The following is a 44699-nucleotide window of genomic DNA, read 5'->3' as shown; positions in this document are numbered from 1 at the left end:
TTTATATAATATACGAAGGTCAACAAAAAAAATATGAAAATATTGCTTATTATTATGAACAACTGTTAACTTTTACTAGCAAATTATCTTTTATAAATTCTCTTCAGCCTTTTATTTATATAAAGCAAAAGTGGCCAAAAGCCACCTCTGCTGTTAAGATATTGATTCAAATATTGATTGAAAAGACTCTATACTTCATTTATAAAGTATAGAAAATTACTTATTTGCTTTAGCCTCGATAAGTTTTGCAAGATCGTGGGCCATTTTATCTATTTCCTCTTGGTTTTCACCTTCTAACATAACTCTAACTAAAGGTTCTGTACCGGAAGGTCTTATTAATACTCTTCCGCATCCCTTTAAAGCTTCTTCGATTCTCTTTATTTCTTCAACTATTTCAACGTCAGTTTCATAGATATTTTTCATGTGGTTTGGTATTCTTGCATTAACTAATACTTGAGGTAATTCCTTCATCATAGATGCTAGCTCAGATAAAGTTTTTCCACTCTTTTTAACAATAGCTGCCATCTGAAGTCCAGTTACCAAACCATCACCGGTAGTATTATAGTCAAGGAATATGATATGACCGGACTGTTCTCCTCCAAGCTTGTAGCCATACTTTACCATTTCTTCTAGCACATATCTATCTCCAACCTTAGTTTTAACAGTTCTAATACCTTCCTTTTGCATAGCAATATCTAGGCCTAGGTTGCTCATAACAGTAACTACTAGAGCATTATCATTCAATCTTCCCTGCTGCTTTAAATATTTAGCTGCAATAGCCATCATAAAGTCACCATGTACTAGATTGCCATTCTCATCTACAGCAAGACAGCGGTCTGCATCACCATCGAAAGCTAGTCCTATATCACAATTTTTTCTTACAACATAGTCCATAAGCTCTTCTGGATGAGTAGAGCCGCATTTTTTATTTATATTTATACCATCTGGGTCGTTATTTATAACTACAACCTCTGCTCCAAGGCTTCTAAAAGTTTCTACCGCTGCAACATAAGCAGCTCCGTTGGCACAATCTAAAGCTATCTTCAAACCTTTTAAATTAATATCGATAGTTGATTTAGCATAGTCTATATAATCTATAAGAGCACTATCCTCTACAATTTTTCTTCCAAGGTCTGCTCCTGTCGGTGAAGGTACTCCTTCAAAATTACTTTCTATAACACTTTGAATTCTATCCTCTAACTCATCTGACAGTTTATAGCCATTACCATTAAAGAATTTTATGCCATTATATTCTACAGGATTATGGGAAGCAGATATCATTACCCCTGCATCAGCCTTATATTTTCTAGTAAGATATGCAATGGCGGGAGTTGGTACTACTCCTACACAAACTGCTTCTGCTCCTACAGATAATATACCAGCTACTAAAGCAGACTCAAGCATATCGCAGGATATTCTTGTATCTTTACCTACTAAAATCTTTGGCTTATGGGTACCTTCTGTCAAAACAAAAGCTCCTGCTCTACCTAAATTATAGGCTAGCTCCGCAGTAAGCTCTGAGTTTGCTATTCCTCTTACACCATCGGTTCCAAACATTCTACTCATATTTATTACCCCTCTTTATCATGTTAGTTATAGCCTTTAAATTAACCGTAATTTTTTCACATAATCATTATATCACAAATTTGCAGAAGCGCTATAGATTACGGCTGTAATTGCTGCCATTAGATTGTCTATCTAACATGGATAAAGTAATAATTTTTAGGCAAACTATTTATAAAAGTATAAGGAGGGGATATTATTGATACGAGAAATAATAGGTGCTACTTCTTTAGCTTCAATGCTTATGCCTAACAAGAGTAAAAAGAGAAAAATGATGCCTAGCATAAGTAAAACTGCAGCAGTTGTAGGTCTTAGTGTTGGTGCATATGTAGCTTATAAAAATCAAATGAATAAACAGGATAACTCCTCACATATTTAGCTTTAAAAAAGGACAGTCACTCTGACCTTATTAGATCAGGACTGTCCTATATATTTATTGATAAATTTTAGCTTCTTCTTCTCCTGATAGTACTCTAATAGCACCTTGAGCTAGGGCTAAAAGTTCATCTTCTCCTGGATATACTACTACTGGAGCTATGAATGATACTCTTTCCTTTATTGGATCAACCATTGGTTTTCCATAAGCTATACCTCCAGTTATAATGATTGCATCAACCTGTCCGCTAAGTACTGCTGCACAAGCACCTATTTCTTTAGCAGTTTGATAAGCCATAGCCTCGTATAAAAGCTTTGCCTTTGGATCACCAGCTAAAGCTGCATTTTCTACTTCTAGAGCATTGTTTGTACCAAGATAAGCTACAAAACCGCCCTTTCCAGTAATCTTCTTTTTCATTTCTTCATATGTATACTTTCCGCTATAGCATAGTTTTACTAGATCTCCTACAGGAACTCCACCACTTCTCTCTGGTGAGAAAGGACCTTCTCCATCTAAAGCGTTATTTACATCAACAATTCTTCCCTTTCTGTGAGCACCTACAGAAACTCCGCCACCTAAATGAGCTACTATAACATTGATATCTTCATACTTCTTACCATTTTCCTTAGCATATCTCTTAGCTACAGCCTTTTGGTTTAAAGCATGGAAAATACTAGTTCTTTCTATTTCAGGAATACCTGAAATTCTAGCCACATCATCCAATTCGTCTACTACAACTGGATCAACGATATAAGCAGGTATATTTAGATCCTTAGCTATTTCGTTAGCAATAAGTGCTCCAAGATTGGAAGCATGTTGTCCTCTAACCTCTGCTCTTAAATCTTCTAGCATTCTATCATTAACTGTGTATGTTCCACCTTCTATAGGCTTTAGAAGTCCGCCTCTTCCTACAACAGCACTTAATTCCTTAATGTCAAAATTCTTTTCCTTAAGTACTTGTAATATAGTATCTTTTCTAAATTCAAATTGATCTACTACAGAGTTGAATTTTTCTATTTCTTCAGTTGCATGTCTTATAGTCTCTACAAAAATTGGATTTTCATCTTCATATACTCCAATTTTTGTGGAAGTTGATCCTGGGTTAATTATTAAAAGTTTATAGGCCATTTTTACGCCTCCCTTTCTTAAATATTATTTATTATTTGCTACTAAAGCTGCTAAAGCTATGGAATAAGTTTTAGTTTCAAAACTGTCTGCTCTAGAAGTTAGAATAACTGGTGCTGCTGCTCCTACTAGCAATCCTCCGTTTCTAGAATCAGAAGTATATGTTAAGGTCTTATACATTATGTTAGCCGCTTCAATATTTGGAAGAAGTAAGATATCTGCCTTTCCAGCAACAGGTCCGCCTACGTTTTTATGTTTAGCAGCCTCTTCTGAAAGAGCATTGTCTAAAGCTAAAGGCCCATCAACTATGCATCCTTTTATTTGTCCTCTGTCATTCATCTTAGCAAGAAGTGATGCATCTATTGTAGCTGGCATATCTGGGTTAACCACTTCAACAGCACATACCGGAGCAACCTTTGGAAGTTCAAGGCCAACTGCATGAGCAACCTTAACTGCATTATTTATCATATCAACCTTAGCTTTTAAATCTGGATACATATTAAAGGCTGCATCTGTTAAGAATATCAATCTGTCTATGCCCTTTATTTCAAATACTGAAACGTGAGAAATTAACTTTCCAGTTCTAAGCCCAACCTCTTTATTTAATACAGCTCTTAAAAAACTTGCTGTATCTATAAGGCCCTTCATAACCATATCAGCGTCGCCTTTTGAAGTTAATTCCACAGCCTTAAGTGCCGCCTTTGCAGCATTAGTTTCATGAATAATTTCGTACTTTGATAGATCCATGTCTATTTTATTTGCTATTTCTTTAATAGCCTCCTGGTCACCTACCAATATAGCTTCTGCAATACCTTGTTCCTGAGCTGCCTTTATAGCTTCTAATACTGGTTCATCCTGAGCCACAGCCACTGCAACCTTTTTAACTCGTCCACTTTTAACCTTGGCTAATAAATCATCAAAATTCTTTACCATTATGTATTCCTCCTAATAAAAATAATTTTCCCTCTAGAACCCCATAAGCTTTGTTAACTTTTCTACAATGTATATTAAAATAATTGAATTTAATATAGCAACTACATTAGTAATTAAAGTTGAATATCGATGTTTTATAATCAAACCTTTGATTATATTTTAACAAATAAATAAAGGAATATAGGAATTGTCAGAATTATCAGACCAAGTTATTATAATTTTTTATAATTTCTTCTGCTATTCTAAGGCCATCCACTGCAGCGGATATAATTCCACCGGCATATCCTGCACCTTCTCCAGTAGGATATAGGCCCCTGGTAGAAATACTTTCTCCTTTTTCATTCCTGTCAATTCTCACCGGTGCCGAAGTTCTAGTTTCTATACCAGTAAGCACTGCATCTTCCATGGCAAAGCCTTTAATTTTTTTATCAAATTGATCTAAACCTACCTTTAACATATCTACCACATATTTAGGCAAGCATTTATCTAACTTAGCAAAATTCCATCCCGGTCTATAGGAAGGAGTTACTCTACCTAACTTCTTACTGTCCTCCCCCTTTATAAAGTCTCCAACTAATTGTATAGGTGCCTCATAATTACCACCACCAACCTTAAAGGCTAAGGTTTCATAATATCTTTGAAACTCCATTCCCCTTAAAGGAGAATTTCCTTCAAAATCCTGTGGAGCTACAGATACTACCAAGGCAGAATTAGCATTTTCCTTGTCCCTTTTCCTGTAACTCATGCCGTTAGTTACTAGCCTGTTAATCTCAGAGGCTGCAGCTACCACTTCTCCTCCAGGACACATGCAAAAACTATAAACAGACCTATTTAATCCTTTATCGGTGTACGCCACCCTATAATCTGCGGCTCTTAATTTAGGATGTTTAGCATACTTGCCATACTGTGCTTCATCGATAAAATCCTGAGGATGTTCAATTCTAACTCCTATAGAGAAAGGTTTAGGTGACAAAAATATCCCCTTATTATAAAGCATTTCATAAGTATCTCTAGAACTGTGACCTATAGCTAAAATGAGAACCTCACAAGGAACTTCATTGCCATTTACTTTAATAGCCTTTATCTTATTATCCTGCAAAATAATATCCTCTAATTTGCTATTAAAATGTACCTCTCCCCCTAGAGCCCTAATCTCCTCTCTAATATTCTTTACCACTGTTTTTAATATATCTGTTCCTACATGGGGCTTTCCACTGTAGGCTATATCCTCTGGTGCTCCAGCCTTAACAAACTCCTGTAATACAAAATCACATCTCTTATCTTTTATTCTAGTTGTCAGCTTACCATCAGAAAAGGTTCCAGCTCCTCCTTCACCAAACTGTACATTACTTTCTGTATTAAGCTCTCCACTTTTCCAAAAGTGTTCTACAGTTTTAGTTCTAGAATCTACATCTTCTCCTCGTTCAAAAATCACAGGTTTATATCCTTTTCTTGCTAAAAGTAGACCTGCAAAAATACCTGCAGGTCCCATTCCTACTATTACTGGCCTATGTAATAACTTTTTGCTGCCCATTGTTAAAGGTTCATTAGGCTCTTCCACTTGTAGTATTATATCGTTACTTTTACATCTATTAACTAACTTCTCTTCCATATTACAGCTTAATTCTACGGAATAGTTAAATTTAATATTGTCTTTTTTTCTAGCATCAATTGATTCCCTAAGAATCTTAAAGTTCTTTATTTCCTTCTTAGAAATTTTTAATTTCTTTGCTGCTTTATCTATTAGCAAACTTATATCCTCTTCTAAAGCTAGTGAAAGATTGTTTATTCTTATTGTCATATGTTCCTCCATGCTATTTTATATATGCAAATTTTTAATTAGCTGTTTATTGACTTGCTTGAATTCCATTACCCATATTTCTCTCATTACCTTCATCCATTGTTCTATTATTTGAATCAGTTGATTCCATTGACGTATCCCTTTGAGTCTTTTCTATTGTAACTTTAACAGTTTTGGGTGAATAGGATTCAATTGTAATTCCCTTAGGTGCTATTACCTTTACCTGTAAAGAAGGATATGTACCTTCTAAAAGATCTTTTAAATCTACAGTACAGGTAATATCCTCTGCTTTAAATTTATTTATAGCAGTCTCAGCACCTGATATTACAAAGGAAACTTTTTCATAATCCGATATAAACTTCAACCCTCCTGCTAAATTAGTAAAATTAATAGATAGAGACACGTTTTTTTGCTCAATCTTTTCTACCGCTATTTTTACTGCAACTGTGTCGCTACCAGATATAGTAGTAACTTTATCCAATACTAACTTAGCTTCCACGCTTTTATCTTCACTTATATCTGATAAATCTATTGCTTCTGTTTTAATTTCATTGATAGTTTCAAGTACCTTTTCATCTCCAGCTATTTCTATAGTACTAGGATCTGCCTCAATACTTTTTAAAATCCCCCCATTAGCTATAGTACCTGTAGTTTCGACCTTTACAGCTACTTTTTTCGTTTTTTTCACTGGTACTACCACATTTACCGTCTTAGGCTCAACCGTTACATATTTAACCTCTCTTCCTGCTTCATCATAAGGCTGTAGTGGTAAATTAAGTTCTTCATCCTTGCTTATATTTTCAAGATTTGTAGCTACCTCCACATATGAAACATTTTGCACATATTGCTCCGGTCCTTTTACCATTACCTTTTGAGGGGTTATAATAGGTTTTGAAGCTGTATAACCAGACTTGGCTGTTACTGAAATATTATCTCTTACAGCAACACTTTTTTCTATCAAACGATCCAAATTCACATCTATACTAAGATTATCCTTATCTACTACATCTATATTTTTAGGAATTCGTGAAACATATACTGGAATCCTATTAACTCCTTCTGTAAGATTAACTTGTGCAAAATCCGCTTTTAAGATTATATCATCTTCATTTAAATAGCTTAACTCCAGCATGGGACCTTGTACTCTTACAGAAATTTTAAAATCCTCATTCGGTAGTATAGCCAATTTAGACTTTTCTATTACATCTGTATTCTCCATAACTACTTTAAGGGTTATTCTCTTATCTCTTATTGGATTCTTGGTATTTGCTACATAAAGCCAAAAGATAAAGGAAGCTATAACACAAATCACTTTGATAATAATTTGGTTGTCCTTTTTGTTATCCACAGCTTCACCTTCTCTCTTATGGTTCTTTTTCTATTTGTTTGTCTCCTTTTCATAATTCTTATGAGTATATCCTTTAGCCTATCCTTATCATAGTTTCGAGTAAGCTTTCCATTAACAGAAAGAGATATGGTTCCTGTTTCTTCAGAAACTATTACCACTAAGGCATCGGATATCTCTGTAAGGCCTAAGGCCGCTCTATGTCTAGTTCCAAGCTTCTTATTTATATCTGTATTAGATGTCAACGGCAATACACAGCCCGCTGCCAAAATTCTATCATTACGTATAATAGTCGCTCCATCATGGAGTGGGGTGTTGACTACAAATATATTTTCTAGCAAAGCTGCGGATATAATAGCATCTATTTCGGTACCTGATGCAATTACATCATTTAAGCCAGTTTTTTGCTCTATAGCAATTAGGGCTCCAGTCTTTGATTTTGACAAATTATCTACCGCATTAACTAACTCCGTAACCACCTTGTCCATAACTTTATCATCTTCTAATAAAAGATGCCTCTCTGTAAAAGCCGTCCTTCCTAAATGCTCTAAAGCCCTTCTTATTTCAGGTTGGAATATAATAACAATAGATAGCACTCCAATGGTTAATGTTTCATTTAAAATTAGATTCAGCATTGTAAGATTCAACAAATCGCTTATAGGAATTAATATAATAATAAAAATTATACCTTTTATAAGCTGCATAGCTCTTGTTTCATTTAAAAGAGTATATCCCTTATAAAATATATAAGATATAACTACGATATCTAATATAGCAAATAAATCTATACTTTTTACGGTATATAGTAGCATCTTCAAAAATTCCAAACCTTGTCACCCCGAATTCTAATCTCATTATCAATTATACACTATTATTCAACTTCAATGTACCAGGAATTTAATTACCTCTACATATTTTATTATTTTTTACACGCCTGTCCTATTCTAGAGATAAGCAAGTATAATTTACAGTAATTTACGGTGAGTAATTTAAAAATCTATGATAGAATATATTGTATTAATTCACACTAATTTATAGCAGAAATTAAACCCTAGATATAAATATTAGAAAGGAACGTGTATATCTTGAAACCAAAAAAGAAAAAGATAAATAAAACAATGCTAACTATTATTATAACCATTTCTTCAGCATTAATACTAGCTACTGTATTTTTTGCTACATATTTTATTTTCATTGATAAAAGTTTAAATAAATATGAAAAGAACATGAGTAGTTTAATCTCTCAAATTAACTCTATAAATAAAAGTTCCAACCAATTGTTAGATAATAATGATATTAATTTAGAATTAGCAAAAGAAAAACTTCCATCTATGATGAAGGAGCTAGATATTATTAGAAATAAAGCCGAAGCGGAAATTCCGGGGGATAAATTTAAGCTTCAACATACAAGCCTAATTGAAGGCTTAAAGAGTAATAGGATAATGTATATGCAAATTTTAAACATCATTAATTCTCCTAACAGCAATGATTTAAAAGAATACTTTGCTAACTTTGAAAAATATAGAGATGACTGTGAAAACTACTACAGTGAGTTTTCTGTGAATTCCCTATCCCCCTCTGTAGAAAATGAAGCTAAGAACTTTATAAAAGCCTTTACTATTTACAGCAATGAGCTAATTAACACTCAGGAAGAAGCATTAGCTAAATTACAAGAAGATACTGCTTTTGCAAATTTCTTAGATTCCATAATAGAAAGGTTTGTACCTATTAATACTAACTTCTCCCTTGAATTAAGTGAAGTTCGTAATAGCACTGGTGACTACGATAAAGTTATAGAATTAGCAAATAAATATAATAATATTAATAATGATCTACAAAAGGAAATTCTCAACTTAAGTTCTGTTCCTCAAAGCGCTATAGCTTTAAGGGATGATTATATCAGACTTAGCAATTATTATAATTCCTTTATACAAAGCTTTATAACCGCTATAAATGAAGAAATGAACTTGATTTCATCTACAGAAAATAATAAAACAATTTCAGAGGAGCAATTAAAGAAAATTTATTCTGATTCAGATAATAAATTTTTAAGCCTTCAAGACAAATATAACAGCATCGTTAAAGACTATAACACTTTTAAAGAAAAAATTTCAGAATAAATTTTAGAGTTTTATGTATTATTTTTTTAAAGTTGGTAACAATACCATTAGCCTAAATTTTACGGCATAATTTGCTTTAAAATGCGGAGGAACCAAGTTATGGGGTGAATCACCATCTGGTGTAGGTTATACCTTTTCCGAACCCGTCAGCTAACTTCGCAGGCAAAAGGAGGTATTGTATGAAAAGAAAATTCTTTTTAGGCTTTACAGTTTTTTTATTAATGTCTATTTTATTTCAGGTTAGACTAGTAGTATGTCAGGCTGATGTTAAAACTGTATATAACAAATCTAACGATAAAAAGCAACAAATGTTTAATTATAAAAATAAGCAAGTTTATCTTAGTGATGATGATATTTACTTAATATCTCAAGTAATATGTGCTGAAAGTGCCGGAGAACCCTTTGAAGGAAAGGTAGCAGTGGCTTCAGTAATTCTTAACAGGTTAATACACCCTGAGTTTCCTGACACCGTTGAAGGTGTGATCAAACAAAAGAGCGCCTTTTCTTGTGTAAAAAATGGTGTTATAAAAGTAAAACCTACAGATGAATGTTATAAAGCCCTATACACTGCACTAAAAGGAAATGATCCTACAAATGAAGCAGTATTCTTCTATAATCCTGACATTGCTACTTCTAAATGGATGATAAATGTAAAGAAAAGTAATGTAAAGCCTATTGGAAATCACGTTTTTTTTGTAGTAAACAAATAGTTGTTTCTAATGACTATTAATATAAATAAACATTCTTTTAAAAGGGAAAAGGGGTGCAATTTATGCACCCCTGAATTTCATAATCATTTTTTTGAATCAATATAAGCAACAGCGCTCATAGCTGCAATCAATCCCTCTCCTGCAGCCTTTATGTACTGATATGGCCTTCCTACACAATCTCCCGCAGCGAAGCAACCTTGAAGATTGGTTTGCATACTCCTATCAACCTTTATATGTTCATCTTCTATTTCCAATCCTGGAACTAACTGTCCTGGAGAAATGCTATCTTTTAAAACAAAAACAGCATCGGTAGTAATGGTATTACTCTTAAGCAAAAGTTCCTTAACCCTATCTTCTCCTCTAATTTCTAAGGGCTTATCCTTTACTATTTCTATACCCTCTCTCAAATTTACTGGATCATTATACATAGGCACATAATATAGTTTTCCTGCTAACTCACTGACATAATTTGCTTCCTTCTCTGCTTTCTTATTGTAACCGATAATAGTTACAACCTTACCACGATAGAGAGGCGCATCACAGGTAGCACAATAACCTACACCCTTACCTAATAGCTCAAGCTCACCTTTTAAAGGCTTGGCATAGGCCATACCTGTAGCAATAATAATTGTCTTAGCCTCATAAATCTTTTCATTAGCCATAAGAGCATAATAATCTCCCATGGCATATACAGCATTAATTCTTTCTTCTGTTATTTCTATGTCCATAGCCTTAATGTGCTCTTGGAATCTTTCCTTCAAGCTTTCACCGCTAATGTCATAAAAGCCTAAATAATTGTTTATTTTAGGCGCTTTAACCAACTTATTGCTCAAGTCCTTATATCCAAAAATAATTATGTCTTTGTTTCGAATTTTAGCATTAATGGCAGCGGATAGTCCTGCTGGGCCACTGCCTACTATAGCTATATCATATCTTCTATTCAAGGTTACACCTCTTTATACATACTTTTCAATAACAACCTTTAATTCCTGTTTTGGTCTAAATCCCACAAGAGTATCTACTACATTACCATTCTTAAATACTAATAAAGTTGGAATACTTGCAATTTTATATTTATTAGAAATTGATGGGTTATCATCCACATTAACCTTTCCAAATTTAATTTTATCCCCTAACTCTGAATCAAGTTCTTCAAAAATAGGAGCTAGCATTTTGCAAGGTCCACACCAAGATGCCCAAAAATCTACTACTGCAATTCCATCATAATTTTCAACTTCTTCCACAAAATTGTTATCTGTAAATTCTCTCATTTTCTTATCCCTCCAAACATTATATACCCCTTACAGGTATAAAATAATTATATAATTTTATACACTTATCTGTCAACATACCCTAAAAGGATTGTTACTCTTCAAAAGTTCCCTTAACTAAGAGCTTGCCATTAACCATAAAAGCTTTTCCCTTGGCAAAAACATCCCTTACTTCTAAAGTTTCCTTATCAACTAACACTAAATCTGCATCTTTTTCTGATTCTATTCTACCTTTCTTTTTAAACTTAAAATTATCTGCTACATTTGATGTAATGACTTTTAAAGCCTCTTCTAAGTCAACTCCATATTTTAAAACCGCTTCCTTAACCTCTTCATACAAGGATTTTACTGAGCCTACACCTAAGCCTTTAAAATGCCCTTTTTCATCGAATATTGGTAAACTTCCTTGTCCATCAGAAGTAAATTGGATTTTGGATATATCTACTCCCTTATCTAATAATATTTTTAATCCTTCAGCAGCCCTAACTTCAGTATCCTCCAGATGATCAACATCAAAACTTGTTGTTAAATCTATAATCCCACCAAGTTCTGTATACTTTACTCCCATATTAAGAATATCTTTAGAACGATTGATATGGGTGGGAATAACTTGGGTAGCTGGTATGTCTGTTTCCTTTAGCATCTTCATGAGATAAGACAACGCCTCTCGTCCATTACCAATGTGCAAGTTTACCACACCAGCTTTTCCAGATATTAAACCTGCTACTCTAGCTTCTGCTACCACCTTTAAAAATTCCTCATAGCTAGGTTGAGAAGACCTATTATCAGATAAGGCTATTTCTCCAATACCAATTACCTTTTCTATTAATATAATATCCTCACTAGACTTTCCCGTTATGGATACAGCAGGTAGTTGATAAGAACCAGTAAAAATATAAGCACTAATTCCATCTTCTTCAAGACCATAAGCCTTTGCTAGTAAAGTTTTTAAATTTCTAGTTATACCATCTGTACCAAGACAACCTACTACCGTTGTAATACCAGCAGAAATTAACTGTGAAAGCTGTATTTCTGGAGTTCTAGTATTAAAACCTCCCTCTCCTCCAGCACCTATAATATGGACATGGGAATCTATAAACCCTGGAAACATTAGCTTTCCTTCTCCATCAATAACTTCAAGTCCAGGAAAAGCTTCTGGTATATCTAAGCTATCATATACTCCTTCAATTAATGGCCCTGCTATTACCACATATTTTTTACCAATATACTCTGGTGCATATACTTCTGCATTTTTTATTATTTTCAATAAGCATCACCCCGGTAATATTATTTACCTATACATAGGCTTAAATTCAAGCATAGTGAAAACTTATTTTGAATTTAATACCTTTTGTACTATACTGTTATTATAAATTGTATTTTTAAATCTCTCTCTAATTTGGTTGGCGTATTCTTTTGCCTTATTTATGTCTGTATCCTTATATAAAAGAACCAGTTTATATAAGGCCTCACCTTCATAATTTTTCTTAACATCCAATGATATATATTTTTCAAAATAATTTATAGCCTTATCAACTTCATTTAACTCTTTATAGCAATTAGCCATCATGTATATTGTACTCTCATAGAAATAATGTTTTTCTCCAAAGGGCTCTACTTTAGCATACTGTTCAACAGCCTCTTTATATTGGTTCTTAGTATGGAAATCTCTAGCCTTTGTATAAAAATACTCCACTCCCTTTTTCTCCATAATGGCTTTAGCTTGATTATAATAAGTCTTATCTTCTTCCTCAAGATCTTCTATCTTATAGCTAGTTAAAATTCTATAGAGGGTATTATAATCCTTATTTTTTATAGCAACATTTAATTCTTCAGTAGGAAAAGCAATTTTCTCTACCTTCTTTGAATCTTCTTCTTGCTTAGAACTATTTTTCTCAGCAGTATTTTCTAATTGCTTACTACTTTCTAGCTGATTATTATCTGACTCCTTTTTATCACTGACCTTAATAGCACTATCAGTATTCTTTTTAACCTTATTATCTATATCTAATTTAGGTACAATAATTAATAAAGCTACCGCTACTACAGCAAATGAACTTAGTATAAAAGCTAATCTTTTATAGTTAGGCTTATTTTCTATAACTCTATAATCCACTAATAGCTTTCTATTTTCTTTGGCTACTTCATTATTTTTATCAACTTCCAACACTTTATCAATACAAGCCTTTGCTTCTTCAAATTGACCTAAATGTATATAGACATCTGTTAAAGCATTATGTACTGCTATAAGGTTAAAATCGCTTTTCTTACATTCTAAAAGTAAGTCCAGAGCTTCTTTAAATTTCATTTGCTCTATTAAGCTCTCACTTTCCTTATACATCAATAGCCTTTGCTCATCATCTTTTAAGCTTTCAAGATACTTCTTGGCAACTTCGTCCTTATTATAGTCCTTATTTAGCCTCCATAAACCTTTAGCCTCAGACATATTGCCCTTTATATACATAAGTAATCCCTTTAAATTAATAGCTGCTGCATTCTTTAGGCTGCTAGAAATTCCTTTTTCGCATAAATATAAAGCCTTCTCTAAATCTCCACTATAATATTTTGCCAAAGCCTTTTTATAGTAATTCGCACTTTTTTTCATTATATCACCAATTTTTCATTACTTTTTATATTAATAATAAGGCTTTTAAAGGAAAAAATAAAGAGGTATATATCCTCTTTATTTCTAAAATAGTCGTTATGCATATTAAGTTAATTTTAATTTTGTGGTAACCTTTCTATATCTGTAATAATTAGATTACCTTTTTCATTCTTCTGCACACATATGGATAAGAAATTTGCTCCAGTCTTATACAAATTACTCTCTTCTTTCATATCCATAATAGTTTCTACATAATACATACTAGTTGAGTCTTCTCCAGCACTATTAGAAACATTAATAACCCTAACTAAGTACATACTTTGAACTTGTAATAAATTTAAATAAGCCTCTTCCTTTAATAGATCTTGTGAAAACATTGAACTCATAGATTCATACTTCTTCTCATTAATAGACTTTTTAAGTTGCTCTAAGCTTTTTATAAATATATCATTATTATCTACATAGTTATTTCCTGCAGACTTTGAAGCTTCATTTTGCACTGAGCTAGAATAATCTATTTTATCGTTATATAACTCATTGAAAACTATACTTCTAAATTCTTCTTTATAGTTAATAATCTTATCATCATATAGTATTACCCTTAAATTAATTTTATCATTATCTCTAATAGCTTCTACTACTTGTTTCTTACTATCTAAGGAGTATTTCCAATATATATTTACAGCTTTACCTGTAAAAGCATTTAGTAAAATCACATCTCCCCCTAAGGTTTCACGACCTTGCCCGTATCCAAATATAACCATCAAATTCTCATTATCATACCAGCTAACCTTCATAGGTGTGAATTGCTTAGTTTCGTTATTAGCAAGACTTAACTTCCACATCTGTGATGTACTTTTGTTAATAAAAACAAGCTTACCAATGCCCTGTTCTGTACCATTATCTCCTCTTCCTTCTATAGCAACCTTCAAAGCTTTGTCTGGAGACTCAACCCAATCAGTAGCAAATTCCAAATTCTCATTTACCTCTAAATCCACTCTTGTAAACTTAGGAACATAAATTTTATTAGACTCCAAAAGCTTTTTCATTTCTTTCTTATCTATCTCCAATTCATCATCCATAATCATGCTTTCTTGAGACCCTATATTTCCTGCTGAACTATTATTTACCATACCCACTGATGTTGGATTTTGATCATTATTTGCTATAAGCATTTTGTCATCATTATTATTTGACACTAACATTCCACTTTCTGATGAACTACTGGATGTATATTTATTAGCAATATGAGGAGTTATTAACACAGTCATTAATAAAACTGCCGCAGTGGAAATAATCTGTATTTGAAACTTTTTTATACCGTATTTTACCTTACTAATTGGACTTTTACTATATTTATTTTTATCTATATTTTTCATAATATCTGATCTGCAACTATTGAAGCTTATTTCATCTGTGTCTAATGCCATACTAAAGGCTAGTTCTATGGCCTTTTCTTCTTCAAATCTCTGTTTGCAAGAATTACACTCATTCATATGCTTCTCCATCGCCTCACTCATATCATACATAATGCTGTTTTCCATAAATTCTGGTAGTTTTCTCATAAAGGTTTTGCAGTTCATACTCTCCACCTCTTTTCTTTAACCTTTGAATACTCTTTAAACTTATCTCTTATTTTGTAATATCTTCTCTTTACAGCAGATTCACTCATGTTTAGTATTTCTGCAATATCATAGAAGGTAAGTTCTTGAGTATACCTCAGAATAATTAATTGTCTATCTAAAGGACTTAACTCATTTATGTAATCCTTTACCATCTTCTTAGTTTCGTTATATTCTGCAAATTGCTCCGGTGATATTTCATTACTGGATACTTCCTTAATATCTTCTAAATTTGATTCATATACCCTTTTATATTTTCTTATGTAGTCAATGCATTTATTTCTAGCGATTTGAAGTATCCAATTAGAAAACTTATAGTTAGAATTATACATATATAGCTTATTATATACAGTTATAAACACCTCCTGAGTTATATCTTCAGAGGCTTCTTTATCATGAATCATATTATAAACAAACTTTATTATCTGCATTTCATACTTATTGACCAATATATTAAAGCTATCTAAATTCCCGTTAAGGACTTCTTTTACTAGTCTTATATCTTCATCCATTAAATATCCACCTCTTCTATTGCGGTTATACTATATATACGATTCATGTTATAATAAGTCACAGTTTTCATAAATTTCTTTAATATAAAATTCTCTAAGGATCATTACTATAATTTTAAAAACCTAATCTTAAATAGGATGTTCGAATCCCTTTCCCTGTACTTCTGCAGCATCTAGTATGGACATAAATGCTCCTTCATCACACTTTTCTACAATTTGCTTTAATCTTGGAATTTGAGGCGTTGATAAAACACAGTATATCACCGTCTTATCAGCCTTTGAGTATCCTCCTTTTGCCCTTACTACAGTAGCACTTCGTCTAAGGTCATTAGTAATCTTTTCAATAATCAATTCTTCTTTATTAGTAACTATAAAAACCAAATTCTTTTTATTAAAGCCTTTAATAACTTTGTCTATGACAGAGGTGGATATGTACATAGAAATAAATGTATATATAGCTCGATCTAATCCAAAAAAGATGGCCCCAAAAGATATAATTACCACATTTATAGCAAATGAAGCCTTACCAATGTTAAAGTTGTTCTTTTTTCTAACCATCATAGCTACTATGTCTGTACCACCTAATGAACCATGGTACTTAAAAATATTACCTATTGCAAAACCACCAATTACACCATGACATATACTAGCTAATAATAGATCATTAATTGTATAACACTTAGATATCCCCTTAGTTAAAATCATTAATACAGCCTGCGCTATAGTTCCAAGAGCAGTTAAAGCAGTAAACTCCTTAGGTAGCTTTTTATAGCTTAATATAAAAAGTGGAATATTTAAAATAATAATGAAATATCCAGCATTTATACCAGTAATATATTGTAAAATCAAGGCTATTCCTGATACTCCTCCGCTTAAGAAGTGATTGGGTACTACGAAAAGATTAAGGGACAAGGAAAATAAAAGACTTGATAATAATATTAGTAAAGATCGTTTCAAATAGATTCCATATTTCAATTTTATTTCAGATTGATTTTCATTACTCTCTAACATTAGTTGAGGCCTCCTTCTTTTGTGCATTCTTATAGTATTCTTTAATTAAAAATATTATCTAAAAATATAAATAAGCAAAGTTTTTTACTAGGTATAGGTCTTTTAATATTTTTCTCTCTTTCTATGCAATTATGTGCTTACAGCAAAGCAAAACACCCTCCTTCATACTAGCTTTATCTGCTAGTTGAAAAAGGATGCTAATTTACTCATTAATTTCTAAACCTGAAAGATTCTCGTCCTGCTTAGCTCTTTCAACTAAAGCCTTATCTAAGGCTACCGCTGCTTTTAAATATTCTGTGGCCTTATCTCTTTCTCCTTTTCTGGCTTGTATAACCGCTATACCATAGTTACTCAAGGCTTTTAGCTTATCTTCCTTGCAAGAGCTTAAGACCTTTTCATACCACTGTAAAGCATTATCATAATCAAAAGATATTTCATATGCTAAAGCCATATTATACATAGCATAGGCATAACTTGGATTTATCTCTAAAGCCCTTTCAATTTCATCAAAGCCGTTGGATTTTTTATCATAACAAAGAGCTATTCCCTTAATGGCATAAGCCCTGTAATTTTTATTATCCTCCGCTAAAACTTCCTCCGCCAACTGAACAGCCTCTTTGTAGCTTCTATTATTAAAAAGTTCTTGAGCCTGATTGCATTTTTCATCTAAGGCCTTTACTTTCTCTTCAGCCTCTTTTATCTCCTGCTTTTGCTGCTCTAATTCAGCTTCTTTCTGCTTCTTTATTTCCTCAGCCTCTTTTAATTTCTGCTCATATTCAACCCTAATCCGCTCTTCATTTATTTTATTTTTTTTATGACTCCTATAACTATAATAAATCCCAACCGCAGCAATTGCAATAAATAATATTGTTATTAATACAGAAGAAATTTTTTTCACTCTTTCTCCTCCTTATTCAGTATTTAAATATATTCCTATGTTATTAAATCTAGAACCGTTAAAACATACTATTAAAACCTTATAGTTTTAAACTTTTTATATAAAAAATATATGATTAATCTTTCATCAACATTAACCTCCATGCATATTATATAAGGAGGCTTATGGTCTCATAAATTCAAATATAATAAAAATCAAGGAGGATACAATGGCAGAGTTAACTATATCGATGTCAGAAGCAGTTTCCATCCTACAAAGCACTCTTTCTAAAAATTCTGACAATATAAAAAAGGTGGAACTCTTTGATAAAAATAAAATTCGACTTACGGTGTCCATTTCTAAACTATTACCAGATGTTTTGGTAACACTGTCCTACAAAACCTTTGAAAAGGGATTAATGAAATTTGATGTAAGCAGCAAATATCCTTCTAAAATGTTACAACCTTTCGTAAATAACCTTGATCTAGAAGATATAGATGATGATATATTCTCTTTGTCTGATAATGAGCTTTCTGTAAATATTAAAGATTTAATGAAACATTATGCTAAAGATTTTGAAGTTAACGATGTTAAATTTAATAATAATGTCTTCACCTTTGTAGTATCTTTTAAAAAATAATTCCTTTAATCATATACAGGATTTTTCTCATATTAACTGAGAAAAATCCTTTTTATACTATAACTCACCAATTTCTCCCCATTCCTACAACTTCATGACACACTTTTCAACATTAAGCATTCTTAATCAAGTTCATTATCTACTATATATGGAATTTCCTCTGCAATCAATAGCTACGATAGCAGGAAAATTTTCAACTTGTAACTCCATGATAGCCTCCGTCCCTAATTCTTCATAGGCTACCACCTTTGCAGACTTAATACTTTTAGCTATTAAGGCTCCTGCACCACCAATAGCAGCAAAATAAACAGCTTTATTTTTAACCATAGATTTTATGACCGATTCATTTCTTTGGCCTTTACCTATCATGCCCCTAAGACCTAAATCTAATAAACTTGGTGCATAGGCATCCATTCTTCCACTTGTAGTAGGACCTGCTGAACCAATTACTTGTCCCGGTTTTGCCGGTGTAGCACCTACATAGTATATTATGCTATCCTCAAGTTTAATTGGCAACTCCTTACCTTGTGCTAATAGTTCTGTCATTTTCTTATGGGCCGCATCTCTTGCAGTATAAATGTAACCATTAATGTATACCCTATCACCACAATTAAGCCCCTCTACCGCTTCTCTTACTAAAGGAGTATTTATAACTTTATACACTTTATCCCCCTCCTTATATTTCCCTTTCCAAATGTCTAGTTGCATGACAGTTTATATTTACTGCCACCGGTAGCCCTGCAATGTGGGTAGGAAAAGTTTCAATGTTAACAGCTAAGGCCGTAGTTTTTCCTCCAAAACCTTGAGGCCCTATGTTGCTTTCATTTATAACTTCCAACACTTCTTTTTCAAGATCTGCATAATAAGGATTTTCGTTCCTTTGATTAATAGGTCTAAGCAAGGCCTTCTTAGCCAACAGTGCTGCTTTGTCAAAGGTTCCTCCTATACCTACTCCTACTACTACTGGAGGACATGGATTGGAACCTGCCTCCATTACAACTTTTAATATGAATTTCTTAACTCCTTCTATACCATCAGAAGGCTTCAACATTGCAATCTGACTCATATTTTCAGAACCAAAGCCCTTAGGAGCTATAGTAATCTTCAACTTATCTCCAGGCTTCACGTCATAATATATTATAGCTGGTGTATTATCTTTAGTATTTTCTCTAAATATAGGATCTTTCACTACAGACTTTCTTAAATATCCTTCTTGGTAGCCTCTTCTTACCCCTTCATTTATCGCTTCCTCTAAACTGCCCCCAGTTATATGAACATCTTGTCCAATTTCAACAAAAACACAGGCCATTCCAGTATCTTGGCACATGGGAACTTGCTCTTTCTTAGCAATCTCTGCATTTTCTAATATTTTAGATAATATATCCTTAGGCAGTAGCTCTTCTTCCTCCTCTAAAGCCTCTTCTAATCTACGATAAATATCTCCCGATAAGTTATAGTTAGCCTCTATGCATAAATTCTTTACCGTTTCAATAATTTGAGAAATGTCTATTTCCCTCAATATGCCACCCCCAATAATCTTCTAAAAATCATTATACACAGATTCTATTACTTTTTCCATAGATTCTTAATTTATATAAGGACTAAGTCATTCTAATTTAGTCACTAACAATCAAAAAGCGATATATTTCCCAGGAAATATATCGCTTTTAGCATAATCAATCAAATTTCTATAAGACTATTATTGAGGATTTTTCTCAAAATACATATTAACTGTTCTAGCTATAGATTGAGCTAATTGCTGCTGATAACTATCACTTTTTAGCCTTTGAGCCTCAGCCTCGTTAGATAAAAATCCACATTCAATCATTATAGCAGGTATATCTGGAGGATTTCTCATAATTATAAAACTATCCTTAGCATCCTTTGCCATTCTTTTATTATTGGGATCTAGGTCTTCTTTCAAATTATTTTGCATCATTACTGCAAAGTTCTCACTTTTTTTATTAGAAGCATACCATACTTGAGCTCCATAATATTGACGCTGAGGAAAAGCATTTAGATGAATACTAATAAACATATCAGATTGACTTGTTCTAATAAGCTTTTGCCTATTATCTAAATCCTCTAACTTCCTTTTTCTAATGGTTCCTCCCTCACTGCTAAGACTTTTATCCTCCTCTCTTGACATTATAACCTTATACCCTTCTTTTACTAACAGATCCCTTACCTTTTTAGAGATAGTTAGATTTATATCCTTCTCTAAAGTTCCATCTTTAGCCACAGCTCCTCCATCTATTCCACCATGACCAGGATCTACTAGAATAGTCTTTTTTGAATTATCTGCTTTTATGTAAATAGGAGGGAAAAAGATCATGACAGCAAAAAACATTAACAGAAAGATATTACAAACTTTTATTATACTCTTTTTAATCTTCATAAAGGCCTAATTTCTAAAATCAACTTAACTAGATTTTAAAAGTAGTTTCCTCCTTTCTTTAATTTAGTATCTTTTTTTATTTTTCCCTAATCATTAAAAATTATTATAAATATCAAATGAACTACCAAAGATATAGCCTTCAATAAAAACATTAAATTTCAAATATAATAAAAAAAGCGAGTAAGCTCGCTTTTCCAATAATAGCTACAGAATAAATTTATACATCCTGACGCTACAAGCTGTAAAATTAATTATTAACAACTGTCTCCGCTATATTAATAGCATGGTCTCCTATTCTTTCTAAATTACTTATAATATCTAAAAATACAGCTCCGCAATAAGCTCCACATTGGCCAGCATTCAATCTCTTAATGTGAGCTTCTCTATATTCCCTCTCAAGAGTATCGATTCTCTCCTCAATCGAAGTTATACTTTTAGCCTTTTCCACATCATGATGTTCATAGCTATCTATGCTACCTTCTAAAGAATTTATAGTATACTTGTACATATGACCTAAATTTTCTATAGCTTCCTCAGAAAAATCCAGTTTTCTTACAATTTTTTCTGTTGTTAAATCTGCAATATTCTCTGCATGATCTCCTATTCTTTCTATATCATTAACCACATGGAAAGTTGAAGTTACTATAGCTAATTGTTCCTCTGATAGGTTAGTATTAGATAACTTTATTAGATAGTCTGTAATCTCATTTTCTAGTAAATTTATTAATTTTTCATTCTCATAAACCTTTTTAATTAAGTTTTCATCATTTGATTCAAAAGCTCTCATAGCTATTTCTAAATTTTCCTTAGCCTTGTTAGCCATTCTTATAGTTTCCTTAACCATCTGTCCTACAGCTATAACTGGAGTTTGCAAAACTCTATCATCTATGTACTTAGTTCCCATAACTTCTTTTTCATCTTCACCTGGGATAAGCTTATTAACAAATGCAACCAAATACTTTGTAAACCATATTAATATAAAGGTGTTCGCTACGTTAAATATGGTGTGTATGTTAGCAATTTGTCTCTGTATATCACGAGGTGAGTTTCCTGGTCTTATCAATTGAGCAATATCTACTAAGTAATCTCTTAATGGTATAAAAATTACAGTACCAATGATATTGAATATAACATGAATTAAAGCTGCTTTTCTAGCACTTTTAGAGGCTCCAACACTGGATAAAAGAGCAGTAACACAAGTTCCTATATTACAGCCAAATATGAATGGAATAGCCACCGATAAGGTAATCTCTCCTTGACTAGCTAAAACTATCAATATACCAGTGGTAGCAGAAGAACTTTGTATTATGGCAGTCATTAGTAATCCTGTGCCAAGGGCAATAATCCAATTTTCTGACATTAATAGCATAATATTTTTAAAGCCTTCATTTTGCCGAAAAGGCTCCATAGCAGCTCCCATTATGTCCATACCTAAAAATAAAACACCAAAGCCTAATACTATATTACCAATTTCCCTGTTCTTTTTCCCCTTAGAAAAGATAACTAATGCTGTTCCTATGCCAATGAAAATAGGTGCTACAGATGTTAAATTTAATGATACCATCTGAGCAGTAATAGTAGTTCCTATATTAGCTCCCATGATAACTCCAGTAGCTTGGAATAAATTCATCAATCCTGCATTAACAAATCCTACTACCATTACCGTAGTAGCACTACTACTTTGGATAATCATGGTAACAACAGTACCAACAGCTACCGCTACAAACTTATTAGAAGTAACTTTCTCTAAAATTCCTTTTAATCGATCTCCAGCTGCATTTTCAAGACCATCACCCATTACTTTCATTCCGTAAAGGAATAGTCCTAATCCTCCTACAAGCTGAACAAGCATTTGCGTAACTTCCAAACAAATCCCTCCAATATATTATTTCATCATAGGCATTAAAATATACATTTAAAAATTCCATGATAATATTATCATTATTTTTGCAAAATAGTTATGCTTTTTGTAATACTTAACATAGATTTAACATACATAGTTTTCCCCAATATTTACTAAAAAAACGTCAGATCTTAATCAATCTGACATCTTATAACTAATCTAAAAATCATAGACTAATATATTTCTTTTATATAAATATAAGCATCCCATCTGAATTACTAAAATTTAAAAGAGTATCTTTTTCAGATATAATTACAAGTACATATATATTCAACCCATGATTTTCTACCTCTTCAGCCATCTTTCTATAATACAAAGCACTTAAATATGGATAAGTCTCTTTATCATAATATAATTCTCCACATCAGTTGCTAAAAATAAATCCAACGGATTGTCCTAACGTGTCAACATTTTTTAGCTTAATTGCACACCACAATGGAGTTACTATTTGCTCCTTAGCTCACTGTACCAAACTTACATAATCCTTAGTATCATCTAAAGTTCACTAATAAAACAGCCTAAATAATCAAATGTTACAACAACTTTATGAAAAAAAGGTGGATTATATATAATTTGGTATGTATACAATAAAAACCTTCGATAACATACTATTGTATTGTTTCGAAGGTCTATTGAATAATTACTCTACAATAAGCACTCTAGCTTCTACCCTTTTGACTCTTCCTGACTTAACATAAGCTGCCAATGCAAATACAACTGCCATAAATACAATTGGAATTATCCTTGAAAGAATACTAAAATCCTTCTCAAAATTGTATATTCCAAAGGATTTAAATATTAAGTCAAACAGATACCTGCTAAACAGAAGATCAAGTACTATTCCAATAATTGATCCAATCACTGATGAAACTACAAATCTTACTACAAGCTGAATTCTAATCTTTTTAGATGTAAATCCAAGAGATTTATATATACCATAATCTCTTTTTTCCTTTATAATAATTTTTCCGCAAAGAATGGACACAGTGATTATTACGAAAATAGCTCCCAAGACATATATTAAAACTGTAATTCCATAAATAGCCAGTTGAATAATTGCTAACTGTTCAAATGATCCTGCTTCCTCACTATGTGCATCTACCATTGCAAAATCCACACCATATTTATACTCATGGGACAGTTCTTTGATAACCTTTGTCACTACTGTTCTATCATCCACTAAATAATTTATATCTACAAGCTTACTACTTCCATTATCTTCATCTATAAATTTCTTATAGCCTTCATAACTCATGGCAAAATTTTTACCCACATCGTAGGCTGAATTATATATTCCACTTACTAAAAAAGTTTCTTCTCTTCCATCCTTTTTAATATTGACTTCATCGCCAATTTTCAGATTAAAGCCCTCAGCCATTAAGGGTGTAATGACAATTTCATTATCATAAAGACAAGCTCTCCCTTCCATAATTGATGCAAGAAATTCCGGTCTGTCAATAATATAACAATACATTAACAAATCATCAAAAATCATATACTGACTTCCACTTTTATACTTCTCATAGTTTGTATATAATCCTATAATTTCATCTGCCCTTGCTTCCACCTCTTTGGAAATATATCTTGCATTAATATCACTCTTGGCAACAGAAAACATATTTATCATCGTATCCTGATTATTGGCCCACTTACAGGCATCATTCATCATGATTATACATGCTGTTAAAAGGGACGTAATAATAATGGCTGCGATATACTGTTTCTTTTCTGACACAAACTGTCTGTAGGCCAAGGATGCGTTCAAAAGTTTTTTAGAAATGGGCAGTTTTAATCTGCTGGAAAAATGCACACTATTTAATCCACCGTTGATAGCTTTAAGTGGAGTAAGTCTTTTTAATTTTACTGTCTTTAATAAAATAAATAGTACAATCATAAGCAACATAACCACTATTGAAACCATAATTAGTAATGGATTCATCTTACTTGAAAGGAAAAGGCCCGAGGATGGCATTGTTACCTTACTTATGAATTTCACCACCGGAATTGATATAGGAATTCCCACCAATATTCCCATAAAGGCAGCAGATAGATAACCTATAACTATTGTGGTGCGCAAATCTCTATTGGTCATTCCTACTGCTTTTAAAATCCCAATATTTTTATAATCAAACTCAATTCCACTTTTTATATTATGACCTAGCACAATAAATGTAGCTACAAGAAAAATTATTACAAAAAGAATCAATATGGCTGAAAATATATTTGAAATCATCATCATGTATTCATGGGCTTGTTCCTTTGAAAAACTTATGAAACAATAACCTGCAAAATCACTCTTTGAATTTAGTTCTTTTTCAAACTCTATAGAATTTAAGTTAGAACCTTCTTTTTTCTGTATATTAAGTAGCTTTGATCTTTGAAAAATCATATTTTTATCTTCTATTTCATAGCTGTTTGCCATGTCAAGCATCTCTTTAAAGCTTTCCTCTGATGTCAAAACAGTCTTAATACCTATCACGGAAGCTCCCATAAATGGATCCTCAAAATATGATGCTACTGTATAGGCACGAGTATTATTATCATTTCCTAGCACTATAATATCCCCAATCTTACAGTCGTACATACCTATGTAGCTAGTTGGTACGCTTACTTCACCTTTCTCCAGTTTCTTATTAATTACCTTACAATTTTCATCATACTGAGTATAGTGTAAGCTTTTATCATCTTGAGAAAGTATTAATAAGTTGCTTCCGCTTGAATGGCCATTACAATCTCTTAACATTGTATAAATAACATCAGACATTTTCACATCACTGACGTCCTCACAATATTTAATGTTATTTGCTATAGTTTCAGGTTCAACTCCCAATTTTTGAAGTTGAAGATATGGTCTAAGAGCTGCAAGCATATCTCCAAAACCATTTGCCTCCATAACCTTTTCAACTCTCTTATTAGAATTAATATAAAATGTTATTATAGAAAAAAAAGTAATAGAAAGCAGCATCATTAATAGGAATATGCCAATATAAACCCCTTTGTTTTTTCTCATGTTTCCCTTTATTACTGTAGTAATATGTTTCACCATAAGCCTCCTCTCTTTATCCCCAAGTCTCCAATGACCTTTGGCCTCCTCATAGATTTTCTTTTTTTGCTTTCTCTACCATTGCATAGAAATTAGCCATGCATTTACCTGTATTTCTCTACTTTTTCTCTTTTCTGGATCAAAGGGAGAAAGTTCAAGTTCACCACACACTTTCCCATCCTCCAAATAAATTAATCTATTTGCAAAAATTGCTGCCTTAATATCGTGTGTAACCATTAATATACTTTGGCCATCCCTATTAAGCTCTGTCATCAGCTGTAATACCCCCTCGGTGTTTTTTCTGTTTAAAGCACCGGTTGGTTCATCTGCAAATAATAATCCTGGCTTGTTGATTACTGCTCTTGCAATTGCCGCTCTCTGCGCCTCTCCACCAGAAACCTGAGAAGGCAAACGTTTTGCAGCAGCAGAAATATTCATCTTTTCCATTAGTATTGCTGCCCTTTCTTTAACTTCCTTTTGACTCATACTATTATTCATATATCCCGGAACTAAAATATTCTCTTCTAATGAAAGATTTCCCACCAGATGAACCTGCTGAAATACAAATCCAAACTCATACACTCTTAAATCCGAAATTTTCTTTTCATTGTACTTTGTTATATCTTGTCCACGATATAAAACCTTTCCTGCTGTTGGCTTATCCATACCTGACAGACTATATAACAGTGTTGACTTTCCTGATCCGGAAGAACCCATGATTACTGTGAAGTCCCCTTCATAAATCTTTAAGTCCAAGTCATTTAAAACATGATTTTGTACACCTTCATTTGAAAAACTTTTGCAAAGTTTATTAGCCTCTAAAATAACATTTTTCATTGTTCATTCCTCAACTTTCTCAATTCATTTAGACTGCTTTTATTTACTCTCATATATAAAATATCAAACAAATTATTATGAAATCCTTAAGAAATCTAACTTATAAAAAAAGCAACCGAAGTTGCTTTTTATTCTACAGGAAAATATAGCCTGACAATAAGTCCATTGTCATTTTCCAAACTGACTTTTCCGCCCATCTGTTCACAAATATAATTTACAATAAAAAGTCCCAGACCAGCACCTGGCTGATTGCCCACATTTTTTCCTCTGTAAAATTTCTCAAATACAAAAGGCATATCTTCATCAGATATCCCTGGTCCATAATCTCTTATCTTAATTTCGTATACTTTTTCTACCTTAAAATTAAATGAAATACCTTCTTCCCTATCAATAATTCTCGTTTCTATTTCAATATTTGAGTTCGGTGCATACTTCTTTGAGTTTGCAATTATATTTCCAATTATCTGCTCAATCCTATTTTTATCTGCATAGAGTAGCTCTGCTTCATCAGGTTCCCTCACTAGTTTGACTCTATCATCCATACCTAAATTTTCTATGCAACTTTTAATTAGCTCATGAATAAGAACCTTTTCTTTCTTTATCACAAGATGATTAAGATCGTGAAGGGAATGTACAAATATATCATTTGTAATTTGGGCAACCTCGTCACATTTTTTCATTATTACTTGTGCATATCTTTCTCTCCGTTCTATATTCTTATCCATGTTCATAATAAGAGCTTCTGCATAACCTCTTATTGACGCTATTGGAGTCTTTATATCATGGGATAAAGTTGCTATAACAGTTTTATTATTTTCTATTGCCTCTTTTTCTCTTTGCCTTGCATTGATTATTTCTGTTCTCATGTGGTCAAAGGCCCAGGTGAATCTTCCAAACATGTTTACACGTTTATATCTAAAATCTTTTTCAAAATTTCCAGAGGCAATTTCCTCTGCATATTCTTCAAGTTCATCAAAGGGTTTTAATATAAGGTTGTAGATGCATGTAAAAACCACTATAACAAAAATAACACAACTAATAAAGGTGATAAGAATCAAAACACTGTAATCCATATTCTGTATAGTATCTGTTTCTTTAATTGCTTCCATCAGCTTATGAAGCTTGTCCATGGCTAGTCTAGAATCTGTTTCATTGAGCCTTCTAACTTCATTTAATGCCACAATCAATTCACCTTTTGAATTTGCTAAATCTGTCTTATCTTTTACTTTATTATTAACTACAAGCAAAAAAAGAAAGATAATTGAAAGAAATAACAACATTACAACTGTAAGTACTATTAAATTTTTTCTTGATGTATTTCTTTTCATTTCTCTTATCACTCCATCATATATCCTAGGCCCCAAACTGTCTTTATCCATTTAGGCTTGGAGGGTTCCTTTTCAAATTTTTCTCTAAGCCATCTTATATGCACTGTAAGAGTGGATTGCTCAACGTCACTATATGGTCCCCATACCTTATTTATGATTAGTTCTTTAGTAAGAACCTTCCCTTTATTTTCAATCAAATAAATAAGCAAATCATATTCCTTAGGTGCCAGACCTACAACTACGCCATCTTTCTTCACAAGCCTAGAGTTCTTGTCAACCACTACCTCACTATTATCTGGAGTAATTATTTTAATAGAGTTATAGCCTTCCTTAGTCCCGTATGTTCTCCGAATAATGGCATTAATTCGTGAAAGTAATTCCTTAAGTGAGTAGGGTTTAGATAGATAATCATCTCCCCCCATATCAAGTCCATCCACCTTATCCTTCTCGCTTGTTCGAGCGCTTGCAAAAATTATAGGAACATTTGAAACCCTTCTTAACTCCCTGCACAACTCAAAACCAGTGCCATCTGGAAGATTAATATCCAATAATATAAGCTGAGCCATATTTTCTGAAAGTATCCTATAAGCTTTATCCATGCTATCAGCATACTTTACTGTATACCCATTATCCTCTAACATATCGCAAATTAGCATGGAAAAATCCACATCATCATCTATAACTAATATATATTCCTTATCCATAAACGAATTTCTCCTTATGTATATAGATAATATTAATTATTTATCATTTTCACTGTCCATTTAGCTCTAACAGTAAAATTAGTTAATTGAGAGTTGCCTTCTATTAATTGTAAATTTAATATTTACCGTTAATCCCATATAATTAATTATTTATCACCATTATACATGTCAAATAAAATAATATAAAGAAAAATGGCTAAAAAATTTTAAGGAGCGCCCACACTTGCGCTCCTTATACTTACTTTCTTGCAAGATTATCTCTTTGTGCACTGACTAATTCTCATTCTATGATAACCCTATACCCATTATTTTGGATCATATTTAGCAATAAAATCATCTATGGGTAAAAAGAAATCATCGTATCGTTCCCTAATTTGCTCATCTGACCAATCCCACCAACATATCCTATTAAGAGCTTCAATCTGTTCTGGATTATATCTGTAACGTACAATCTTTGCTGGTGCTCCAACAACAATAGCATAGTCAGGAACATCCTTGGTGATAACAGCGCCAGCTCCAGCAATAACTCCATTTCCTATGTTTGCTCCATTTGTAATAGTAACATTACGACCAAGCCAAACATCGTTACCAATTTTAGTTTTTTTGCCTTTGGTATTATTCCCTTAGGTTTAATCCCCTCGATATACCATTCACAATTTTTATTATCTTCAAATGTATCTGGCAAATAATCGTTTACAGCCTTATCATGATAAATGAATGGACTTGTTGACATATATTGAGTAGCATGATTTTGAACCAATCTTGTTCCTTCTGCAAAGCTACAAAATGCCCCTATACTTTCGCAAAAGTTTATGCTATATGTTGTAATAATATCTCCATAGGAATGTCTTCCTACTTTACCAGTTACATTTGGAGAAGTATCATAATAAGGAAACTTCAATTCATAATATTCAAGTTTTTTTTCATTCAGCTGATCCATTAATAGTTGGAAATTTTCGCTATCCTTTGCTAGTGTAAATATGAATACAACATTATCTAGATTCAAATTATCAACTTCAGATAGTGGAAATACTTCTTTATTATATCTACAAACATGATTATCAAAAATATATGCTGTTTCTATGCCATAAATTTCTTTCATTATCAATTTAGTCTGAAGTCAGATATCTCCCAATGGAAATAAAGCTATTTCTTTTCCCTCATCCAAACATTTCTCTATTATTTGTTTTATTTCTTGCACTAAAGTCATTATTCATTTCCTCCTTAAAATATATTAATATTCAAAAAATATTAAACATATATCATTATCCCATAAGTATTGTACAAAAACTAATTGAATATAAAAAATTCTATATGTTCATATAAAGTCTGTCAAGAAAGAGGAATTTATAGTGATCAAATTCTATATTCATTATTTTTTTAAAAGACATCATACAAATCAATGGGAAGTAGCTAATGAACTTAATATGGCCAACTATACATTGTCATGCTGGTTAGAAACAGAATTAACACCAGAATAAGAGAAAGCTATTTTCCTAGCTATCAATAGACTTCAAGATAAATTGAAGAATATCTAAATTACGGCTAGTGTATATACTGGTGTTGTCGATAAGTTCAAAAATCAAAACAGCTAACATAATGGAGAGTATTTTAAGAGGTAAAACAAAAAAAGCACCAATCAAGTAAAATTGGATAAAAAATATCCCCAAGAATATCGAATTCTTGGGGTTTGTAATCTCTTTGATAATTATCTCTTTGAGAACTGAGAAGCTCTTCTTGCCTTTTTAAGACCGTATTTCTTTCTTTCCTTCATTCTTGGATCTCTAGTTAAGAAACCAGCCTGCTTAAGTGTGCTCTTAAGAGTTTCATCAGATTTAACAAGAGCTCTAGCTATACCGTGTCTTATAGCTCCAGCCTGACCTGTAAATCCACCTCCGTGTACATTTACAAGTACATCAAACTTATCCTTTAATCCAACAAGAACAAGTGGCTGATTAACTATTATCTTTAATGTTTCTAAACCGAAATATGTATCCATATCTCTGTTATTTATAACAACTTTTCCTTCTCCTGGAACAAGTCTTACTCTAGCAATGGACTTCTTTCTTCTTCCTGTTGCACTATATTGAACTTTAGCCATGATTTTTCCTCCCTCCATCTTCCATTAGTACTTTAATTCAAGTACTTCTGGTTTTTGTGCTGCATTATTGTGTTCAGCACCTCTGTATACCTTAAGCTTCTTAAGCATTTTTCTTCCAAGAGGTCCCTTTGGAAGCATTCTTCTAACTGCTTCTTCAAAAGCGAATTCTGGCTTTTTAGCTAAAACTTCTCTGTAAGGAGTTTCTTTTAATCCACCTGGATATAATGAGTGATGTCTCATAACCTTTTGATCTAGTTTCTTTCCTGTTAAAACTACCTTTTCAGCATTAATAACTATAACGTAATCTCCAGTATCAACATTTGGTGTGAATGTTGGCTTATTCTTACCTCTTAATATTGTAGCAACCTGGCTAGCAACTCTACCTAATGGTTTTCCTGCAGCATCAACTACATACCATTTTCTCTCTACTTCATTTGGCTTTGCAATGTATGATTTCATCTTTTTCCCTCCCTAATAAAACCTGTGTTTATTACTTTTCTATTAAAAGACCCGGGGCTAGTGGATCTTATTAGCTTCCATTAACAAACATTATCATTATAATACAATCAGCCGGGCGTGTCAATGCATTTTTGAGAAAATACATGAATTAATAATAAACCTTTTCCAAGCATAAACCTTGGGCTGGAGCAACCTTTCCTGGCCTTACTCCTGGCTTTCCATCTAAAATTAAAGGTATCTGCTCAGGTAAAATCTTACCTTGACCAACATCAATTAAGGTACCAGCTATAATCCTCATCATGTTATATAAAAAACCATCTGCAGTTCCATATATTTTTATGAATTTTCCCTCTTTTAATACTTCTAATTGACTTATAGTTCTTACTGTTGTTTTTACAGAACTACCTAATTTTCTAAAGGCTTGAAAGTCATGAGTTCCTACAAAATACTTTGCTGCAAGGCTCATATCATATATATTTAAGGGTTGCCTTATATGACATACATAATTTCTATAAATAGGAGAATTAACTTCTTGATTTAGTATAGTATAACAGTAAGTTTTCCCTTTACAGTCATACCTTGAATGAAAATCCTCTTCAACTTCTAAAGATTTATGTATCCGAATGTCCTCAGGAAGCTTAGCATTTAACGCATCTCTAAACTTACCTTCAGCAATCATACTATTTGTATGAAAGTTGCACACAAATTCTTTGGCATGCACTCCTGCATCCGTTCTGCTGCAACCTGTTACAGAAATTTCTTCTCCTGTTATACTTAAAACACTTCTCTCCACGGACTCTTGAATTGTAGGCGCATTTTTTTGCCTTTGCCATCCAGCATAAGCAGTACCATCATACTCCAAAACTAATTTTATATTCCTCATTTTATCACCATATATTTAAGGTAAATTGGTCTTGTTGATTAATATGGTTACTACTATTAATAAAATAAAAAAGAGTACAGCTATAAAATCATTATAGCTTAATTTTAAGACCTTCATTCTGGTTCTGCCTTCTCCACCTTTATAACATCTAGCTTCCATTGCCATAGATAGTTCATCAGCTCTTCTAAAAGAACTAATAACGAGAGGAACTAACAAAGGAATTAAGCTCTTTGCTTTGGCTATAATATTTCCAGAATCAAAATCTGCTCCTCTAGCCATCTGGGCCTTCATAATTTTATCAGTTTCATCTATAAGAGTTGGTATGAATCTTAGTGCTATAGTCATTATCATAGCTATATCGTGAGCAGGCACCCCAATTCTTTCAAAAGGCTTTAACAACTTCTCTATTCCATCTGTTAACTCTATAGGAGAAGTGGTAAGAGTTAATATAGAAGTACCTGCAATTAAAAATATTAATCTTAATGCCATGAAAGCTGCTTGTATCAAACCTTGATCATAAACTTTCAGAAAACCTAATTGAAAAACCAAATTTCCATTTCTAACGGTAAAAACATTAAGCACTGCAGTTATTATCAAAAGAACGAAAACTGGCTTTAACCCCTTATATATGAATTTCGGTGATAATTTTGCTATAGCTAATATAGTAGCCAATAATAAAATTATAAGTATGTATCCTGTAAAATTATCAATTATAAAAAGATTAACTATGAATACAAGGGATAATATAATTTTTATCCTAGGATCTAATTTGTGCACAAATGATTCTCCAGGCACATATTGACCTATAGTTATATTCTTTATCATCTATTCACCTTCTTCCAGCTACTTTAAAATTCTTTGTAAAGCTTCTACAGCCTGGCTGGTAGTAAAAATATCCTCTGACAGATCAAAGCCCTTTTTCCTTAGTTCCTTTACTAAATATGTAACCTGAGGCACTGCCAACCCTACAGACTCTAGCAATTCACTTTCTTTAAATACCTCTGCCGGCTTACCATCTAATATGGCTTTGCCCTTATGCATAACTAAAATTCTATCTGCCAGTTTTGCTACATCCTCCATGCTATGAGACACAAGAATAATTGTCATACCATATTCACTATGCAATTTTTTAATCTGATATAAAATCTCATCTCGGCCTTTAGGATCCAATCCAGCAGTAGGCTCATCTAAGATAAGTACCTCCGGTTCCATAGCCACAACCCCAGCTATAGCTACCCTTCTCTTTTGCCCTCCACTAAGTTCAAAGGGAGACTTATCCTTATACTTCTCGTAGTTTAAGCCTACTATTTCCATGGCCCTTTTTACTCTAGAATTAATCTCTTCTTCCGATAGACCTAGATTACGTGGTCCAAAGCTTATATCCTTTTCAATGGTTTCCTCAAACAATTGATATTCTGGATATTGAAATACAAGTCCAACTTTCTTTCTAATTTCACTTAGCTTTACTTTACTATCAGTAATACATGTATCATTAACTATAATTTTACCGCTGCTAGGCTTTAATAGACCATTTAAGTGTTGAACAAAGGTAGACTTACCAGAACCTGTATGTCCAATCAATGCTACAAACTCTCCATCCTTTATTTCTACAGTCACATTATCCAATGCCTTCTTTTCAAAGGGGGTTCCTTGCATATATATATGTGTTAAATTCTCTATTTTAATTGACATAACGCATTCACCATCTCACTAATTGTTAAAATATCTGTGCTAATATTAATACCCTTCTTATTTAGTTCATAGGCTATTTCTGTAACCTGTGGCACATCCAAACCTATACTTTTCATCTCTGGTACTTTACTAAAGATCTCTTTAGGTGTTCCTTCCATTTTTACTTTACCTTCATCCATTACTATAATTCTGTCAGCCTCCACAGCCTCTTCCATATAATGAGTGATAAGAATAATAGTAATTCCAAAATTTTTATTAAGCTCCTTTATAGTATTAATTACTTCCTTTCTACCAGATGGATCTAACATAGCTGTAGGTTCATCTAAAATTATGCAATCTGGCCTCATAGCCAATATACCTGCAATAGCAACTCTTTGCTTTTGACCACCGGATAATAAGTGAGGGGCGTGTTTTCTATAATCATACATATTGACGGTCTTTAAAGATTCGTCAACTCTACGTCTAATCTCATCACTTGGTATTCCTAAGTTTTCAGGTCCAAAAGCTACATCTTCTTCAACTATAGTTGCCACTAGTTGATTATCTGGATTTTGAAAAACCATACCCGCTTTACTTCTTATCTTCCAAAGCAAATCTTCTTGGGATGTATCCATACCATCAACATAAACTTTACCTTCACTAGGAAGCAATAAAGCGTTCATGTGTTTAGCGATTGTAGACTTTCCAGATCCGTTATGGCCCAAAATAACTAAAAACTCACCCTTTTTTACCTCTAGATCAACGCCATCTACTGCTATCTTATCTGTCTGGCCATCCTGAGATTGATACTTAAATACTACATTTTCACAACTTATCATATTATCTGGCATAAATCTAACCCCTTTTAATCAATGTAACAGCCAATATAAGTTTGACTAATTTTCATCTAAGGATTACATGTAATCCCCAATATAAATTAGACTTATTGTGTATCTGAATCTAATTTATATTAAGGACTAATACCTTATATATACTACATATAATCTTCAATACATATAATTTAATATAGATTTTTCTTTCTATATTGAATATTTACATTCCACAACTAATCTTTTTATGAACTTAGGAATAAATAGGAAAACATTTTATTGTAATAAAAGGGGGACTAAGTCAGACATATACTTAATCCCCTTCAAACATTTATACCAACTCAAGGATTACAACTTCTGCTGCGTCTCCTCTTCTTGGTCCGACTTTATACATTCTAGTATATCCGCCTTTTCTTTCAGCATACTTAGGAGCTATATTGTCAAATAAGTTATCAACGACATCCTTCTCTGTAACAAAAGAAAGCACTTGTCTTCTTGCATGTAAATCTCCTCTTTTTGCAAGAGTGATCATTTTTTCAGCAAGAGCTCTAGTTTCTTTAGCTCTAGTAACTGTTGTTTCTATTTTGCCGTGCTTTAAAAAGCTAGTAACTAGATTTCTAAGCATAGCTCTTCTATGGTCTGTAGGACGACCTAATTTACGATATCCAGCCATGTCTATACCTCCTTACTCTTCGCTCTCTTTTAAACTCAACCCAAGATCACTAAGTTTCTTTTCTACTTCTTCTAATGACTTCTTACCAAGATTTCTAACCTTCATCATATCTTCTATAGTTCTCTCGGTTAATTCTTGAACAGTATTTATACCTGCTCTCTTTAGGCAGTTGTAGCTTCGGACAGATAAATCAAGCTCTTCGATAGTCATCTCAAGAACTTTTTCTTTCTTGTCTTCTTCTTTTTCTACCATAATTTCTACATCATTAGCGTGGTCTGTTAGAGTCATAAATAATTTGAAATGCTCAATTAAAATTTTGGCTGATAAGCTAATAGCTTCATCTGTCTGGATAGTTCCATTAGTCCATATTTCTAAAGTTAGCTTATCATAATCTGTAATCTGACCTACTCTTGTGTTTTCTACAGTAAAGTTAACTCGCTTTACCGGAGTATATATGGAATCAACGGGAATTGTGGATATTGGATAGTCTTCTCTTTTATTTTTTGCTTGAGATACATATCCTCTACCACTATTAACCATTATTTCCATATACAATTTTCCATCTTCGTCAAGGCTAGCAATATGTAAGTCTTTATTTACAACTTCTATATCGCCGTCAGTTTTAATGTCACCGGCCTTAACTTCTCCGGGTCCTTCAGCTTCAATAGTAATAGTCTTAGGACCTTCACCATGCATTTTCAGAGCCAGGGATTTTATATTAAGTATTAATTCAGGAACATCTTCCTTTACCCCTGGAATTGTAGAAAATTCATGTAAAACTCCATCTATTTTTACCGCATGTGCCGCAACACCTGGCAAGGATGAGAGAAGAATTCTCCTTAAGGCATTACCTAAGGTAATTCCATAACCTCTCTCAAGGGGCTCAACTACAAACTTGCCATATGTGCCATCTTCACTAGATTCTACACATTCTATTTTTGGCTTTTCTATCTCTAACATTCACAAACCCTCCTTATTAATTAAATGGCAACCTTATTTTGAGGGCAACTGATTCATTTTTGCCAAGTTTGAACTATTTACTTAGCTGTATATATCTCAAACTAAGCCATTCAATGTTAATTCCTCAATATGAATTAATTATTACTTGCTGTATAACTCAACGATTAGTGTTTCGTTAATTGGAACATCAATATCAGCTCTTGATGGCTCAGCAATTACTTTTCCTTCAAAGTTTTCTGGATTTCCGCTCAACCAATTTGGAAGAGTTTTTGGATTTTCAGCAAATGCTTTGAACATTTCTTTTTGTCTGCTCTTCTCTTTAACTGTTATAACATCATTAACAGATACTTGATAAGAAGGAATATCTACTTTCTTACCATTTACTAAGAAATGTCCATGAGTAACAAGCTGTCTTGCTTCCTTTCTAGAATCTCCGTATCCTAATCTATAAACTACATTATCTAATCTCATTTCTAGTAATCTTAGCAAGTTTTCACCTGTGATTCCTTTTAGTCTATCAGCCTTTTCATAGTAAGTTCTGAACTGACCTTCTAGGATTCCGTAGATTCTTCTTGCCTTCTGCTTTTCTCTTAATTGAAGTCCGTAGTTTGATAACTTCTTTCTGTTTGCACCGTGCTGACCTGGTGCGGAATTTCTTTTAGCTATTGCACATTTATCTGTATAACATCTGTCGCCTTTTAAGAAAAGTTTCATACCTTCTCTTCTGCAAAGTCTACATACAGCGCCAGTATATCTTGCCATAATCTACACCTCCTGTTGCTTCTATAATTATACTCTTCTTCTTTTTGGTGGTCTGCATCCATTATGTGGTATAGGAGTAACATCCTTGATCATTGTTATTTCTAAACCAGCAGCTTGAAGGGCTCTTATTGCAGCCTCTCTACCTGCTCCTGGGCCTTTAACAAATACCTGAACAGTTTTCAAGCCATGTTCCATTGCTGCTTTACTTGCTGTTTCAGCTGCCATCTGAGCAGCAAAAGGAGTACTCTTTCTTGAACCTCTAAAGCCAAGAGCTCCAGCACTAGACCAAGAAAGTGCATTTCCTACGCTGTCAGTTATTGTAACTATTGAATTGTTGAAAGTTGACTTAATATGAGCTGCTCCATGCTCAACATTTTTTCTTTCTTTTCTTCTTCTTACCTTTTTCAACTTTTGAGCTGCCATTCTATTCCCTCCTTACTACTTCTTTTTCTTACCAGCGATTGTTCTCTTTGGACCTTTTCTAGTTCTTGCATTAGTCTTAGTTCTTTGTCCTCTTACTGGAAGGCCCTTTCTATGTCTAATTCCTCTGTAGCAACCTATTTCTATAAGTCTCTTTATGCTTAAAGCAACATCTCTTCTTAGGTCGCCTTCAACCTTAATATTCTTGATATAATCTCTTAACTTATTAACTTCTTCTTCAGTTAAGTCTTTTACTCTAGTATCTGGGTTTACTCCGGTTTCAGCCAGAATCTTTCGAGAAGTTGGTAGACCAATTCCATATATATAAGTAAGTCCAATCTCAACTCTCTTCTCTTTTGGTATATCTACACCAGCAATTCTTGCCATTAAAATTTACACCTCCTAGGTTTTGCATCTATAGTTCTATTAAATTTATATAAAGTTTTGGTTAGTAGTTATAAAACTACTACAGCCGCTCCCAAAACTAAATAACCGGTTAAGAGTATTAACCCTGTCTTTGCTTATGCTTAGGGTTTTCACATATAACCATTACTCTGCCTTTTCTTCTAATAACCTTGCATTTTTCGCATATAGGTTTTACTGACGGTCTTACTTTCATAGTTAACCCTCCTTATTACTTAGCTCTCCAGGTAATTCTTCCTCTAGTAAGATCATATGGAGAAAGTTCTACTGTAACTTTATCACCTGGAAGAATTCTAATAAAATTCATTCTTAATTTTCCAGATATATGACCTAATATTTTATGGCCACTTTCCAATTCTACTAAAAAAGTTGCATTTGGTAAAGCTTCTAATACAGTACCTTGCATTTCAATTACATCTTCTTTTGACATAAGGTAATCAAACCTCCTTTATATGCCATTTAACTGCAAAAAACTTCTTATGGCTGAATCATTCAACCTTTTTCCTGATAAAATGTCTTTCTTTATCTCCTCAGCTATTATATCAGTAAAGCGCAGATGCCTCAACTTTTTTTTCTTTGGTTTACTCTCAGGCCTCAACTTTCCATCTGTCAATAGTACATAGTTATCATCAATCACGTCCATTATTATATACAACTTACCGCTATCTCTTCCAGCTGTTGAAAGTACCACTCTGCCTAATAGCTCTTCCTTATTCAAAGCCTTCACCTCACTGCTTCCCCTATAATGTGTACAGCCTGCATTTATACAATTATTTCAATCCGGTATTTCTCTTATGAACTTGGCGGCTCAGATCTAGCACCTTAATATTAGGTAACACAGCTAATACTTAAAATATCAACTGCCGAAAGCACAGCATTTTGAAAATACCATTATATTTATAGAGGCAATATTATACTTCAAAAACTTGATTTACTTATCATAGTTATATATTTATTCTACAGTTGCTATTTTGTGCAGTTGTAAAACTAGGCTTCACTACCTCTTATATTGCTGCAAGAGTATGCATATAGCCTTACCAATAAGCTTTATGTCTTAAAGATATACCTTGTTCAACTTCATTTTTTAGTATCTTCTAAAACCTTTGATATATTTTCAAAAACTAGGTCAATGTCTTTACTGCCATCCACTTTAAACAATATATCTTTATTTTCATAATATCCCACTAAAGGAGAGGTTTGAGACAGATATACTTCCAATCTTTCTTTAAGAGTTTCCTCAGTATCATCTTCACGGTGAATAATACTGTTACCACACACATCACATTTTCCTGGTGTTGCAGGAGGATTATACTTTATGTGATAGCTAGCACCACAAACAGGGCAGCTCCTTCTGCCAGTCATTCGATCGAGAATAAATTCACTTGACACATCAATTAGTACCACTGCATCAAGCTTATTCCCCAATCCTTCTAAGTACTGGTCAAGAGCCTTAGCCTGGTCAAGAGATCTCGGAAATCCATCTAATAGAAATCCCTTTTGACAATCTCCTTGGCTAAGTCTTTCCAGTACTAAAGATATAGTAATAGAATCTGGCACTAAGTCACCATTCTCTATATATTCCTTTGCCTGTAACCCCAAGCCAGTATGCCTAGAAATATTTTTTCTAAATATATCTCCAGTAGATATATGCGGTATGTCATATCTTAAACTTATTAACTTAGCTTGCGTTCCCTTACCTGCTCCTGGAGGTCCCATTAATACAATTCTCAATTTATTCATCCCCAAATATCAATTACTTTAAGAATCCTTGGTAATGTCTCATTACAAGCTGGGACTCTAAAGTTCTAACGGTTTCCATAGCTACGCTTACCATAATCAATATTGAGGTTCCTCCAAGAGAAATATTTTTAAATGAAGTATAATTTTGTACTATAACAGGCACTATTGCAATTATAGTAGCAAATACTCCCCCAATAATAGCAACCTTTGTTAATACTTTAGAGATATGTTTAGCAGTAGGCTTTCCTGGTCTGATCCCGGGAATAAATCCTGCTGATTTATATATGTTCTCAGCCATTTCTTCTGGCTTGAAGTAAATTTCTGCATAGAACCATGAGAAGAATATAACTAATATAGCATATAATATTGGATATAAAACTGATTTATCATTAAAAGGACTCCAAGCGTTATCGGTTATGAAAGTAGCCCAAGCTTTTTTTGGGAAAAACTGAGCAATTGTCGCTGGGAAATTCATAACAGACACAGCAAATATAATAGCAATAACTGCAGTTGCAGTTAAATTAAAAGGTATATGAGATGATTGTCCTTTAAAAGATTTATTACCTACAGTTTTGCCAGCATATTGAACACTTATTCTTCTTTCTGCCATGCTCATAATTATTACAGAAATTATCATAGCAATAGCTACTATGATAAACACTATTAATTGAACTAAATTTATTGTCTTAGTATTATATGATACAAATATTCTTGCAATAGTATCAGGGAATCTAGACAAAATATTGATAAATATTAATAGAGAAACACCATTTCCTAAGCCTTTAACAGTAATAACATCACCAAGCCACATCAAGAATGAAGAAGCTGTTGATAATGTAATTACAATCAAAAATACATTTATAGCAGAATCATCTGCAATTCCGTTGAAATTCCTAATTATAATATAGGTAGTGTATGCTTGAATTAGACCAAGTACAATGGCTACATTTCTTGTATATTTCTGCAGCCTCTTTCTTCCATCATCACCTTCTTTACTTAACTGCTCCAAATATGGAATAGCAACAGTAAGTAATTGCATAATAATGGAGGCATTGATATATGGTACAACTCCCATAGCAAATATGTTAAATTGGCTAATAGCTCCACCGGTCATTAAGTTATATAAACCTAAAAATGTATTTTCATTATTCTCCATAGCACTGCTTAGGAGTTCTCTATTTATTCCTGGAACGGGTATATGGCTTCCAAGCCTATATACCGCAATCAAGAATAATGTAAATAAGATCCTCTTTTTAAGTTCAGGTACCTTGAAGGCATTTTTGAGAGTTGACAGCATTATTAAATCACCTCAACTTTTCCTCCAGCAGCCTCAATTTTTTCAGCAGCTGTTTTTGAAAATTTAGTTGCTTTTACTGTCAATCTCTTATTCAAGTCTCCATTACCTAGTATTTTAACTCCGTCATATAGTTTGCTTACTATACCTTTTTCAAGTAATACTTCTGGTGTCACAACTGCTCCATCTTCAAAAACATTTAATCTATCTATGTTGATTACTGCATATTCTTTAGCAAATATATTTGTAAAACCTCTCTTAGGAAGTCTTCTATATAAAGGCATCTGACCACCTTCAAATCCTGGTCTAACTCCGCCGCCAGTTCTTGCATTCTGACCTTTTTCACCCTTACCAGAGTTTCTGCCTAATCCAGAACCGGTTCCTCTACCAACTCTTTTTGGTGATTTTTTAGCACCAAAAGCTGGTTGCAACTCGTGAAGTTTCATAAGTTTACACCTCCTGTTATTATTCCTGCATTACAGACCAAACAGTCTATCTTCATTTATTATACTTCTTCAATCTTAACTAAATAGTTAATTTTATTTACCATACCTCTTATTTGAGGAGTATCCTCATGTTCTACTACATTTCCTATTTTCTTAAGACCAAGAGTCTTAGCAGTAGTAATATGTTCTGCTTTTCTTCCGATTAGACTCTTAGTTAAAGTTAATCTAAGTTTAGCCAAGGCATTTCCCTCCTAACCTAGTATCTCTTCAACGGTCTTGCCTCTCAATTTAGCAATCTGTTCAGCAGTCCTTAAGGATGCTAAACCGTTGATAGTTGCACTTACCATATTTTTAGGATTATTGGAGCCTAATGATTTAGCTCTAGCGTCTTTAATTCCAGCCAATTCAAGTACAGCTCTTACAGGTCCACCTGCGATAACTCCTGTACCTTCGCTAGCTGGCATAATTAAAACTTTACCTGTTCCAAATACACCTTCTACAGCATGAGGAACTGTATTATCAACTATAGCTACACTAACTAAGTTTTTCTTTGCATCCTCAATGCCTTTTCTTATTGCTTCAGGGATTTCTACGGATTTACCGATACCTACACCAACGTGTCCGTTTTCATCGCCTACTACTACAAGGGCGCTGAACCTGAAGTTTCTACCACCTTTAACAACCTTAGCAACTCTATTTATACTAACAACTTTTTCTTTAAGGTCTAGTGTGCTAGGATCTATTCTCATTTATTTCCCTCCTTCTAGAATTCTAAGCCAGCTTCTCTTGCTCCTTCAGCAAGTTCTTGAACTCTTCCGTGATAAATATATCCACCTCTATCAAAAACAACTGATTTAATACCTTTTTCAATTGCTCTCTTAGCTACCATTTGACCAACTAATCTAGCAGCTTCTTTGTTGCTTCCCAATTTTGCGCCAAAGTCCTTTTCTAATGAAGAAGCAGCAACTAATGTCTTTTGAGCTACATCATCTATGATTTGAGCGTAAATATTTCTTTCACTTCTGAATACACAAAGTCTTGGTCTTTCAGCAGTTCCAGTAACTTTTTTACGTACTCTCAAATGACGCTTCTTTCTTGAGAAACTTCTGTCTTCTTTCTTAAACATCAAAGTCCACTCCTTTCAACTATTTTTTACCGGTCTTACCTTCCTTACGTCTGATAACTTCATTTTCATACTTGATACCTTTTCCCTTATAAGGTTCAGGCTTTCTCCAGCTTCTGATGTTTGCAGCTACTTCACCAACTAGCTCTTTATCAATTCCCTTAACAACTACTTTGTTTGCTGCTGGTGTTTCGAAGGTAATACCTTCAACCGCTTCTATCTCTACAGGATGAGAGTATCCAAGGTTCATAACTAACTTCTTACCTTGAACTTGAGCTCTATATCCTACACCTATCAAGTCAAGAGACTTTTGATATCCCTCGCTTACGCCTTTTACCATATTATTTAATAACGCTCTTGTTAAGCCATGTAGTGCTTTTTGTTCTTTACTATCACTTGATCTTGTAACAACTACGCTATTATCTTCAACAGCAATTTTTATGTCCTTGCTCATAGCCTTAGTTAACTGTCCCTTTGCTCCTTTTACTGTAACAACGTTGTCTGGCGTTACAGTAACAGTTACTCCTGCAGGTAAGGCTATCGGCAATCTTCCTATTCTTGACATGACTACACCTCCTGTTAGACTTATCTGGTACAAAACATTATCTTGCTTTGTTACTTTACATCTTTCCGATACAAAACTTTTGTGGAGATTTAAATCTCCAACATATAATCTGATACTTATATATCAGTTTAACTTTTGGTCTATTCCTACTAAAAATAGAACCGTATATTAGTACTAGAGCATAACTCGTGACATTCTTCATGTCACGCTACTCTATGCTACTATAATCTATCTTAATTAAATATGTTAAATTCAAATTAATCTCTTATTCTTGTATTACCAAATGTAGCAGATTACTTCTCCACCTAAGCCTAATTTTCTAGCTTCTCTATCAGGTAAAAGACCCTTTGAAGTAGAGATTATTGCCACTCCAAGACCATTTAATACCTTTGGCACTTCATCCTTCTTGCAATAAACTCTTAAACCAGGCTTTGATATTCTCTTTAATCCGCTAATTATCTTTTCCTTACCTGGACCATATTTTAAAGAAAGTCTTAACATTGGAACAACACCGTCATTATATTCTTCTACGTCCTTAATGTAACCTTCTTGAAGCATTATATTTACAATAGCCTTCTTAATTTTTGAAGAAGGTACTTCTACTATTTCATGTCTCGCTGTATTTGCGTTTCTCACACGAGTTAACAAATCTGCGATAGGATCTGTCATAACCATTAAATATGCCTCCTTTCACTACAATGAATTATTACCAGCTTGCTTTTCTGCATCCAGGAATTTGGCCCTTATAAGCAAGCTCTCTAAAACAAATACGACAAATTCCGTACTTTCTTAACACAGCATGTGGTCTTCCACATATTCTGCATCTTGTATAAGCTCTTGTCTGATATTTAGGCTCTTTCTTCCACTTTTCAATTATTGCCTTACGTGCCACAGTTTCCCCTCCTTATTTCTGAACAAATGGCATTCCGAGGAATCTTAATAATTCTCTTGCTTCCTCATCTGTCTTTGCAGTTGTTACAAATATTATATCCATACCTCTTACTTTATCAATCTTGTCATACTCTATTTCAGGGAATATAAGTTGCTCTTTAACTCCCAAGGAATAGTTTCCTCTTCCATCGAAAGCTTTATCTGAAACGCCTCTAAAGTCTCTAACTCTAGGAAGAGCTACATTCATTAACTTATCAGCAAATTCATACATTTTCTGCTTTCTTAAAGTTACCTTACATCCTATTGGCATGTTCTCTCTTATTTTAAAGTTGGCTATGGACTTCTTTGCTCTTGTAACAACTGGCTTCTGACCAGTGATTATCTGTAAATCATTCACAGCAGATTCAAGAACCTTAGGATTATCCTTAGCCTCTCCAACTCCCATATTTACCACAATTTTTTCTAGCCTTGGAACTTCCATTATGTTTTTATATCCAAACTTTTCTACTAAAGCTGGAACTACTTCGTTTATATATTTTTCTTGTAGTCTTGAACTCATTCGGTTGACCTCCTTTCAAATATTAGAATGTTTCTCCGCACTTCTTGCATACTCTTACTTTAGTTCCATCTTCTAATACCTTATGAGCAATTCTTGTAGCACTCTTACAGCTTGTGCAGTATAACATAACTTTTGAGCTGTAAATAGGTGCTTCTACGTGAATTATTCCACCGTT

55 protein-coding genes and 1 riboswitch are annotated in these 44699 nt (G+C 33.1%); of the genes, 6 read left to right on the top strand and 49 right to left on the bottom strand.

The window, feature by feature from the left end; genetic code table 11:
• The coding region (locus tag N3C_RS15210) for a hypothetical protein (protein WP_207648615.1) at positions 1-212 on the top strand (212 nt) is incomplete at its 5' end.
• Positions 213-216: 4 nt separating this feature from the next.
• Here N3C_RS15210 and glmM read toward each other — a convergent pair.
• A complete protein-coding gene (glmM, locus tag N3C_RS08425; RefSeq protein WP_074365591.1) occupies positions 217-1566 on the bottom strand; it encodes a phosphoglucosamine mutase in 1350 nt (449 codons plus the stop codon).
• 196 nt (positions 1567-1762) lie between these two features.
• On the opposite strand from glmM, the gene N3C_RS08420 reads away from it, so the two are divergent.
• Positions 1763-1942: a hypothetical protein gene (locus N3C_RS08420; protein WP_074365590.1), complete on the top strand. Its 180-nt coding sequence runs from the start codon at positions 1763-1765 to the stop codon at positions 1940-1942.
• A 54-nt stretch (positions 1943-1996) separates the two neighbouring features.
• Here N3C_RS08420 and buk read toward each other — a convergent pair whose 3' ends face one another.
• The 5 genes from buk to cdaA form a co-directional block, all read right to left on the bottom strand.
• A complete protein-coding gene (gene buk, locus N3C_RS08415) occupies positions 1997-3067 on the bottom strand; it encodes a butyrate kinase (protein WP_074365589.1) in 1071 nt (356 codons plus the stop codon).
• Positions 3068-3091: 24 nt separating this feature from the next.
• Complete coding sequence (ptb, locus tag N3C_RS08410; protein ID WP_074365588.1) at positions 3092-3997, bottom strand: phosphate butyryltransferase; 906 nt, start codon at positions 3995-3997, stop codon at positions 3092-3094.
• Positions 3998-4196: 199 nt separating this feature from the next.
• Entirely contained in the window at positions 4197-5798 is a 1602-nt protein-coding gene (locus tag N3C_RS08405; RefSeq protein WP_074365587.1) for an NAD(P)/FAD-dependent oxidoreductase, read from the bottom strand.
• A 46-nt stretch (positions 5799-5844) separates the two neighbouring features.
• A complete protein-coding gene (locus N3C_RS08400; protein ID WP_074365586.1) occupies positions 5845-7146 on the bottom strand; it encodes a CdaR family protein in 1302 nt (433 codons plus the stop codon).
• On the bottom strand, positions 7107-7970 hold the full coding sequence (gene cdaA / locus N3C_RS08395; protein WP_074365585.1) for a diadenylate cyclase CdaA: 864 nt from the start codon (positions 7968-7970) through the stop codon (positions 7107-7109). Before cdaA ends, N3C_RS08400 begins: the two co-directional genes overlap by 40 nt.
• Positions 7971-8219: 249 nt before the next feature.
• On the opposite strand from cdaA, the gene N3C_RS08390 reads away from it, so the two are divergent.
• Both N3C_RS08390 and N3C_RS08385 read left to right on the top strand, forming a co-directional pair.
• Entirely contained in the window at positions 8220-9263 is a 1044-nt protein-coding gene (locus N3C_RS08390; protein WP_207648614.1) for a hypothetical protein, read from the top strand.
• 39 nt (positions 9264-9302) lie between these two features.
• Positions 9303-9443, top strand: a riboswitch (cyclic di-AMP (ydaO/yuaA leader).
• Positions 9443-9973: a cell wall hydrolase gene (locus N3C_RS08385; protein WP_074365583.1), complete on the top strand. Its 531-nt coding sequence runs from the start codon at positions 9443-9445 to the stop codon at positions 9971-9973. Its footprint overlaps the riboswitch before it by 1 nt.
• An 83-nt stretch (positions 9974-10056) precedes the next feature.
• Here N3C_RS08385 and N3C_RS08380 read toward each other — a convergent pair whose 3' ends face one another.
• From N3C_RS08380 to N3C_RS08345, 8 genes are all read right to left on the bottom strand, one after another.
• Positions 10057-10917 (bottom strand): NAD(P)/FAD-dependent oxidoreductase, encoded by an 861-nt coding sequence (locus N3C_RS08380; protein ID WP_074365582.1) that lies wholly within the window; start codon positions 10915-10917, stop codon positions 10057-10059.
• A 12-nt stretch (positions 10918-10929) separates the two neighbouring features.
• Positions 10930-11244, bottom strand: coding sequence for a thioredoxin (gene trxA / locus N3C_RS08375; RefSeq protein WP_074365581.1), 315 nt, complete (start codon positions 11242-11244; stop codon positions 10930-10932).
• A gap of 94 nt (positions 11245-11338) precedes the next feature.
• On the bottom strand, positions 11339-12511 hold the full coding sequence (iadA, locus tag N3C_RS08370) for a beta-aspartyl-peptidase (RefSeq protein ID WP_074365580.1): 1173 nt from the start codon (positions 12509-12511) through the stop codon (positions 11339-11341).
• Positions 12512-12574: 63 nt separating this feature from the next.
• Positions 12575-13849: a tetratricopeptide repeat protein gene (locus N3C_RS08365; RefSeq protein WP_074365579.1), complete on the bottom strand. Its 1275-nt coding sequence runs from the start codon at positions 13847-13849 to the stop codon at positions 12575-12577.
• A 116-nt stretch (positions 13850-13965) separates the two neighbouring features.
• Positions 13966-15432 (bottom strand): DUF4652 domain-containing protein, encoded by a 1467-nt coding sequence (locus N3C_RS08360; protein ID WP_074365578.1) that lies wholly within the window; start codon positions 15430-15432, stop codon positions 13966-13968.
• A complete protein-coding gene (locus N3C_RS08355; protein WP_074365577.1) occupies positions 15429-15983 on the bottom strand; it encodes an RNA polymerase sigma factor in 555 nt (184 codons plus the stop codon). The genes N3C_RS08360 and N3C_RS08355 overlap by 4 nt, the downstream gene beginning before the upstream one ends.
• A 129-nt stretch (positions 15984-16112) precedes the next feature.
• Complete coding sequence (locus N3C_RS08350) at positions 16113-16994, bottom strand: YitT family protein (protein ID WP_083604481.1); 882 nt, start codon at positions 16992-16994, stop codon at positions 16113-16115.
• A 202-nt stretch (positions 16995-17196) separates the two neighbouring features.
• Positions 17197-17892, bottom strand: a complete 696-nt coding sequence (locus N3C_RS08345) for a TPR end-of-group domain-containing protein (RefSeq protein WP_074365576.1) — start codon at positions 17890-17892, stop codon at positions 17197-17199.
• A 208-nt stretch (positions 17893-18100) separates the two neighbouring features.
• On the opposite strand from N3C_RS08345, the gene N3C_RS08340 reads away from it, so the two are divergent.
• Positions 18101-18511, top strand: coding sequence for a hypothetical protein (locus N3C_RS08340; RefSeq protein WP_074365575.1), 411 nt, complete (start codon positions 18101-18103; stop codon positions 18509-18511).
• A gap of 135 nt (positions 18512-18646) precedes the next feature.
• On the opposite strand, the gene N3C_RS08335 is transcribed toward N3C_RS08340, so the two are convergent.
• The 10 genes from N3C_RS08335 to N3C_RS14725 form a co-directional block, all read right to left on the bottom strand.
• Positions 18647-19174 (bottom strand): Fe-S-containing hydro-lyase, encoded by a 528-nt coding sequence (locus N3C_RS08335; protein ID WP_074365574.1) that lies wholly within the window; start codon positions 19172-19174, stop codon positions 18647-18649.
• A gap of 13 nt (positions 19175-19187) precedes the next feature.
• On the bottom strand, positions 19188-20030 hold the full coding sequence (locus N3C_RS08330) for a fumarate hydratase (protein WP_074365573.1): 843 nt from the start codon (positions 20028-20030) through the stop codon (positions 19188-19190).
• Between the two features lie 180 nt (positions 20031-20210).
• Complete coding sequence (gene cwlD, locus N3C_RS08325; protein WP_074365572.1) at positions 20211-20909, bottom strand: N-acetylmuramoyl-L-alanine amidase CwlD; 699 nt, start codon at positions 20907-20909, stop codon at positions 20211-20213.
• 247 nt (positions 20910-21156) lie between these two features.
• Positions 21157-22776 carry a Na/Pi cotransporter family protein gene (locus N3C_RS08320; RefSeq protein ID WP_074365571.1) on the bottom strand — a complete coding sequence of 540 codons (1620 nt, stop codon included), beginning with the start codon at positions 22774-22776 and terminating at the stop codon, positions 21157-21159.
• 676 nt (positions 22777-23452) lie between these two features.
• The gene (locus N3C_RS08315; protein WP_074365570.1) at positions 23453-25855 is read right to left on the bottom strand and encodes an ABC transporter permease; all 2403 of its coding nucleotides are present in this window, start codon (positions 25853-25855) and stop codon (positions 23453-23455) included.
• 75 nt (positions 25856-25930) lie between these two features.
• Positions 25931-26692 (bottom strand): ABC transporter ATP-binding protein, encoded by a 762-nt coding sequence (locus N3C_RS08310; protein WP_074365569.1) that lies wholly within the window; start codon positions 26690-26692, stop codon positions 25931-25933.
• Positions 26693-26820: 128 nt separating this feature from the next.
• Positions 26821-28020: a HAMP domain-containing sensor histidine kinase gene (locus N3C_RS08305; RefSeq protein ID WP_074365593.1), complete on the bottom strand. Its 1200-nt coding sequence runs from the start codon at positions 28018-28020 to the stop codon at positions 26821-26823.
• An 8-nt stretch (positions 28021-28028) separates the two neighbouring features.
• Positions 28029-28724, bottom strand: coding sequence for a response regulator transcription factor (locus tag N3C_RS08300; RefSeq protein ID WP_074365568.1), 696 nt, complete (start codon positions 28722-28724; stop codon positions 28029-28031).
• A 305-nt stretch (positions 28725-29029) separates the two neighbouring features.
• A complete protein-coding gene (locus N3C_RS15515) occupies positions 29030-29281 on the bottom strand; it encodes an LbetaH domain-containing protein (protein ID WP_373432803.1) in 252 nt (83 codons plus the stop codon).
• Positions 29260-29826, bottom strand: coding sequence for an LbetaH domain-containing protein (locus tag N3C_RS14725; protein ID WP_083604479.1), 567 nt, complete (start codon positions 29824-29826; stop codon positions 29260-29262). The genes N3C_RS15515 and N3C_RS14725 overlap by 22 nt, the downstream gene beginning before the upstream one ends.
• A gap of 250 nt (positions 29827-30076) precedes the next feature.
• On the opposite strand from N3C_RS14725, the gene N3C_RS15435 reads away from it, so the two are divergent.
• Positions 30077-30205, top strand: coding sequence for a hypothetical protein (locus tag N3C_RS15435; protein ID WP_278281069.1), 129 nt, complete (start codon positions 30077-30079; stop codon positions 30203-30205).
• A gap of 227 nt (positions 30206-30432) precedes the next feature.
• Here N3C_RS15435 and rpsI read toward each other — a convergent pair whose 3' ends face one another.
• The 25 genes from rpsI to rplX all read right to left on the bottom strand — a co-directional run.
• Positions 30433-30825: a 30S ribosomal protein S9 gene (gene rpsI, locus N3C_RS08290; protein ID WP_074365567.1), complete on the bottom strand. Its 393-nt coding sequence runs from the start codon at positions 30823-30825 to the stop codon at positions 30433-30435.
• A gap of 24 nt (positions 30826-30849) precedes the next feature.
• The gene (rplM, locus tag N3C_RS08285; protein ID WP_074365566.1) at positions 30850-31284 is read right to left on the bottom strand and encodes a 50S ribosomal protein L13; all 435 of its coding nucleotides are present in this window, start codon (positions 31282-31284) and stop codon (positions 30850-30852) included.
• A 148-nt stretch (positions 31285-31432) separates the two neighbouring features.
• Positions 31433-32167 carry a tRNA pseudouridine(38-40) synthase TruA gene (gene truA, locus N3C_RS08280; protein ID WP_074365565.1) on the bottom strand — a complete coding sequence of 245 codons (735 nt, stop codon included), beginning with the start codon at positions 32165-32167 and terminating at the stop codon, positions 31433-31435.
• A 15-nt stretch (positions 32168-32182) separates the two neighbouring features.
• A complete protein-coding gene (locus N3C_RS08275) occupies positions 32183-32992 on the bottom strand; it encodes an energy-coupling factor transporter transmembrane component T family protein (RefSeq protein WP_074365564.1) in 810 nt (269 codons plus the stop codon).
• 18 nt (positions 32993-33010) lie between these two features.
• Positions 33011-33859 (bottom strand): energy-coupling factor transporter ATPase, encoded by an 849-nt coding sequence (locus tag N3C_RS08270; RefSeq protein WP_074365563.1) that lies wholly within the window; start codon positions 33857-33859, stop codon positions 33011-33013.
• Positions 33844-34689 (bottom strand): energy-coupling factor transporter ATPase, encoded by an 846-nt coding sequence (locus N3C_RS08265; protein ID WP_074365562.1) that lies wholly within the window; start codon positions 34687-34689, stop codon positions 33844-33846. Before N3C_RS08265 ends, N3C_RS08270 begins: the two co-directional genes overlap by 16 nt.
• A gap of 310 nt (positions 34690-34999) precedes the next feature.
• Entirely contained in the window at positions 35000-35341 is a 342-nt protein-coding gene (gene rplQ, locus N3C_RS08260) for a 50S ribosomal protein L17 (RefSeq protein WP_074365561.1), read from the bottom strand.
• A 12-nt stretch (positions 35342-35353) separates the two neighbouring features.
• A complete protein-coding gene (locus N3C_RS08255; RefSeq protein WP_074365560.1) occupies positions 35354-36301 on the bottom strand; it encodes a DNA-directed RNA polymerase subunit alpha in 948 nt (315 codons plus the stop codon).
• Between the two features lie 141 nt (positions 36302-36442).
• Positions 36443-37063, bottom strand: a complete 621-nt coding sequence (rpsD, locus tag N3C_RS08250; protein ID WP_074365559.1) for a 30S ribosomal protein S4 — start codon at positions 37061-37063, stop codon at positions 36443-36445.
• Positions 37064-37090: 27 nt separating this feature from the next.
• Positions 37091-37486 carry a 30S ribosomal protein S11 gene (rpsK, locus tag N3C_RS08245; protein WP_074365558.1) on the bottom strand — a complete coding sequence of 132 codons (396 nt, stop codon included), beginning with the start codon at positions 37484-37486 and terminating at the stop codon, positions 37091-37093.
• A 15-nt stretch (positions 37487-37501) separates the two neighbouring features.
• Positions 37502-37870: a 30S ribosomal protein S13 gene (gene rpsM / locus N3C_RS08240; protein WP_074365557.1), complete on the bottom strand. Its 369-nt coding sequence runs from the start codon at positions 37868-37870 to the stop codon at positions 37502-37504.
• 118 nt (positions 37871-37988) lie between these two features.
• Entirely contained in the window at positions 37989-38102 is a 114-nt protein-coding gene (gene rpmJ, locus N3C_RS08235; protein ID WP_009488082.1) for a 50S ribosomal protein L36, read from the bottom strand.
• Between the two features lie 15 nt (positions 38103-38117).
• Positions 38118-38336: a translation initiation factor IF-1 gene (gene infA, locus N3C_RS08230; protein WP_074365556.1), complete on the bottom strand. Its 219-nt coding sequence runs from the start codon at positions 38334-38336 to the stop codon at positions 38118-38120.
• A gap of 18 nt (positions 38337-38354) precedes the next feature.
• Positions 38355-38633 carry a KOW domain-containing RNA-binding protein gene (locus tag N3C_RS08225; RefSeq protein ID WP_242944067.1) on the bottom strand — a complete coding sequence of 93 codons (279 nt, stop codon included), beginning with the start codon at positions 38631-38633 and terminating at the stop codon, positions 38355-38357.
• A 350-nt stretch (positions 38634-38983) separates the two neighbouring features.
• Complete coding sequence (locus tag N3C_RS08220; protein ID WP_074365555.1) at positions 38984-39637, bottom strand: adenylate kinase; 654 nt, start codon at positions 39635-39637, stop codon at positions 38984-38986.
• A 22-nt stretch (positions 39638-39659) separates the two neighbouring features.
• Entirely contained in the window at positions 39660-40943 is a 1284-nt protein-coding gene (secY, locus tag N3C_RS08215) for a preprotein translocase subunit SecY (RefSeq protein ID WP_074365554.1), read from the bottom strand.
• A gap of 2 nt (positions 40944-40945) precedes the next feature.
• On the bottom strand, positions 40946-41386 hold the full coding sequence (gene rplO, locus N3C_RS08210) for a 50S ribosomal protein L15 (RefSeq protein ID WP_074365553.1): 441 nt from the start codon (positions 41384-41386) through the stop codon (positions 40946-40948).
• A 59-nt stretch (positions 41387-41445) separates the two neighbouring features.
• On the bottom strand, positions 41446-41625 hold the full coding sequence (rpmD, locus tag N3C_RS08205) for a 50S ribosomal protein L30 (protein WP_074365552.1): 180 nt from the start codon (positions 41623-41625) through the stop codon (positions 41446-41448).
• A 12-nt stretch (positions 41626-41637) separates the two neighbouring features.
• Positions 41638-42135: a 30S ribosomal protein S5 gene (gene rpsE / locus N3C_RS08200; RefSeq protein ID WP_074365551.1), complete on the bottom strand. Its 498-nt coding sequence runs from the start codon at positions 42133-42135 to the stop codon at positions 41638-41640.
• Positions 42136-42149: 14 nt separating this feature from the next.
• Positions 42150-42512, bottom strand: a complete 363-nt coding sequence (gene rplR / locus N3C_RS08195) for a 50S ribosomal protein L18 (protein ID WP_074365550.1) — start codon at positions 42510-42512, stop codon at positions 42150-42152.
• A gap of 19 nt (positions 42513-42531) precedes the next feature.
• On the bottom strand, positions 42532-43074 hold the full coding sequence (gene rplF, locus N3C_RS08190; protein ID WP_074365549.1) for a 50S ribosomal protein L6: 543 nt from the start codon (positions 43072-43074) through the stop codon (positions 42532-42534).
• A 276-nt stretch (positions 43075-43350) separates the two neighbouring features.
• Positions 43351-43749 carry a 30S ribosomal protein S8 gene (gene rpsH / locus N3C_RS08185; protein ID WP_074365548.1) on the bottom strand — a complete coding sequence of 133 codons (399 nt, stop codon included), beginning with the start codon at positions 43747-43749 and terminating at the stop codon, positions 43351-43353.
• Positions 43750-43780: 31 nt separating this feature from the next.
• The gene (locus N3C_RS08180) at positions 43781-43966 is read right to left on the bottom strand and encodes a type Z 30S ribosomal protein S14 (RefSeq protein ID WP_074365547.1); all 186 of its coding nucleotides are present in this window, start codon (positions 43964-43966) and stop codon (positions 43781-43783) included.
• Positions 43967-43978: 12 nt separating this feature from the next.
• A complete protein-coding gene (rplE, locus tag N3C_RS08175) occupies positions 43979-44524 on the bottom strand; it encodes a 50S ribosomal protein L5 (protein WP_074365546.1) in 546 nt (181 codons plus the stop codon).
• Positions 44525-44546: 22 nt separating this feature from the next.
• Positions 44547-44699: 50S ribosomal protein L24 (rplX, locus tag N3C_RS08170; RefSeq protein WP_074365545.1), on the bottom strand; the 153-nt coding region annotated here is incomplete at its 5' end.

It is taken from the genome of Clostridium sp. N3C, assembly GCF_900095445.1.
Lineage (GTDB): Bacteria > Bacillota > Clostridia > Clostridiales > Clostridiaceae > Clostridium_AU.
The sequence above is the reverse complement of the archived record's forward strand: the minus strand, read 5'-3'. Positions and strand labels throughout refer to the sequence as shown.

Coding starts and splice junctions, on each gene's coding strand:
- rpsK (WP_074365558.1), bottom strand. CDS start 37,486: ATGGCAGCTCAAAAGTTGAAAAAGGTAAGAAGAAGAAAAGAAAGAAAA.
- N3C_RS08305 (WP_074365593.1), bottom strand. CDS start 28,020: ATGAAAAGAAATACATCAAGAAAAAATTTAATAGTACTTACAGTTGTA.
- rplQ (WP_074365561.1), bottom strand. CDS start 35,341: ATGGCTGGATATCGTAAATTAGGTCGTCCTACAGACCATAGAAGAGCT.
- cwlD (WP_074365572.1), bottom strand. CDS start 20,909: ATGAAGATTAAAAAGAGTATAATAAAAGTTTGTAATATCTTTCTGTTA.
- secY (WP_074365554.1), bottom strand. CDS start 40,943: ATGCTGTCAACTCTCAAAAATGCCTTCAAGGTACCTGAACTTAAAAAG.
- rplR (WP_074365550.1), bottom strand. CDS start 42,512: ATGTTTAAGAAAGAAGACAGAAGTTTCTCAAGAAAGAAGCGTCATTTG.
- rpmJ (WP_009488082.1), bottom strand. CDS start 38,102: ATGAAAGTAAGACCGTCAGTAAAACCTATATGCGAAAAATGCAAGGTT.
- rplM (WP_074365566.1), bottom strand. CDS start 31,284: ATGAAATCATACATTGCAAAGCCAAATGAAGTAGAGAGAAAATGGTAT.
- N3C_RS08355 (WP_074365577.1), bottom strand. CDS start 15,983: ATGGATGAAGATATAAGACTAGTAAAAGAAGTCCTTAACGGGAATTTA.
- infA (WP_074365556.1), bottom strand. CDS start 38,336: ATGTCAAAAGAAGATGTAATTGAAATGCAAGGTACTGTATTAGAAGCT.
- rpsE (WP_074365551.1), bottom strand. CDS start 42,135: ATGAGAATAGATCCTAGCACACTAGACCTTAAAGAAAAAGTTGTTAGT.
- N3C_RS08360 (WP_074365578.1), bottom strand. CDS start 15,432: ATGAACTGCAAAACCTTTATGAGAAAACTACCAGAATTTATGGAAAAC.
- rpsD (WP_074365559.1), bottom strand. CDS start 37,063: ATGGCAAGATATACTGGCGCTGTATGTAGACTTTGCAGAAGAGAAGGT.
- N3C_RS08310 (WP_074365569.1), bottom strand. CDS start 26,692: ATGAAAAATGTTATTTTAGAGGCTAATAAACTTTGCAAAAGTTTTTCA.
- N3C_RS08255 (WP_074365560.1), bottom strand. CDS start 36,301: ATGTTAGAGATAGAAAAGCCAAAAATAGAATGTGTAGAATCTAGTGAA.
- N3C_RS08340 (WP_074365575.1), top strand. CDS start 18,101: ATGGCAGAGTTAACTATATCGATGTCAGAAGCAGTTTCCATCCTACAA.
- N3C_RS14725 (WP_083604479.1), bottom strand. CDS start 29,826: ATGAAAGAAATTTATGGCATAGAAACAGCATATATTTTTGATAATCAT.
- N3C_RS08350 (WP_083604481.1), bottom strand. CDS start 16,994: ATGTTAGAGAGTAATGAAAATCAATCTGAAATAAAATTGAAATATGGA.
- N3C_RS08265 (WP_074365562.1), bottom strand. CDS start 34,689: ATGCCAGATAATATGATAAGTTGTGAAAATGTAGTATTTAAGTATCAA.
- rpsI (WP_074365567.1), bottom strand. CDS start 30,825: ATGGCTAAAGTTCAATATAGTGCAACAGGAAGAAGAAAGAAGTCCATT.
- N3C_RS08365 (WP_074365579.1), bottom strand. CDS start 13,849: ATGAAAAAAAGTGCGAATTACTATAAAAAGGCTTTGGCAAAATATTAT.
- ptb (WP_074365588.1), bottom strand. CDS start 3,997: ATGGTAAAGAATTTTGATGATTTATTAGCCAAGGTTAAAAGTGGACGA.
- N3C_RS08300 (WP_074365568.1), bottom strand. CDS start 28,724: ATGGATAAGGAATATATATTAGTTATAGATGATGATGTGGATTTTTCC.
- rplE (WP_074365546.1), bottom strand. CDS start 44,524: ATGAGTTCAAGACTACAAGAAAAATATATAAACGAAGTAGTTCCAGCT.
- buk (WP_074365589.1), bottom strand. CDS start 3,067: ATGGCCTATAAACTTTTAATAATTAACCCAGGATCAACTTCCACAAAA.
- rpsH (WP_074365548.1), bottom strand. CDS start 43,749: ATGGTTATGACAGATCCTATCGCAGATTTGTTAACTCGTGTGAGAAAC.
- rplF (WP_074365549.1), bottom strand. CDS start 43,074: ATGTCAAGAATAGGAAGATTGCCGATAGCCTTACCTGCAGGAGTAACT.
- rpsM (WP_074365557.1), bottom strand. CDS start 37,870: ATGGCAAGAATTGCTGGTGTAGATATACCAAAAGAGAAGAGAGTTGAG.
- N3C_RS08405 (WP_074365587.1), bottom strand. CDS start 5,798: ATGACAATAAGAATAAACAATCTTTCACTAGCTTTAGAAGAGGATATA.
- N3C_RS08385 (WP_074365583.1), top strand. CDS start 9,443: ATGAAAAGAAAATTCTTTTTAGGCTTTACAGTTTTTTTATTAATGTCT.
- N3C_RS08270 (WP_074365563.1), bottom strand. CDS start 33,859: ATGTCAATTAAAATAGAGAATTTAACACATATATATATGCAAGGAACC.
- trxA (WP_074365581.1), bottom strand. CDS start 11,244: ATGAGAGAATTTACAGATAACAATTTTGTGGAAGAAGTTGAAAATTAT.
- truA (WP_074365565.1), bottom strand. CDS start 32,167: ATGAGGAATATAAAATTAGTTTTGGAGTATGATGGTACTGCTTATGCT.
- N3C_RS08275 (WP_074365564.1), bottom strand. CDS start 32,992: ATGATAAAGAATATAACTATAGGTCAATATGTGCCTGGAGAATCATTT.
- glmM (WP_074365591.1), bottom strand. CDS start 1,566: ATGAGTAGAATGTTTGGAACCGATGGTGTAAGAGGAATAGCAAACTCA.
- rplO (WP_074365553.1), bottom strand. CDS start 41,386: ATGAAACTTCACGAGTTGCAACCAGCTTTTGGTGCTAAAAAATCACCA.